Origin of the sequence: Psychrobacter sp. NPDC078409, from assembly GCF_050268505.1 — a bacterium.
GTDB lineage: Bacteria > Pseudomonadota > Gammaproteobacteria > Pseudomonadales > Moraxellaceae > Psychrobacter.
The window spans coordinates 1-57,671 of sequence record NZ_JBNNGW010000002.1; the positions used below are offsets into that span (position 1 = coordinate 1).

Annotated in this window: 47 protein-coding genes (1 of these 47 running past the window's edge); 18 read left to right on the forward strand and 29 right to left on the reverse strand. The window is 43.8% G+C overall.

Annotation, left to right across the window (positions count from 1 at the left end; all coding sequences use genetic code 11):
- The 10 genes from ACQKC9_RS03145 to ACQKC9_RS03190 all read right to left on the reverse strand — a co-directional run.
- A partial coding sequence (locus tag ACQKC9_RS03145) for a TRAP transporter large permease subunit (protein ID WP_427620467.1) occupies window positions 1-662 on the reverse strand: 662 nt, incomplete at its 3' end.
- Complete coding sequence (locus ACQKC9_RS03150) at window positions 659-1,186, reverse strand: TRAP transporter small permease (protein WP_427620468.1); 528 nt, start codon at window positions 1,184-1,186, stop codon at window positions 659-661. The genes ACQKC9_RS03145 and ACQKC9_RS03150, both read right to left, overlap by 4 nt.
- Before the next feature lie 170 nt (window positions 1,187-1,356).
- Window positions 1,357-2,004, reverse strand: a complete 648-nt coding sequence (locus tag ACQKC9_RS03155; RefSeq protein ID WP_427620469.1) for a 3-oxoacid CoA-transferase subunit B — start codon at window positions 2,002-2,004, stop codon at window positions 1,357-1,359.
- Window positions 2,004-2,675 carry a 3-oxoacid CoA-transferase subunit A gene (locus ACQKC9_RS03160; protein WP_427620470.1) on the reverse strand — a complete coding sequence of 224 codons (672 nt, stop codon included), beginning with the start codon at window positions 2,673-2,675 and terminating at the stop codon, window positions 2,004-2,006. Before ACQKC9_RS03160 ends, ACQKC9_RS03155 begins: the two co-directional genes overlap by 1 nt.
- A 58-nt stretch (window positions 2,676-2,733) precedes the next feature.
- The gene (gene pobA / locus ACQKC9_RS03165) at window positions 2,734-3,924 is read right to left on the reverse strand and encodes a 4-hydroxybenzoate 3-monooxygenase (RefSeq protein ID WP_427620471.1); all 1,191 of its coding nucleotides are present in this window, start codon (window positions 3,922-3,924) and stop codon (window positions 2,734-2,736) included.
- Between the two features lie 96 nt (window positions 3,925-4,020).
- Window positions 4,021-4,644, reverse strand: a complete 624-nt coding sequence (gene pcaG, locus ACQKC9_RS03170; protein WP_372886165.1) for a protocatechuate 3,4-dioxygenase subunit alpha — start codon at window positions 4,642-4,644, stop codon at window positions 4,021-4,023.
- A gap of 3 nt (window positions 4,645-4,647) precedes the next feature.
- A complete protein-coding gene (gene pcaH, locus ACQKC9_RS03175; protein ID WP_427620472.1) occupies window positions 4,648-5,376 on the reverse strand; it encodes a protocatechuate 3,4-dioxygenase subunit beta in 729 nt (242 codons plus the stop codon).
- 95 nt (window positions 5,377-5,471) lie between these two features.
- Window positions 5,472-6,644, reverse strand: coding sequence for an alpha/beta fold hydrolase (locus ACQKC9_RS03180; RefSeq protein WP_427620473.1), 1,173 nt, complete (start codon window positions 6,642-6,644; stop codon window positions 5,472-5,474).
- Window positions 6,644-7,855, reverse strand: coding sequence for a 3-oxoadipyl-CoA thiolase (pcaF, locus tag ACQKC9_RS03185; RefSeq protein WP_427620474.1), 1,212 nt, complete (start codon window positions 7,853-7,855; stop codon window positions 6,644-6,646). Before pcaF ends, ACQKC9_RS03180 begins: the two co-directional genes overlap by 1 nt.
- Window positions 7,856-8,158: 303 nt before the next feature.
- On the reverse strand, window positions 8,159-8,941 hold the full coding sequence (locus ACQKC9_RS03190) for an IclR family transcriptional regulator domain-containing protein (RefSeq protein ID WP_191115241.1): 783 nt from the start codon (window positions 8,939-8,941) through the stop codon (window positions 8,159-8,161).
- 39 nt (window positions 8,942-8,980) lie between these two features.
- Here ACQKC9_RS03190 and ACQKC9_RS03195 point away from each other — a divergent pair, with 39 nt between their 5' ends.
- The 3 genes from ACQKC9_RS03195 (at window position 8,981) to ACQKC9_RS03205 (ending at window position 12,333) form a co-directional block, all read left to right on the forward strand.
- Window positions 8,981-10,345: a lyase family protein gene (locus tag ACQKC9_RS03195; RefSeq protein ID WP_427620475.1), complete on the forward strand. Its 1,365-nt coding sequence runs from the start codon at window positions 8,981-8,983 to the stop codon at window positions 10,343-10,345.
- 95 nt (window positions 10,346-10,440) lie between these two features.
- Complete coding sequence (gene dctP / locus ACQKC9_RS03200) at window positions 10,441-11,487, forward strand: TRAP transporter substrate-binding protein DctP (RefSeq protein WP_427620918.1); 1,047 nt, start codon at window positions 10,441-10,443, stop codon at window positions 11,485-11,487.
- A 546-nt stretch (window positions 11,488-12,033) separates the two neighbouring features.
- On the forward strand, window positions 12,034-12,333 hold the full coding sequence (locus tag ACQKC9_RS03205) for a hypothetical protein (RefSeq protein WP_427620476.1): 300 nt from the start codon (window positions 12,034-12,036) through the stop codon (window positions 12,331-12,333).
- 47 nt (window positions 12,334-12,380) lie between these two features.
- Here ACQKC9_RS03205 and ACQKC9_RS03210 read toward each other — a convergent pair whose 3' ends face one another.
- The 7 genes from ACQKC9_RS03210 to ACQKC9_RS03240 all read right to left on the reverse strand — a co-directional run bounded on the left by ACQKC9_RS03210 (window position 12,381) and on the right by ACQKC9_RS03240 (window position 19,390).
- Window positions 12,381-13,028 carry a glutathione S-transferase gene (locus tag ACQKC9_RS03210; RefSeq protein ID WP_404693824.1) on the reverse strand — a complete coding sequence of 216 codons (648 nt, stop codon included), beginning with the start codon at window positions 13,026-13,028 and terminating at the stop codon, window positions 12,381-12,383.
- A 92-nt stretch (window positions 13,029-13,120) separates the two neighbouring features.
- Entirely contained in the window at window positions 13,121-14,737 is a 1,617-nt protein-coding gene (locus ACQKC9_RS03215; RefSeq protein WP_427620919.1) for a phosphatase PAP2 family protein, read from the reverse strand.
- 98 nt (window positions 14,738-14,835) lie between these two features.
- Window positions 14,836-15,666, reverse strand: coding sequence for a hypothetical protein (locus tag ACQKC9_RS03220; RefSeq protein ID WP_427620477.1), 831 nt, complete (start codon window positions 15,664-15,666; stop codon window positions 14,836-14,838).
- Window positions 15,653-16,669: a YHYH protein gene (locus tag ACQKC9_RS03225; protein WP_427620478.1), complete on the reverse strand. Its 1,017-nt coding sequence runs from the start codon at window positions 16,667-16,669 to the stop codon at window positions 15,653-15,655. The genes ACQKC9_RS03220 and ACQKC9_RS03225 overlap by 14 nt, the downstream gene beginning before the upstream one ends.
- Window positions 16,670-16,894: 225 nt before the next feature.
- Entirely contained in the window at window positions 16,895-18,109 is a 1,215-nt protein-coding gene (locus ACQKC9_RS03230; protein ID WP_427620479.1) for a YHYH protein, read from the reverse strand.
- A gap of 192 nt (window positions 18,110-18,301) precedes the next feature.
- Window positions 18,302-18,835 (reverse strand): hypothetical protein, encoded by a 534-nt coding sequence (locus ACQKC9_RS03235; RefSeq protein WP_427620480.1) that lies wholly within the window; start codon window positions 18,833-18,835, stop codon window positions 18,302-18,304.
- A gap of 63 nt (window positions 18,836-18,898) precedes the next feature.
- On the reverse strand, window positions 18,899-19,390 hold the full coding sequence (locus tag ACQKC9_RS03240; RefSeq protein ID WP_427620481.1) for a MarR family winged helix-turn-helix transcriptional regulator: 492 nt from the start codon (window positions 19,388-19,390) through the stop codon (window positions 18,899-18,901).
- A gap of 384 nt (window positions 19,391-19,774) precedes the next feature.
- Between ACQKC9_RS03240 and ACQKC9_RS03245 the strand changes: the two genes are divergently transcribed.
- Entirely contained in the window at window positions 19,775-20,791 is a 1,017-nt protein-coding gene (locus ACQKC9_RS03245) for a bile acid:sodium symporter family protein (RefSeq protein WP_427620482.1), read from the forward strand.
- Window positions 20,792-21,070: 279 nt separating this feature from the next.
- On the opposite strand, the gene ACQKC9_RS03250 is transcribed toward ACQKC9_RS03245, so the two are convergent.
- From ACQKC9_RS03250 to ACQKC9_RS03265, 4 genes are read right to left on the reverse strand one after another with little or no spacing between them, the layout of a single operon-like run.
- Window positions 21,071-21,892, reverse strand: coding sequence for an SDR family oxidoreductase (locus ACQKC9_RS03250; protein WP_427620483.1), 822 nt, complete (start codon window positions 21,890-21,892; stop codon window positions 21,071-21,073).
- A 17-nt stretch (window positions 21,893-21,909) separates the two neighbouring features.
- Window positions 21,910-22,872: an SDR family oxidoreductase gene (locus ACQKC9_RS03255; RefSeq protein WP_427620484.1), complete on the reverse strand. Its 963-nt coding sequence runs from the start codon at window positions 22,870-22,872 to the stop codon at window positions 21,910-21,912.
- The gene (locus tag ACQKC9_RS03260; RefSeq protein ID WP_427620485.1) at window positions 22,865-23,752 is read right to left on the reverse strand and encodes a bile acid:sodium symporter family protein; all 888 of its coding nucleotides are present in this window, start codon (window positions 23,750-23,752) and stop codon (window positions 22,865-22,867) included. Before ACQKC9_RS03260 ends, ACQKC9_RS03255 begins: the two co-directional genes overlap by 8 nt.
- A complete protein-coding gene (locus ACQKC9_RS03265) occupies window positions 23,749-25,065 on the reverse strand; it encodes a flavin-containing monooxygenase (protein ID WP_427620486.1) in 1,317 nt (438 codons plus the stop codon). Before ACQKC9_RS03265 ends, ACQKC9_RS03260 begins: the two co-directional genes overlap by 4 nt.
- A 386-nt stretch (window positions 25,066-25,451) precedes the next feature.
- Here ACQKC9_RS03265 and ACQKC9_RS03270 point away from each other — a divergent pair, with 386 nt between their 5' ends.
- Window positions 25,452-27,761, forward strand: coding sequence for a TonB-dependent receptor (locus ACQKC9_RS03270; protein ID WP_427620487.1), 2,310 nt, complete (start codon window positions 25,452-25,454; stop codon window positions 27,759-27,761).
- 96 nt (window positions 27,762-27,857) lie between these two features.
- Window positions 27,858-29,630 carry a multidrug ABC transporter permease/ATP-binding protein gene (locus ACQKC9_RS03275; RefSeq protein WP_427620488.1) on the forward strand — a complete coding sequence of 591 codons (1,773 nt, stop codon included), beginning with the start codon at window positions 27,858-27,860 and terminating at the stop codon, window positions 29,628-29,630.
- 201 nt (window positions 29,631-29,831) lie between these two features.
- Here the strand turns inward: ACQKC9_RS03275 and ACQKC9_RS03280 are convergent, their stop codons facing one another.
- Window positions 29,832-31,337, reverse strand: a complete 1,506-nt coding sequence (locus ACQKC9_RS03280; RefSeq protein ID WP_427620489.1) for a PepSY-associated TM helix domain-containing protein — start codon at window positions 31,335-31,337, stop codon at window positions 29,832-29,834.
- 435 nt (window positions 31,338-31,772) lie between these two features.
- Here ACQKC9_RS03280 and ACQKC9_RS03285 point away from each other — a divergent pair, with 435 nt between their 5' ends.
- Together ACQKC9_RS03285 and ACQKC9_RS03290 are read left to right on the forward strand one after the other, a co-directional pair.
- On the forward strand, window positions 31,773-33,953 hold the full coding sequence (locus ACQKC9_RS03285) for a TonB-dependent siderophore receptor (RefSeq protein WP_427620490.1): 2,181 nt from the start codon (window positions 31,773-31,775) through the stop codon (window positions 33,951-33,953).
- 97 nt (window positions 33,954-34,050) lie between these two features.
- Window positions 34,051-34,797, forward strand: a complete 747-nt coding sequence (locus tag ACQKC9_RS03290; protein WP_427620491.1) for a siderophore-interacting protein — start codon at window positions 34,051-34,053, stop codon at window positions 34,795-34,797.
- Between the two features lie 66 nt (window positions 34,798-34,863).
- On the opposite strand, the gene ACQKC9_RS03295 is transcribed toward ACQKC9_RS03290, so the two are convergent.
- The 4 genes from ACQKC9_RS03295 to hppD form a co-directional block, all read right to left on the reverse strand.
- Window positions 34,864-36,267 carry a Na+/H+ antiporter NhaC family protein gene (locus ACQKC9_RS03295; protein ID WP_427620492.1) on the reverse strand — a complete coding sequence of 468 codons (1,404 nt, stop codon included), beginning with the start codon at window positions 36,265-36,267 and terminating at the stop codon, window positions 34,864-34,866.
- A gap of 103 nt (window positions 36,268-36,370) precedes the next feature.
- Complete coding sequence (locus ACQKC9_RS03300; RefSeq protein WP_427620493.1) at window positions 36,371-36,712, reverse strand: 4a-hydroxytetrahydrobiopterin dehydratase; 342 nt, start codon at window positions 36,710-36,712, stop codon at window positions 36,371-36,373.
- Window positions 36,713-36,861: 149 nt separating this feature from the next.
- Window positions 36,862-37,809 (reverse strand): phenylalanine 4-monooxygenase, encoded by a 948-nt coding sequence (phhA, locus tag ACQKC9_RS03305; protein ID WP_427620494.1) that lies wholly within the window; start codon window positions 37,807-37,809, stop codon window positions 36,862-36,864.
- Window positions 37,810-37,940: 131 nt separating this feature from the next.
- Window positions 37,941-39,041, reverse strand: coding sequence for a 4-hydroxyphenylpyruvate dioxygenase (hppD, locus tag ACQKC9_RS03310; protein ID WP_427620495.1), 1,101 nt, complete (start codon window positions 39,039-39,041; stop codon window positions 37,941-37,943).
- A 178-nt stretch (window positions 39,042-39,219) separates the two neighbouring features.
- On the opposite strand from hppD, the gene ACQKC9_RS03315 reads away from it, so the two are divergent.
- The 4 genes from ACQKC9_RS03315 to ACQKC9_RS03330 all read left to right on the forward strand — a co-directional run bounded on the left by ACQKC9_RS03315 (window position 39,220) and on the right by ACQKC9_RS03330 (window position 43,897).
- Window positions 39,220-40,167: a LysR family transcriptional regulator gene (locus tag ACQKC9_RS03315; protein WP_427620496.1), complete on the forward strand. Its 948-nt coding sequence runs from the start codon at window positions 39,220-39,222 to the stop codon at window positions 40,165-40,167.
- Between the two features lie 157 nt (window positions 40,168-40,324).
- The gene (locus tag ACQKC9_RS03320) at window positions 40,325-41,521 is read left to right on the forward strand and encodes an aromatic amino acid transaminase (protein WP_191115225.1); all 1,197 of its coding nucleotides are present in this window, start codon (window positions 40,325-40,327) and stop codon (window positions 41,519-41,521) included.
- Between the two features lie 325 nt (window positions 41,522-41,846).
- Window positions 41,847-43,148, forward strand: a complete 1,302-nt coding sequence (gene fahA, locus ACQKC9_RS03325) for a fumarylacetoacetase (RefSeq protein WP_427620497.1) — start codon at window positions 41,847-41,849, stop codon at window positions 43,146-43,148.
- A 173-nt stretch (window positions 43,149-43,321) separates the two neighbouring features.
- Window positions 43,322-43,897, forward strand: coding sequence for a VOC family protein (locus ACQKC9_RS03330; RefSeq protein ID WP_179797180.1), 576 nt, complete (start codon window positions 43,322-43,324; stop codon window positions 43,895-43,897).
- A gap of 50 nt (window positions 43,898-43,947) precedes the next feature.
- Here ACQKC9_RS03330 and ACQKC9_RS03335 read toward each other — a convergent pair whose 3' ends face one another.
- Window positions 43,948-44,805 carry an IclR family transcriptional regulator gene (locus ACQKC9_RS03335; RefSeq protein WP_427620498.1) on the reverse strand — a complete coding sequence of 286 codons (858 nt, stop codon included), beginning with the start codon at window positions 44,803-44,805 and terminating at the stop codon, window positions 43,948-43,950.
- A gap of 176 nt (window positions 44,806-44,981) precedes the next feature.
- Between ACQKC9_RS03335 and maiA the strand changes: the two genes are divergently transcribed.
- The 5 genes from maiA to ACQKC9_RS03360 all read left to right on the forward strand — a co-directional run bounded on the left by maiA (window position 44,982) and on the right by ACQKC9_RS03360 (window position 50,019).
- Entirely contained in the window at window positions 44,982-45,629 is a 648-nt protein-coding gene (gene maiA, locus ACQKC9_RS03340; RefSeq protein ID WP_427620920.1) for a maleylacetoacetate isomerase, read from the forward strand.
- 160 nt (window positions 45,630-45,789) lie between these two features.
- Window positions 45,790-47,286, forward strand: a complete 1,497-nt coding sequence (locus tag ACQKC9_RS03345) for a DUF4331 domain-containing protein (protein WP_427620499.1) — start codon at window positions 45,790-45,792, stop codon at window positions 47,284-47,286.
- Between the two features lie 27 nt (window positions 47,287-47,313).
- Complete coding sequence (locus tag ACQKC9_RS03350) at window positions 47,314-47,583, forward strand: hypothetical protein (RefSeq protein ID WP_057759868.1); 270 nt, start codon at window positions 47,314-47,316, stop codon at window positions 47,581-47,583.
- Between the two features lie 76 nt (window positions 47,584-47,659).
- Window positions 47,660-48,889 carry a tetratricopeptide repeat protein gene (locus tag ACQKC9_RS03355; protein WP_427620500.1) on the forward strand — a complete coding sequence of 410 codons (1,230 nt, stop codon included), beginning with the start codon at window positions 47,660-47,662 and terminating at the stop codon, window positions 48,887-48,889.
- Window positions 48,886-50,019 (forward strand): HupE/UreJ family protein, encoded by a 1,134-nt coding sequence (locus ACQKC9_RS03360; protein WP_427620501.1) that lies wholly within the window; start codon window positions 48,886-48,888, stop codon window positions 50,017-50,019. The genes ACQKC9_RS03355 and ACQKC9_RS03360 overlap by 4 nt, the downstream gene beginning before the upstream one ends.
- 65 nt (window positions 50,020-50,084) lie before the next feature.
- Here the strand turns inward: ACQKC9_RS03360 and ACQKC9_RS03365 are convergent, their stop codons facing one another.
- Window positions 50,085-51,131, reverse strand: a complete 1,047-nt coding sequence (locus tag ACQKC9_RS03365) for an energy transducer TonB (RefSeq protein WP_427620502.1) — start codon at window positions 51,129-51,131, stop codon at window positions 50,085-50,087.
- Between the two features lie 358 nt (window positions 51,132-51,489).
- Between ACQKC9_RS03365 and ACQKC9_RS03370 the strand changes: the two genes are divergently transcribed.
- Window positions 51,490-52,668, forward strand: coding sequence for a hypothetical protein (locus ACQKC9_RS03370; protein WP_427620503.1), 1,179 nt, complete (start codon window positions 51,490-51,492; stop codon window positions 52,666-52,668).
- A 172-nt stretch (window positions 52,669-52,840) separates the two neighbouring features.
- On the opposite strand, the gene ACQKC9_RS03375 is transcribed toward ACQKC9_RS03370, so the two are convergent.
- On the reverse strand, window positions 52,841-57,671 hold the 3' portion of the coding sequence (locus tag ACQKC9_RS03375; RefSeq protein WP_427620504.1) for a YadA-like family protein. It continues 1,247 nt past the right edge of the window; only the last 4,831 of its 6,078 coding nucleotides appear in the window; its start codon lies beyond the right edge, outside the window — the gene reads right to left on this strand; it ends in the stop codon at window positions 52,841-52,843.

Here is a 57,671-nt window from a genome sequence, read left to right on the forward strand (position 1 = left end):
AGTGACAGTAGCTTGGCTTTCCACGTGGTTTTCTCACCACGTTTTGCTAAGTGTGGTTTCCAGCGTACCATCACCATGACCGTGAGTGAGTACATCACCATACCGAGCATACCGGGTAAGAACCCAGCGATAAACATATCACCTACTGATTGCTGAGTTAAGATGGCATAGACCAGTAGCGCAATACTGGGTGGAATCATAATACCAAGCGTACCACCAGCGGCTAAGATACCGCAGGCAAAGCCTGGCTGATAGCCATACTTCTCCATTTGCGGTAAGGCCACTTTGGTCATGGTAGAGGCAGTGGCGAGTGATGAGCCTGAGATAGAGGCAAAGATACCGGATGAACCAATGCCTGCAATACCAAGACTCCCCCTTACTCCGCCAAATATGGTTCGGGTGGCTTCAAAGAGTTTACCTGCCATGCCGGAGTGAGTCGCAAACACGCCCATAAGAATAAATAAGGGAATGGCACTAAAGTCATACTTTGCTAAGACATCGACTGGGATGTCTTTGAGCATTTGCAGAGCACCACTAGGCGCAGTAACCGCACCGAAACCGACTAAGCCTACCCCTAACATGGCAAGTGCAACAGGTACTCGTAGGACGACAAGCAAGATCATGACCACTAGGCCAATCGCACCGATAATTTCTGGACTCATGCGCCTGTCTCCTCGGCGTCAAAGAATTCGCCTGTCTTAAAGATGTTGATGGATTCGATCAATGAGCGAATGGCGAGTAGGATGCTTAAGAATGCACTAACCATATAGATAGGCATCATAGATATTCGAAGGTCTTGGGTGACTTTGCCATACTCTAAGGCGTCAATGGCGCTCTCGTAGAGTCCCCATGAGAAGACGATGCCAATGATAAAAAAGCCCATCATAAAGATACCCATGAGGTAGCCTTTGATAGACTGGGGCATTTTCTGGGTGAAGACGTCGACGATGATTTGTGAGCGTTCGACAAACGCAGCAAAGGCAGCTAACAATGCAAATAGCATAAAGTAGGAGACAATCTCTACACTGCCTTTGACGGTAAAGCCAAACTCACCACCGGTGAGTTTGAATATGTAGCGTGCGACGACGTCGAGCATGGTGGTTAGGACGATGATGATGAGACTCACCCCACCGATAAACTGGCATAATCTAGAGATTAAGACGCTGAGCTTGACTAAAAATGTCATAGAGCACCTGCCTTATTATTCAAGGCTGATGCAATATCATTAGTATCATCATTTATAATGGGCAAAATGCCCTTGATGATTGCTAGAGATAATATTTTTTTCATCATGAAATCCCTTCTTGATGGTTAAGCGCTGTACTGATAATAGCGTGTTACGGGTTGTTCTTTAGGTTATGGCTGTTGCAATGTAGCGCCTGTTTTTGATTGCAATTCATCAAAGGTCAATCCATCAACCATGTCACGCACCACCAACCCTTGCTCAGTGATATCAATCACCGCTAGATCTGTATAAATCCGATTGACGCATTTTTCGCCAGTAATAGGCAAGTTTAGGTTTTCAACGATTTTGGGTTCGCCATTTTTGCTAACGTGATCCATAATGACGTAAACTTTTTTGGCACCAACTGCTAAATCCATCGCTCCGCCAACGGCTGGAATGTCTTTTGGACGACCCAAAAACCAGTTGGCAATATCGCCATTTTTAGCCACTTCAAATGCACCAAGAACACATAGATCGATATGTCCACCACGGATCATGGCAAAGGAATCACCATGGTGAAAGTAACTACCGCCTTTGAGTAGCGTGATATATTGTTTGCCAGCATTGATTAGGTCACCATCTCTATCGGCTTCTTCAGGGGCTGGCCCCATACCTAAAACACCATTTTCACTATGCAAAAAAATGTCTTTATCTTTTGGTAGGAAATCAGCGACTTTGGTAGGCTGTCCAATACCCAAATTGACATACATGCCCTCTTCGATGTCTTGAGCGACGCGCTTTGCAATCTCATCAACTGAACGCGGAGTATAATTACTCATTATTTGTCTCCTTCAATACAAACAACTTCATGCACAAAGATACCTGGCGTAATGATGTGTTCAGGATCCAACGCGCCCAATTCAACGACTTCACTCACTTGAGCGATAGTATGTTTCGATGCTGCCGCCATAATTGGACCAAAGTTACGAGCAGCTTTACGATAAGTTAGGTTGCCCCAACGATCACCTTTAAAAGCTTTGATAAGGGCAAAATCTGCTTTAATTGGATATTCCAATACGTAGTTTACGCCATCGATAGTCCGTGTTTCCTTGCCTTCAGCCAGCAACGTACCATAAGCGGTCGGTGTATAAATCGCGCCAAGACCACTACCGCCAGCTTGCATACGAGCAGCCAACGTACCTTGTGGTACCACTTCAAGCTCAATCTTGCCTGAACGATAAAGATCATCAAAGATATACGAGTCATGTTGACGCGGAAACGAACAAATGATTTTGCGCACACAGCCTGATTTTAGCAATAGTGCCAATCCTGTCTCGCCATTACCTGCATTATTACTTACGATTGTTAAATCTTTAGCATTACGATCAATCAGTGCGTCGATCAGCTCTGCTGGCTGACCTGCCAAGCCAAACCCACCTATCAAGATGGTTGCCCCATCATTGATATGGTTCATGGCGTCGATGGCAGATTCTGTCACTTTATTTAACATGGAATCATCCTATATAAAAAGTTGAGTAGCTAGGTGTAAGTAATTGAAACTCAACTATTTACTCTAGTGCTTCAAACGGTAAGCCAACGTAATTCTCAGCAATGGTTGCTTTTCCAGCATCTGAATGAATAAAGTAATCAAACTCAGCTTGCTGTACACGAAAATCGAAACGACCCGCACTCTGAAAACGATGTAATAGCATGGTCATCCACCATGAGAAGCGTACGGCTTTCCAAGCGCGTGCCAAGCAGATTTCTTGATAGCGAGGGATCAAGTCTGTACGTTCTTCCTCATATATTTTCACAAACAAACGAAACGCTGTTTCTACATCGCTAGCGGCTAGGTTCAACCCCTTAGCGCCAGTCGGCGGAACAATATGTGCCGCATCTCCTAACAAGAATACTTTGCCATATTGCATCGTTTCACAAACATAAGAGCGTAGCGGTGCAATACTCATCTCTATAGCAGGCCCAGTCACTAGTCGTTCAGCCATTTCTGGTGGAATACGGCGTTTTAACTCCGCCCAAAATTTTTCTTCATCCCAGTTTTCGATCTTGTCTGTATCAGGCACTTGGATGTAGTAGCGGCTTCTGGTTGGAGAACGCATCGAGCACAATGCAAAGCCACGCTCATGAGCACAGTAGACCAGCTCTTCATTGACTGGTGGCGTGTCACTCATCAACCCTAACCAACCAAACGGATAGACTTTCTCATATTCTTCTAACTTATTAGACGGAATAGACTTACGCGAGACACCATGGAAACCATCACATCCAGCTATGTAGTCACAGTCTAGATGGAACGACTCACCGTTATGCTGATAAGTGACGTAAGGTTGGTCTGATTCAATATCATGTAGCTCAACGTTCTCTGCCTGATAGACAGTGACACCGCCTACTGTTTCGCGCGCTTCCATCAAATCTCGAGTGACTTCTGTTTGACCATATACCACGACATGTTTGCCGCCACTATATTTTTCTAGGTCTATATGATAGTGCTCACCTTGAAAACTAAAGTCAGTACCAGTATGAACCAGTCCTTCTTTGTCCATTCGCTCACCAGCGCCCGACTCACGAATCAGATTTACAGTGCCCTGCTCCAAAACGCCTGCACGGATACGTCCTAGGACATACTCTCCTGTTTGACGCTCTAAAATAATATTGTCGATACCTGCTTTGGTCAGTAGTTGACCGAGCAATAAGCCTGATGGGCCAGCACCAATGATGGCCACCTGAGTTTTATAATTCATGAAATCCCTCTCATTACTTGATAAATTCCTATTTGCACTACATTTCTATCAACCGTTTCTCTACGAAAGCCATTAGCTATCCGTAAAAGTATTCATTTAAAAATCAAAAAAGACAGTCTCTCCATCACCTTGTAAGTAGATGTCAAATCGGTAGCGAGGTTTGCCATCGCCTTGTTCTTTTTTGGCTATCAATGTTTTTCGACGTTCTGCTGAAGGCACACTGTTCAATATTGGACACTGCTCATTGGCTTCTTGCTCATCATCGAAATAGGCTCTGGTTTGCAGATGTAAATTAATACCACGTGCAAAAATGGCGATATTGACGTGTGGCGCCATGGGCTTACCATAAAAATCTACTTGTCCAGGTTTGACGGTATGGAAGTGAAAATCCCCATCTAAAGCACAAGCACTACGTCCAAATCCGCTAAACGGTTCTTTGTTATCAAAATTACTAATATAATTACCGTGGCTGTCTGCTTGCCATATCTCGATCAATGCATCATGTACCGCTTCGCCATTACCGTCGTATACATGACCGACCAATTCTATGTGCTCACCTTCAGCGCCCTCTTTGGCCAAATCTTGCCAAATTTCGTCAGATCGTGACTCAAAACCAGCGATTTCTAATGCCAAGCCGATATGTACAAAAGGACCTGACGTTTGGGAGGCCGTCTCACGCAGCAGACCACTGTCGTCTTGTAATTTGTATTGGCTGTACATGATTTACTCCTCAAAATAGGTTTGTAATGCACCGCGTACCACGATGTCAAAACGATAGGCCAAGTAATCCATCGGCTTGCTTCGAGTCATATCTAAGCGTGCAATCATCGTTTCAACAGCCTCTGGATCTTTTAGCACTTGTACAATTGGGCACAGTGGAATAAGCGGGTCTCCTTCAAAATACATTTGGGTAATTAGACGTGTAGAGATTGAAGGACCCATGACAGATACATGAATGTGCGCAGGTCGCCAAGTGTTGACCCCATTCGGCCACGGATAAGGTCCTGGACGCACTGTACGGAAACGATAGCGACCTTCGGCATCAGTGATACATCGCCCAACACCGCCAAAGTTAGGATCTAGTGGCGCCAGATAGCCATCTTTTTTATGACGGTATTTACCACCAGCGTTTGCTTGCCACATCTCAACCAACGTATTAGGCACAGGCTTACCGAACTGATCGATTACCTGACCATGCATGAGGATACGTTCGCCAATAGGCAGACCTGCTTGCTCACCTTCTGCTCGAAAATTCATCAATAAGTCATTGTCGTACTGACCGATTTCTAAACCATCAAATACAGGACCACTACGCTCCGAATCGCTCGCTCTTTGGAGACTGACCAACGCTTGACGCGGTGAACGTGCCACCGAGGTTTTGTAACCCGGCGTGTAGGGTTCTGGCTGCCAAGTTCGATCACGTGATAGAAAAGAGGGATACTTGTAGCTCATTACATTGCTCTCCATTTTTATAAAGCAAACTTTATCAATATCGGGTGCTAACTAGCTGCTGTGCTGATTAACTACTGTGCTGACTCATTGCTGCCTTAACTTATGGGATTACCCCATCCATTATCTTTGGCTAAAGAAAACGCATGATTGGCCGCTGGTACGCCAGCATAAATCGATACATGCATCAGCACCTGACGTAACTGATCTTCATTAATACCTAGACGATGCGCGGTACGTAAATGCAAGCCCAGCTCACCATCGCGTCCAAGGGCAGCCAATATGGCAGTGGTAATCATGCTTCGTTGTTGTACGGTTAAGCTAGGATCTCCCCACAGCTCTCCCCAAGCATTACGTGTGATGAATTGCTGAAAAGGTCCATCTAATGTTGTGGCATTTTTGGAGGCTTTGGCAACATGGTCTTCACCAAGGATTCGCTTACGTTGTATAAGACCTTGCTCATAACCAATACCCGTCTGCCCTATAGAGTCACGCATGGGGTTGTTTTGTATGTATTCGACTAGCTGTTTGGGCATTTCAACCGCTGGCACATGCGCCAACCCGTCAAATACAGTTAATTCAGCATCAGTAAAAGCTTCTTGCAGTGCGGCGAGCGTCGCAGGCGGCGTAGAGACATCTTCTGCACCTGCCAGCAAGGCAACCTTGCCCGTATAACTTGCTAAGCGTTCACGATTATCAACGTGTGCAATGGCCTCACAAAGCTTGGCATAGCTCTCATCGTCGTTGCGTGATAACTGTACTTGCCAGCCAAGCAGTGCATCAGGGTTTTGTTTAATATATGCAGGTGCAAACCAGCGCGGGACAATCCCTTCAGCCATTTGAGCTAAGCCAAAACTGCGGACGTTGGCAGCGCGTTCAGCCCATGCCTCAACTGTCCCAATCACAGCACCTGTATTGGTAAGCCAAACCTGCTCTAAAGATTCTGGCGAAATTTGGCACAGGCTTTGCCCGATCATGCCGCCAATAGAAGTACCAATGAAACTAAAGCTTTCAATATCTAAAGCGTTTGCTAAGCTGAGTACATCATAAGCCAGCTGCTCTATCGTCAAATCTGCACAGGTAGCTCCACTGCTGCCATGGCCCGGCAAGTCCCAACGTATGCAACGATAATGACCATGTAGCTCATCACATACTTTGTCCCATACGTTACGGCTCATGCCTAACGGATGCGCCATAAACAATGCTGGCAAGTAGGTTTCACCACTATCTTGGTAAGCAATAAGGTGCGTGTCTGTTGTCAAAAATGCCATTATTGTTCTCCTGCTCTTGAAACCACTAAAGCAATACCTTGTCCAACACCAATACACATCGTACAAAGTGCACGGTCTTTTTTGGTACGTTGTAACTCATGAATGGCTGAAATCAAAATCCGTGCACCAGAAGCGCCAAGTGGATGACCTAAAGCAATAGAGCCACCTTTAGGGTTGAGTCTTGGATCGCGATCTTCTAATCCTAGTTCCCTAGAACATGCCAGTGCTTGGGCAGAAAAGGCTTCATTAAGCTCGATGATATCGATATCGTCTAAACTAAGATTAAGACGCTTTAATAGTTTTTGAGTAGCTGGTACCGGACCAATACCCATAATAGTTGGTGGCACGCCAGCGGTTGCCATTCCTTCGATCTTTGCCATGGGTGTTAGACCATATTTTTTTACGGCCGCTTCACTAGCGATTAACATCGCAGCAGCACCGTCATTGATGCCAGAAGCATTACCAGCAGTAATCGTCCCTCCTTCATAGATAGGACGCAGCTTTTCTAGAGCAGTCATATCAGTATTCGGACGTGGATGCTCGTCTGTATCGACGATTAACGCTTCTTTCTTGCGTCTCTCAATCGTGATAGGAGTGATTTCAGCCGCTAAACGTCCATCATTTTGTGCTTGAGCGGCCTTTTGTTGTGACCATACTGCAAAAGAGTCTTGGTCTTCACGAGAGATATTATATTTTTCCGCTAGGTTTTCTGCGGTGCGTGGCATCGCTTCTGTACCATACATGGCATCCAGTTTCTTATTAATAAAACGCCAACCCATGGTTGTGTCTTGCAGCGTTTGACGACGATCATAAGCACCCTCAGGCTTACCGATTACAAATGGTGCGCGGGTCATTGATTCGACACCGCCAGCGAGTGCTAGTTCCATCTCACCACTAACTATTGCGCGAAAGGCCGTTCCTACTGCATCGAGGCCTGAGCCACATAGTCGATTGATAGTTGTTGCCGGTACCTTTTCTGATAACCCTGATAACAAACCACTCATACGCGCAACGTTACGATTGTCTTCACCGCTTTGATTGGCACATCCCATAAAACTGTCTTCTATCGCACTATGATCAAAGTCAGGTGCATCATCGAGCACTGCCTTTATTACTTGTGCTAATAGATCATCAGGACGAATATCAGCCAATGCGCCGCCATACCGACCTACTGCTGATCTTTTTGGATGACAAATATAGACTGCTGTCATATCTTGCTCCTAGATTATTTAATGATATACTGTATTTGTTCTTAATTAGAATTATTGTTCGTATAGTGAATTAAATTATACCTTTTTTATTCCGATGTCAATGGTTTGTCTTGTTGCAATATTTAAGCTTCAATATCTGAGCCTGCTGTGCAAAATATAGCGCCACTGGCATGAATATTAGGATAGGAAAATAAAAGCCATAAAATAAAAAAGGTTGCCAACACTCTATGTAAAAGTGTCGGCAACCTTATTATGACTACGATAGTTTTTTAGGTTTATAAAATACGATAGAACCGTATAGTGTTAAATATAATAAGTTTGGATTTTTTCAGCGCAATCACGCAATATGGGCAAAAACTCTTCGATGAGCACTTCTTTTGATACGCGCATTGCATTTGTGCTGATATTAATTGCACCGATTAATTCATTATTTGACTTATAAACGGGTAACGCTAATGATCTCAGACCTGTGTCTAGCTCTTGATCGACAACCACATATTGATCGTCATGAGCATCGCTTAGCATTTTTTTGAATTGTTTACGATCCGTGATACTAAAAGGGGTATGTGCAGCCAGCTCAATTTTATTAACGTACTCTTCGCGCTCATCTTTGGGTAGATTGGCCAAAATAGCACGGCCCATAGAGGTATAAGCGACGGGCAATCTGGTACCAATAGATAATGTAATCGATAGTAGACGATGCTTGGCAGCAGATCTGGCGATATACACTACTTCATCGTCATCCAGTACGGCAAATGAACAAGACTCGCCCGTTTGCTCGGTCACTCGCTCAAGGTAGAACTGCACAATATCGTGATGATGCGCACTACTTAAATAACTAGATCCAATACTCAATGTTTTGGGAGATAGCTTAAATTGACGCTTGTCCTTGTGAACATACCCTAAAGCGTGCAGCGTCAACAGATAACGCCGTGCCTTTGCTCTGTCCATATCAGTACATTCAGCCACTTCGCTCAACGTCATAGTAGAATGATTGTCATCAAAAGCACGCAGAACGCTTAGACCGCCTGCAAGCGAAGCCACAAAATCTGGACTATCAAAGGGTATTTTCTTGTCTTGTTTCATAGATATATTATTTATACTTACCAAAGTTAGGAATTCTAAATGAAAATCAATCGATTAATCAATCAGCCTTTTGTACATTCTGACGTTGCCAATTCGTTTTCTGATCGAGCTTTCGTTCAAGCCATGTTAGATTTTGAGTTAACCGTGCTAGAAGTGCGAGGAAAAAATCAGCTTATCCCAAAAAACATCTTTCAACAATCCCGGCAAGCGTTAGCCTTAGAATTGTTTGATATTGACGCCATTGGAAAACAAACGTATTTGGGCGGTAACGCTGCTATTCCTTTTGTGGCACAAGCAAAGTCTTTACTCCCAGCCGATATAAAACCGTTCTTTCATCAAACACTGACCAGTCAGGATGTGATTGATACCGCGATGATGATGATGCTCAAACCGTCATTTAAACGTATTTATCAAGATTTGATTGAGGTATTGAAAGCTTGTGAGGTACTGATTCAAAAACATCGTACAACGCCGATGGCAGGCCGAACGCTAATGCAACAGGCGCTACCTATCACCTTTGGCACCAAAGTATCCCAATGGGCATCTTCATTGATAACTATCATACCTAAGTTAGCACAATTAGAGCAGTCAGGATTTTACTTACAATGGGGTGGTCCTGTTGGTGTAAGTAATGAAGAAAACGAGCATCATAATCTGCCTCAGCAGGTAGCGAAGTCACTGGGCCTATCAGCTCCTCTACTCCCTTGGCACACCAACAGACAACCTATTCATGCCATTGCTTCTACATTAGATGCCTGTGCTGGGGCAATAGAAAATATCGTCGAGGACATTGCTCTGATGTCTCAATCTGAGCTGGATGAAGTTGCTGAACCGTCTATCGAGGGAATGGGCGGCTCCTCATCGATGCCGCACAAGCGTAACCCTGTCCTATGCGCTTTGATCAAAACAGCCACGTTGCGAATGCATGGACATATGAGTGTGATTAGTAATAGCACAGCCCAGCCTTTTGAGCGCGCATTAGGACAGTGGCATGCTAGCTGGGTCCCTTTGACTGAGGGTACAGCTTTGATGGCAGGTGCTGTATCGTATTTGAAGACACTATTGCAAGGACTGCAAGTCTACCCTGAGCGTATGGCGGCCAACCTTGATTTACATAGCGATGCCTATTTAATCAAAGGCCTAGAAAAACATTTTGAGGCAGACAAAAACAAAATCTACCCATTGATTAATCAAGCGAGCCAACAAGCCCACAGTCAGCATCAAGGATTTGCAACTACCTTTTTGGCTTTGCTATCAGAGCAATCTATAATTTTAAGCAGTCATGATGAGCTTAAAACAGTTTTATCGCCTTTGACCTACTGCGGTGCAGCGCAAAGACAATGTCAAATCGTATTACAAGCAATTGAAGATATCACTTCAGAAATTGGGTTCTACAAGCAATAAAGCAGATTGACAGGAAAGTAAAAACAAGGTATTTTTAATTCACTATACGAACAAGAGTTCTTATTTAGAACAAAACATCAAAAAAGGATTTTATGATGCGAAAGATACTGCCCCTCAGTTTGACGTTAGCCGCTATGATTGGATTGACTGGCTGCTCGCAGTCGAACGAAGCCGCAACGGCGAGTACTGAAGAAGTCACCACCTTACGTTTTTCACATTTTTGGCCAGCAACGGCGGCCACTCATTCGGAAATCTTTGAGCCTTGGGCCAAAAAAGTCGAAGAGGAATCTGAAGGCCGTATCAAAGTTGAAATATATCCTTCAGCAACTCTTAGCAAACCGGACGCTACTTATGATGCGACTGCCAAAGGTACCGTCGATATAGGCTCTCAGCTACAAGGCTATACCAATGGCCGCTTTCCCTTGACCCAAGTGGCAGAACTGCCAGGCCTTTCTAACTCAGCGACTCAGATGAACTGTATGCTACAGACTCTATATGATGATGGGGTGATATCGAGTGAATACGAAGACACTCACCTGCTATTTATGATGGGTACGGGCCCTGGTGGGATGCATACTATTGATAAAGCCATCCGTACACCAGATGACCTAAAAGGGCTGCGTATGCGTCGCCCATCAGCGATTGCTGGAGATATTATTGAATCTGCAGGCGGTACACCAGTAGGTCTACCTGCCACTGATATCTATACGTCTCTTCAACGTGGTGTTTTGGATGGATTAAGTCTACCGTGGGATGCGACAGGTTCTTTTAGACTGATTGAGCTGACCAATACTCATACCAATATTCCTTTTTATAGCTCTGCCATCATGGTCACCATGAATAAAGATAAGTACGAGAGCTTGCCTGACGATCTCAAAAAGGTCATTGATGATAATTCTGGCAAAGCCATGGCTGCGATGGCAGGTAAAGTCTTTGATGCAGAGGACGCAAAATTCATGGCAGAAGCCAAAGCCAAAGGCGACACTATGATAGACATTCCTGATCCATTAAATGACCCACAATGGAAAGGCCCATTAGAAGCGGGTACTAAAAAGTACCTAAACGATGTCGCAGCATTGGGTTTAGACCCTCAAGCTGTCTATAAAAAAGCCAAAGAAGCTAGTGCGGCTTGTAGGGTTTAAACGACATTACTCATTTACTAATCATTTAGGAGAGTAAATCGTGAAAGCCGCTATGAAATGGGGAGTGCTGTTTGCTTTAGCCAATGATCTTGATGAATATTGAGTTGATAACAGTTTGGTTCATTGAAAAATTATTAAACTTTTTTAATCATTAACGTGTCTAATATACCTACTAAAAAAGGGGCGACTTATCTTAAGTCGCCCCTTTTTATGTCTCATCACTTTTAGTCGTTTAGACCCTTTCGAATCCACGCAAAAACTACTATTCCTCTCATTTTATAGCTACATAGCTACGACTTCAGATAAAGTTGAGTAAGTATCATCTCTAAAGTGTTGCTGGCCTGCCGACCTTTCGCAAAAAGCTCCTAAGATTGTATTAATGGTTCAGTATCTGCTAGAAAAAGTCACCTTTCTTTAACTTTCATAAAAGTACGTAACGCTATAACTCGCTATTATCTACTTATTCAATAAAGCGACTTTCAACTCAGATACCTTTAACCATTAAATAAACACGCTTACTTATAATCAGCCTAAAAGGACCTTACTATGAAAAACTTCAACATGAAAAAAATCGCTATCAGCTCACTATTGGCCGTATCTACTTGCTTTGCTATGATCGGTCCAGCAAATGCTGCCCAACAAGTTGTCGTAGTCAAAGACAAGCATCAAACAAAACAGGCTGTCGTCGTCAAAGCAAAGCCCAAAGCGAAACAAGTGGTCGTAGTTAAAGCGAAACCTAAAGCCAAAAAAGTAATCGTTGTGAAAGACAAACATCCAGCACAAAAAGTGGCCGTTGTGAAAGACAAACATCCAGCACAAAAAGTGGTCGTTGTGAAATCAAGATAGACCAAGCAAGATTGATACCCTATACAACTTATATAGAACCCGCTATATTAAGCAGGGAACACCACTACCTCATCGCCTTCCTGCCATGACTGAAACTTAGTCATGGCTTGTACAAATAACGGGTGTTCCAACCAATGTTGTAGCCAAAGCTGTAGCTTGGGATAAGGCAAACTATAAAAGACCTCACGATCTACATGGGCAAACTGGCGAACAAACGGCATGATACCAATATCTGCAACCGTCACGTTATTACCTAGTAGATAGGTATTCTTAGTCAATAACGCTTCTAAATCCTGCAGAAAAATTTCACCTTTTTGTCGATACTCTTTCTGAGACATCTCAGGATGACGATCAGCATATTTGTAGCGATCGAGCCACTGCTTAAACTCATTGTCGTTTTGTGCTATCAGTGCATTAGCCTGAGATACAACGTTTCTATCCAGCAGTCCCTGAGGATCGTTTTGCTCAAGCGACCACATCATGATCTCTGCACTCTCTTCAATCACCGACCCATCTGCAAGCTGTAATACTGGCACCGTAGCTTTTGGACTAATCGCTAGCATTTGCTCTGGCTTGTTCTTTAGTGTGATTTCTCGCAGCTCTACTGGTAACTCGGCAAATAGTAGACCGAGACGAGCACGCATAGCATAGGGACAGCGACGAAAAGAGTACAAGTAAGGCAATGAAGCGTTCATAGATATTTCCATAGTTGAATAGACATTAAACAGTAGGTAAAGAGCAAACAAAGAGAAACCAGTAGACGTAAACCTATCGATATTAATATCCATTAATGAGTTGTTGAATGTTCAGTAGACTTATAATTAGCCATCGTTTCTACCAACGACTGGGGTAGATAAGCATCTTTGAGATGCGCATGCGGATAATGCTGCTCAAGCCACGATTGATAGTTATGGACAGTTAGCGTACCACAATATACTAAATATAAAACCTGCACGCCGATGCTACGTGATAATCCCATCACGCAATGGAAATTGATAATCGTAGTGAGACTATCCTCTATATGACTATCATTATTAGCAGTTATCGCTCGCGTTTCAGCTGATCGCGTCAAAGCGTCAATTCGCTTAAATAGATCAATATAATCTTTGAGCAATACATCACTTAATGGCTGCAAATCTAGTAGAGGTAGATATAAATAATGGACAGGCGTACTCGTCATATTTTCAGCAGCTGTTTCGAGATGATCAACGTGGCTAGATATCTCAGCGACTAAATCAATGACGATAATCTGATAGTGAACCGAGGGCGGCAGTTTTTCTAATGAGCGCGACCGCTCTAGTAAATCACAGCCAAACACCCAATACGTTAAGTGATTATTTATATCCGTCTGCATCAATCGAGGTGAAGCAACAACTTTGACCTTGTCATTAATAGCATATGGCGTGAGTGAATACTTTTGACTTTTGGAGAAAACTTTAAAATACCAATGCCCTGAAAGTGACATGCCATTGTAAATAATAATGATTGGCGCAAACTTAATCCAAGTATGTAAGGTCAGTCGGCCGTTACTGGATTTTTGGAACCAGCGTGTATCCAGTATTGGCTTGTCCTGTTGATAGGCACAAGCCAACATCGTAAAACTGATCAGCCAATATGCAGCAATGATGATAGCTAAATTTCCTACAACTTTAGACGCTATCATACTCATATTAGCAAAGTAAAACCCTGCTATCGCTATCAATAAAAACCCTATTACACCCAGTGTCAGATGCTTGATTACCAATGCATTACGAATTCGATTTGAGAGTATAAACACCGTAACGGCTAACACTACCCCGCCTAACATATCTAACAAATGATGTTGATACGTCAACACTGTCGACAGGGCAATCAATGTACATATGCCAGTAAGCAATAACCGATAAGCCCCTGAAACCCATGATTTTCTAGACCCTGCAATATCCCATAATGACACGCCAAGCAATATGGCATAACTAACATGCAATGATGGCAATTGATTAAATGGCTTGTCTACTAATTGCAAAAACTGATAGCCGAACTGCGTCCAATCATTAGGTGTCAATCGATGAAACGAAAAACGAGCAGGATAAAAATAGAAGATCAAACAGGCAAAGATAGTCGCTAAGATTAGGCGATAACTCAATAAAGATAATTGCGTGGATGTCCGTACTAAAAAAAAGCTGACAACAAATAAAATCAACGACCAGCTATAAGGAACAATCATAGCTGGAATAAAAGGAATGGAGCTATCGAACGGCGTGGCGAGATTATGAATTGTCGATGGGTAGAGTTTATATAATGAAACACTATAAAAAGTCGTTAAGTTATAGAGCAGATAAAATATCGCTAACGCAAGAGCCAGATGTCTAAAACGTGTTGATTTTGATGGCGCACGATTCGTAGACAAAAGATGCGTAGACACAGTGTTCAATGAAATAGCCTTGAAATATGCTGACCTGTTTATATTGTTTGGGAAAAGCTCTGAGCTTGATGTCTAGATTGACACCACGCGCCATGCTCCTACTGTTTTTTCTTAAAAAACCACCTTGCACCTATCAGCAATGCTATTACAGCACCAATACCCAATACATAGATAGAACCAAACAAGCTCTTGTCTGCTGCAGCCAATGTCGGCGTGCTTGCTAATTTTATTTTATCAGTATTTAAAACACTATCTAGTGCTAGATCATCAGCAGATTCATGTGAATGATTATCTACGTCATGGCCGTCTTCGTCATGATGATATACCACCTCTTGACCACTTCCATCATGAGTATGCGGTTGAGTATCATCAGCTGTCATAGGCAGTACATCGCTGTTATTTTGTTGCCACTGACCATCAACCAACTGTAAACTTAAATGATGCTCATTGCTATCACTAAGTGTATATTGCGTCTTTGGAAATTGGTCAGACAGCAATACGACCGTCATTCGGTTGCCATGCAAGTCTTTAAAGAACGTATTGGTCAAATCAATAGATTCGACCGTATCGCCAATACCCTGCGCCTCGGCAGAGAACTGTGTGCCGTGGCCCAGCTGTACACTGGGGTTCACTACTTTAATGGGCTGGTCATTGATAGATAAAGTCAATGACTTAACAAAGTGCTCATTGGCTAACTGCTGAAACTCCTCCGCCGTTTTATACGCGTCGGTCGAGTACGTTTCGTTAATTTGCGCCTCTACTCCAGTCAAAGCACCATCTAGACGCACCAAATATTTGCCATCAGCCGCTTTCGACAGTATAAAAGTCGAGGTATTGGGGTTGTGGGCAGTCGCATTGACGCTCACGATACTCAGCCCAAATGCAGCTAAGCACGCAACCGTCGTTGATGACAAACTAGTCTTCAGCATACACACCACGCAGTCCGTTGATGAAGTTGTTATTGCCTGCTTTGTCCACATGATAGTGATACCCTCTCACATCATCATAATGTCCACGTGCTTCATCCAGATCGGTATATTCATTACCCTCTGCATCAGTATTAGCGTATATGCCATAACCATCAAGTGCATAACCTATCATTGGTGCATGACCGTCGTCTTGTTCAATCTTAGTCGTTAGTCCAGTGGCAGCATGATAATGGTAGCCGGCGTGAGGATTAATATGACCGCCTGCATCATCGAACGGCGCAAGCGTATAAGCGCCTAAGATATTACTGACAGGTGCTGGCGCATCAAAACGTACACCATTAAAGGCAATACCGCGTACCGATGGACCTCTCGATTGAGGGCCTGGGCCACCGAACTCAGTGATACTTGCTGAGGCTTTTGGCGTCACTGGTATATAGAAAGTATCGGTCAAATCTGCGGCGTACTCTGGCAGGCACTCCACACAATAGTTACGGTACTCTGCACCGACGTTGGGGTTGGCCGCAGCGACACAGTCCTCAAGCGTTGATGTTTTTATAATTTTCCCAGTGGTTTTGTTATACATATTCCAGTTGCTGTCGCCATAGAACTCTGCTAAGTTTTTAACGAACTCGCCATCAACATCATGGACTTCGCCGCCTTCTAGCCAAATCCCACCTTTTGAGGCATCATCTGCAATATTGCTCGGACACCACGGCCCCATACCAACGTCACTTGGCTTATTTTCGGTAACGATTTTATAGCATTCACCAGTGCTGCCATCTGACAATGAGCATGACACCTTACTAATAGGCTCAACCAAGCCATCACTCAAAAAATAAGACGGTTGTACCGATGGCATCACATTGTCTGCATTTTTGCTAGATACACTGGTAGACGTACTTTCACTAGTGTTCGACACGTCACTACTACAAGCGAAAAGCCCGCCTGATGCGAGTGTCAGCGCTAAGCAGCTTAAGCCAAATTTAGCAGTAGAAAGTTGCATAAATAGTATCCCCTTTATATAAATAGTTGATTAATTCCGTATAGAAATAATATAAATTGATTGTTAATAATTAGTAAGTTTTAATGAGTCTGATAAAGAATAGAGACGACTAGAATTTTACCCAACCTACAAGCACCACAAATCATTATTGTCGCTTGTAGGTTTTATAAAACGAGACCTACATAAAAAAGCTTAACCGGTCTGAAAGGGTTAACGAGATCAATCTTAGTTGGGTAAGGCCGCTTTCAAAGCCGCTTCGGTCACACCAAGATCTTTGGCAGCCGCAGCAGTATCGAGCTCTCTTCCACCATTTTTCATAATCGCGCTTAACAACTCAGTTTCTGAAACACCAAGTGTTGTAGCTGCTGTATCAAAACCTGGGGGCAAACCTTGGCCTGGACCACCTGCTCCCGGACCTCCTCCACCTTGAGCGCCAATGCCTTGTTTGGCAGTGGTCGTGAAGTTATCCTTAGCGACTACACCGCTCAAGCAACTTGGCAAGTTTGGAAATTCTGTCGATGCGTGGTAGTGGTAACCACCTTTAGGGTTTTCAAGGGTTGCGCCAGTATGTCCGTTGCAGGCATCCAGATCAGTCGGTATCTTGCCATCACTGTCCACGCTACCGTAGATAGGATAACCGTCAAATGCATAGGCGAACAGGGCATCAGCCTTTTGCTCTAAGGCACAACTAGCATCAACATGTTCATGCTCAAACACTGAATTGATGTCTGTTGATGTGGCATGCCAGTGGTACCAGCCACCCGGATCAATATGGCCACCGCAAGTGTCGAGCGCAGGCATGTGTCCGGTTTGTAGCACTGAAGGCGCGTCCGCAAAAATAGGCACGCCATCAAGAGCCAACCCAACTTTGGCTACAGTGCCTAGACTGGTTGCTTGGTCAGCTTTGACTGGTGATAATGGCAATAAAATGGTCATCTCGACCGATTCGTCAGCTGAGGCAGACAGGCAGGCATTATTTGCCGTTGGCTGGGTCGTACGTACGTCAACGATATTCACCTTGCCGTCAGCGTCATAGAATTGATAACCCTGCGTCTCTAACATCGTTAAAAACTTTTCATCGATACGGTAGAGCCCCGATTCTTCGCCATCCCAGTTCCAGACACCACCTTTGTCATCTAGCGTCTCTGGGCAAAACGGACCAATTTTTAAGTTATCAGGTTGGTGCTTGACTACTATCTTTGCACACTTGGCAGCAGCACCATTTTCTAATGTACAATCGACAGTTTCAGGGGCTTTTACAAGGGCATCTTGGCTGATGCGTGTCATATCAACACCACCATTAGCAGTGCTAGCAGTTTTTAGCGTTTGACTAGTATCGTTAGCAGCCTCTACCGAATATTGCTCAGCAAGTTGACTACAAGCGGTTAGTGTTAATGCCATACTGACCAGTATGCCATTGTAAAGTATCTTTGTTTTCATAAACCCTCTATTGCGAGTAGTAATTATCATAAATTATCAAAAAAAATTTAATCTTGTCACTGGTATTCGACCATGGCACTGATGACATTGCCGCTAATGACACTGGTACTTGTGACATTGACAGCGACTATTTTTCAGTCGATTCGCAGGTAAAATTGGTCATGTTTTTTATAACGAATACCACGTTTCCGATTAAAAATTGCCAAGCTCTAACACGGTTTCAGCAGTGACTGTATTGCCTTTATAGGTTTGAACCGTGACGTAATATTCATGGCCACTACCACCAGAGCAAGGCGGCATATAGGCTCCTTCTTTGTCCCAGCCAGCACCTCGATGTTCTGCAATTATCTCAAACCCTTTTGGCATCTCATAACTGTGTCCAGCCACAATCGGCAACTCAACCGCAGTTGCGCCTTTTGGTAGGGTGTAATTCATAATGCCATGTCCGCCATTGTTCATTTTTTTAGAGTCGCGGTCACTGTATACCAACACGACACTGTCTGACCCTGCTGGAATACCAGACACGCTAAGCTTTGGCGTACCGGGTTTAACTCCATCAAATTTTTGACACTGTTGTCCTTCAGGAATGGTCTTACCATCCCACTTACTGTCCACAAAATTAACATCAAGCGCGAAGGCGTAAGAAGACGTGGTTAATAACGTCAGTAAAGATAGGCGTTTGATAATACTTTTTGATCGAACAAGTGATTGAATAGAGGTCGACATCGTAAATTTCCTGATAGCTGGTTAGACTGAATGGGTGAAAAATCTCTTATAAAAACACTAATATTAAGACTGTTTTAAAATTAATTGTGTAGAAGCTAATTCTTCTGTATTCGAGCTATTCTCGCCTGGTGTAAAACCACCAAACGCATTGCGTAGCTCATGAGTAATTCTTGCAAGTTGCATTGCATTTTCAGACCCTATCGCCTCATATATCTCTTGATCTACTTCGCGCCATACCTCATAAATCTGCGTTAATAAACCTTTCCCATGCTTGGAGAGCTTGAGGACGTTACTGCGCAGCTCTTGCTCATCGACGCGTCTTTCTATTAGACCTGCTGCCAGTAAGCGTGCCGTCATCGTGCTCATGCTTGCAGCAGACAATCCAAACTCGTCAGCCAACTGTACTTGCGACGCTTGCCCCATTCTTCCGAGCGCATCTAATACTCGTGCTTGACGCGGCATGACCTCTAAAGGGGTCAGCTTAGTACGCAGGCGCTCTTCGATGAGATGACCACAATGCAAAAAAAAGTGAAATGGATAAGGTTGATTAGGCATATTAGATATCATTTAGTTAGCATGTTAATTGTTAGTATACTAACTATATGATGCTGTTGTGAAATAATTCCACTGCAAAAAATAACGTTAATTTGCATAGCACCTTATACATCTGCTTCATAAATGAAGTGTTATGTAGATTACATACACTAAATTATAAGCAATTATAACGGCATCTAAAATTGTGGAATTTAAAGAAAGGTAACAATATGGTCAGCTATCTGTAATTTTCACCAAACAACCCCCTCTGTATCAAAAATGGGAAATATTTAAAGTTGTCATAATAGCAACTTATTGTTGGCTAAAAACTGCCCGAACCCATTGGAAATACAGTGGTTTTGAACTTATACTTGACTATTTTCCGGACTTAGAAGGATTTGAGAAATGCAGTTTTTGAGGATGATAAGTCAGCAGTTGAGTCGATTTACGGCATTGGTTATTATTTTAGCGGCCGCAGTGACATTTATAGAGCCTGCGACTTTTTCTTGGGTGACAGGTGATACCCAAGTCATCGTTCTAGGTGTCATTATGCTCGCAATGGGTATGACACTAGGTAAAGAAGACTATAAGGTGTTGGCCCAGCGCCCGCTTGATATTTTTATCGGTTCAATTATCCAATATACCATTATGCCGATTTTAGCGATTAGCGTGGCTAGATTGTTTGACTTATCGCCTGGGTTGACACTGGGTCTAGTATTGGTTGGGACTTGTCCTGGTGGTGTGTCTTCAAACATTATGAGCTACCTTGCTAAAGGTGATGTGGCGTTTTCGGTAGGTATGACCACCGTATCAACCATCATTGCACCGTTAGTAACACCACTTTGGCTCAATTATTTGGTTGGTCAATCTGTAGAGATGGATGGCTGGGGTATGTTCCGCTTTATGCTATTAGTGACATTGTTGCCAGTCGCTATCGGCTCTATGTTAAACATTCTATTTCAAAACAAACACTGGTTTAATGATGTACGTGCGGTGATGCCAGGCGTGGCTGTATTAGCTTTTGCCGCTATTGTCGGTGGCGTTGCCGCTGTATTTGGTAATCAGTTCTTGCAGTCAGGGCTAGTCGTTATCTTGGCCATTGCGGTACACAATATCGTCGGCTATATATTGGGCTACTACTCAGGGGCCTTATTTGGTATGAGCAAACCCAAAAAACGCACCATATCTATCGAGGTTGGCGTACAAAATGCAGGTCTGGCCACGGGCTTAAGCACGAAGTTTTTCCCTGGCAATGCAGAATCCGCCATCGCTGCCGCCGTCGCTTGTATTTGGCACTCTATTTCTGGCTCTATATTGGCCAATATCTTCGCTTGGTGGGATAAGCGTCAGGAAGCGAAAAATCCTATTGTCATCGAGACTGAAGAGACCATGGAGCTTGGTAAACCAATTAGAAATCATTAGTACCGAGAAAGGTAATGCTCAGTAAGGTAATACTGAACTAGGTGATATTGAACTAGTTAATAAAGTTAAAAAGCTATGAGTTAAAACACTATGTTAGATTATTATTTCTAGCATAGTGTTTTCTAATAAAGTACCTTTTAATACAGAGTCTTTTAATACAGAGTCTTTTAATATAGTGGCTTCTAATATAGCGCTCTTCAGCATAGTATTTTCAGCATAACACTATCGATAATTTGCATGAACTACTAGCCTCTCTTCTAGGTTCTCACTTAACGTAGTCTACCGCAACTCGCATTCAAAACGTTTACGCACCTGACGCAAGTATAAAGCTGGCGCAATACGCCACAGCAAACTACCAAAGCGCGAGAGAGGGTCCGGCAATATCCAACGTTTGCGCCGCTGCAAACCTTGATCGATCTGTTCGGCCATCCACTCAGCACTACGCATATTACCGATCATTGAGCGTGGATGCTTTGAGATACTACCATCACGGCCGAGCGCGTGGTTCTCGATAGGTGTATCAAGAAAGCTGGGATAGACCATAAGGATATGTATACCTTCAGATTCTAGTTCCAAGCGCAATACTTCAAAGAACTGGGTCAGCGCACCTTTTGCCGCACAATACGCTGCCCGTCCAGGAACTGGCATCCAGCCAGCCATTGAGCCGATACAGATAATTTGACCTTTAGATTCTCGTAGCATCGGTAACGCAGCCATAGTCAGCTCTACTGCTCCTTGCCAATCTACCGCCATGACTTTGCGGAACACCGCAGGATCAGTCTGATGTGCTGGTGATCGATGGGTAATCCCAGCATTGTTCACCAATAGATCAAGACAGCCAAAGCGCTCGCTAATCTTCTCAATAAGCGCAGCAATATCATTAACTTTAGTGATATCAGTGACGACTGTCATGACTCTATCAGAGTCCTCTAACTCACGAGCGCGGGCGATCAGCGCTTGCTCATCTATATCAGCGAGTACTAAGTGATGTCCAACAGCATACCAGTGCTGTGCCATTGCCCAACCAAGTCCTGATGCAGCGCCAGTGATTAAAGTAACATTTATTGATGACATTGATGGCATTGATGGCATTGATGGCATTAATGATTTTCTCCCTATCAAGGTTTACGCAATCCATTGCGTTCGATGAAGTACTCGAAGGTTTCGGCAGACGTTTTTTCTAAACAATAACCAAACTCTTCTTTGAGTCGCCTATTACTCAGTACTGGGCGATAACGCAAAAAATTAACCTGTTCTGGTCCCGTTGGCTTACCACCCCATTTTGCCACTTGTAAGCCAGCCTTAACCAAACCCACTGGCAGGGTCAATAGCGGTTTATTAAGTCGGTTTGCGATATCCTTCATCGTTAGTGCGCCATCGCCTGCCATGTTGTAGATGCCAGATTTATCCTCACGAATACCTATTTCCATAGCGCTGATCACGTCTTGATCCCAAATAAACACAAAAGGCGACTCACTGCCTTTGAGCGCAAGCACACGCGGCGCCATAAACAGACTGGTAATTTGATTGCGCGTATCAGCGCCTAGTACGGTGCCAGGTCGAAAGATCAGCTGCTGTAATTGTGGCTGCTGCTCGCGAAAATCTGCAAGCATTTCCTCGACCTGCCTTTTGTGATCTGAGTAGGCAAACTCAGGGTTACCGCGTAGTGCATCTTGCTCATCAATCCATTCAGGATTGTCAGCGTGATATCCGTAAGCAGCACCCGAGCTGGTGAGCGTTATATGTGCGACACCTGCTTTGATGCAGCAATCAAGTACGTTACGCGTGCCATTGACATCGATATCATAGTCACGAGCACGATCTTTTGACGCTTGCAAGATAGAAGCGAGATGCACGACATGAGTGATGCCCTCTTCTTTTAGTAGCGTTGCCAAACGCTCATCACGCACGTCTAATACGTGAATTGGAAAGTCTAGGTCATCACGCTTGCGAATATCTGTGCCGACGACATGATAATAATCAGCCAGACGATTGCCCAGTTGATGGCCGATGTAACCTGCTGCACCAGTGATTAATATACGTTTATTCACTATGCTTTTATTTATTACGCTTTTATTCATAGGGTATCCGTGCCCAAATTTGTGAAAGTGTCAGTCCTGACACCAAATGCCATACGCCCCAGAACGCCGTGATCAGCATCATGCCACCTGCCTCTGGGAAAAAAGTAAATAAAATAACCAGTCCTAGCCCTGAGTTTTGTATTCCTACTTCTAAAGTCACCGCGCGCCGATCCGCGACTGGCAACTTGAGCACCAGCCCCATGCCATAACCTAACGAAAGCGCCAATAAATTATGGCCGACGACCAACCAAAAGAAGCTATGAAAACGCTCTAAAAATAGCGCAAAATTGCTAGAAAAAGCGATTGCCACAAAAGCCATCAGCACGAGTAGGGAGAAAATACGTAATGGCTTTTGGATACGTACGACCAGATCAGGTAAGCGTCGCCCTGTTACCATCCCTAGCACTAAAGGTAACGCTAACACTAATAGAACCAGTAACAGAATACTGCTAGGATCCATCGTTATCTTTGTCAGATACTCACGCGTGTGTGGGTTAAGCCAACCGTAAAAGGCAAAATTGACTGGTGTTAATATAGCTGCAGCGAGGCTTGATACCGCAGTCATACTGACTGACACCGCGACATTACCGCGTGCCAGCCAAGTCATAATGTTAGAAAAACTGCCACCTGGGCAAGATGCTACCAAAATCATCCCTAGCGCCAACTCAGGATCGATATTCAACGCCCACGTAAACAGACACGTGGCTAGGGGCAATAGAAAGAATTGGGCAAACAGACCTGCTATCGGCGCAATGGGAGACAAAACGACACGCTTAAAATCTTCGAGACGTAAACTCAATGACACGCCAAACATCATCAGCGCCAAGATGAGATTGAGCAGAATCAAGCTCCGTGGCTCAAACGCCACTGCCGCTATCATACCTCTGATGCCAATACAGGCTGTTCTGTTTCGAGCTCAGCGATATGCTTGGACAGCGTCTCTAAGTATTCATCTTTATTCACGTAATATGCCATACGCGCAAGCTTAATATAATCATAGCCGCCATCGAGTGTTTTGCCTGCTCGCTGACGTTTCACTTTATTAAACTGTTTAACGGCTGCTGTATTTTGCTGACGCTGCTGAATATATAGTGCAACAAGCCTAGCTTGTTGATTTCGACCTTCCCAGCCCAACCCTGCTGCCTCCACCATACCCATCATAAATAAATTATCATGCTCAGGATGAAAGACATTCATATAAAGCTGCGGAGCATCATGATTGGTAGGCCAATTAAGCTGAGCGCGCTCAATAAATGGATAATCAAGCAAGTATCCAGTCGCCATAAGAATCAAATCATAATCATGACTTTCTCCATCACTAAAGGTCACCGTATGACCATCGATGCGGCGAATATCACGGCGCGCCTTAATATCGCCATGACCCAAATGATGTAATACCAATGAATTGACCACAGGATGTGATTCATACATCCGATAGTTTGGGTTTGGCAATCCATAATCAGAAGGTTTTCCGATGACCATACGTATCATCGCTGCATCCATGCGCTGCTTAACTGGACGCGGTAACTTTATTTTTCCGCCTAGTGTGTCAATCGGCTGACCCTTGATAAATTTGGGCAGAAAGTAATAGCCGCGGCGCAGACTGATATCTACTGATTTGGCATGATGCACCGCGTCAACGGCGATATCAGCGCCCGAGTTACCACAGCCAACGATCAATACACGTTTGTCATTAAACACTGACGGGCTACGATATTCAGAAGAATGCATCAACGTGCCTGCAAACGTACCCGGCAAGCTTGGGATATTGGGAGTATGCAAAGTGCCATTTGCCATGAGCACACCATTAAACAGTCGCGATTGTTTTTGACCATTACACTCGCTGACAAGACGCCAGCCATCCCCTTCAGGCACCATGCTGACCACGCGCGTGGAGAATTCGTAAGATGATTTTAGATTGAACGTATCTGAAAAGTCGCGGAAGTACTGACGGAGCTGGGTATGATGAGGATACGCCGCGACTGAGTCACTCATAGGAAACTCTTTGAACTCCGTCATACGCTTGGACGAAATCAAATGGGCACTTTCATACATGGTGCTGTGCGGATTGTCGATATCCCATAGGCCCCCTACATCTGTATGTAGCTCAAAGCCGACAAAAGGAATATTGAGTTTTTGCAAATTTCGGGCTGCAGCGAGACCCATTGGACCTGCTCCAATTACTGCGTACATAAGCGCCACCTTAAAAATCCATTTCAATTATATAAATCAGTCAATTCCATTTGACTGCATCTCTGGTGGGCGATACCAGCGTACTCCATGCCCGTGATAAAACAATAGCATACATTGATACATGAACTGGCTCAAATGAATAAATTGTCCATACAGACTATTTATAATAGGTAAACCCATCCTCTGCTTTATACTTCTTGTTTACTCATCCTAAAGAGCCCAAATGTAGCAGCACTGCCCTATTTATAGATGATGCTATTAGCACCTTATCAAGCGACAGCCATACTTTACTCAAACCTAGTATATTTAAAATTGACTCAGTAATTCATTGTAATAGAAATGATTATCATTATAATAACGATTTAAATTACATGCTGGAAATATTCATGCAACTGTCTCGCTTATCTGCTGCTTTGTTTCGTCTTAACTCTCTGAATGTGTCTGGCACTTCTCTACGATTAGCGTCCATACCTTCACGCCTAGTATCGACGAAATCGCTACCTCTAAAATCACTATGTTCAGTCATCATACTAACCACAAGTCACTCGGCATGGGCGCTAGTAGATGATGCAGATACTCAAACCACCCCTAATGTAGTACTGGACACTATCGTCGTGACCAGTAGTGCTGATGCGTCAGCAGATGGGCTACCTAGCGCATATGAAGGTGGACAAGTGGCGACAGGCAGCCGCGTCGGACTCTTGGGCAACCAAGACATCATGGACACGCCGTTCTCTACCACCTCATACACCAATGAATATATCACCAATCAACAAGCACATAGTGTGGGCGATCTACTCAAAAAAGATCCTACTGTTCGTGTGGCAAGAGGTTTTGGTAACTTTCAAGAAGCGTATTTTATGCGTGGATTTGTGACCACCTCAGACGATACGATGTTCAATGGTCTATACGGCATACTACCTAGACAATATATCGCAACTGAATTGTTTGAGCGTGTCGAAGTACAGCGCGGTGCCTCAGCGATGCTAAATGGCGCGGCACCGAGTGGTGGTAACTCAGGCGGTACTATCAACCTGTTACCCAAACGAGCGGACAATGAGCCGCTACGTCAGCTAACGCTTGGTTATGGTCAAGGCGACCAAGGTAAGGTCGCAGTAGATGTCAGTGATCGCTTCGGTAGCGATGATGCTATTGGTGTTCGTTTTAATGCAGCTTATCAAGATGGTGACAGCGCTATCGACGATGAGTCATCGACTTTGGGTCTGGCTGCACTTGGTTTAGACTATAGAGGGGATCAGTATCGTCTATCAGCCGATTTGGGCTGGCAAGACAATAAACTATCAGAGACTCGTCCTAGTGTGACGCTTGCTGGTGTCTCTCATGTACCAAAAGCACCAGACGGCTCAAAAAATTGGGCACAGCCTTGGAGTTATTCAAACGAAGAGGATGTCTTTGGTACGATTCGCGGAGAATATGATTTTAATGACAGCATTACCGGTTATGGCGCCTACGGTATCAGACATGGTGATGAAGACAACTCGTTAGCCAACCTCACAGTATCTGACACAGATGGCACTGGCTCAACCTACCGCTTTGATAACGTTCGAGAAGATAAAGTCCAGAGTGCTGAGCTTGGTCTGCGTGGTCAATGGCAAACAGGTAAGATTGATCACAACTGGGTACTAGCCGCCGATCTTTATGATCAAGAGGAAAAAGGCGCTTACGCTTTTGACTTTGGTAACCAACTCGCGACCAATTTGTACCGCCCGACAGATTATGACAATGCGTGGTCAGATACCGCTTTCTTTGGCGGACGTTTTGATGATCCTAAGCGAACGAGTGAAACTCAATTACAGAGTTTTGCGTTTGCAGACACGTTCTCACTGTTCAACGATAAGCTAAAAACTACGGTAGGCGTACGTCATCAAAATATCAAAACAACCAGCTATGACTACAATACCCAAGCCAAAACAGCTAGCTATGATGAAAGCGCATGGACACCAAGCGTCGGTATCGTTTATCAGCCAACGATGGACTGGTCTGTATATGGCAACTATATTGAAAGTCTTGCCAAAGGAGCCGCTGCACCATTGGTTGATAATTCTGGCAATGCCATAACCAATGCAGGACAAAACCTAGACCCCTATGTAAGCAAACAAACTGAGCTGGGTGTGAAATACGACAATGGTGTGATCGGTAGCAGTTTTGCCATATTCCATACTGATGAGCCACGAGCTTATATCGATGACAATAACACCTTTACCGCAACTGGCGAGAACCGTCATCAAGGTGCTGAGCTGACTGTCTTTGGTAGTCCAAGCGAAAACATGCGCCTCAATGCTGGTGTTACCTATTTAAGTGCTAAGCAAAAAGATACGGGCGATAGTGCATTAGATGGCAACAGCGTTATTGGCCTGCCCACATTACAGAGTAACGTCAACCTAGAGTATGATTTGGCCGCCGTTGAAGGATTAACTTTAACGGGCGATATCATCCATACAGGTGCGCGTTATGCCGATGCCGCCAATACCTTAAAAGTTGATGGCTATACTACCCTAGATTTAGGTGCTCGCTATCGTACTATGCTAGCAGGACAAGACGTTACTCTAAAAGGTATGGTGACCAATGTCACAGGTGAAGACTACTGGCAGTCTGTAGGTGGATTACCAGGCTATGGCTATCTAAATGCAGGTGAACCAACGGCCTTAAAAGTATCGGCAACGTTCGATTTTTAAGCTTTATTAGTAGGCTTTATTAGCTTCCATAAAAGGGATTAGGCGCGACCTACTCCCTTTTCTGCTATCAAAAATTTATTTTATTACTGAGTTACTATGTCTTCTCGTACCACAGCGTCTTCTCGTACGACCGCTTCTTTATATCATATGATTTGGGCGAATTATCGTCTGCCTTTTCTCAAAGTCATTCTGCTAAATCTGGTCAATGCTGCTGTCAGTGTGGGTATTATTGCCTATATCAATCATACTTTTATTAGTCAGCCAGTATTTGACACTTTATCTTGGCTCAGTTTGGGGCGGTTTTCACTGCTGGTACTATTACTGCTGGTGACGACATTTTTGTCGCAATATGCATTGACGCGATTGGGACATCGATTTGTCTATGAGCTTAGAACCAAATTGGTCAAACAAATCATCGATACTACCGTTCCTCAGATAGACCATTTGGGTAGCGCACGCTTACTTGCCAGCTTATCCTCAGACATTCAATCGATTACCGTTGCTTTTGTCCGTATGCCAGAGCTGGTACAAGGTATTATTTTGTCTGTTGGCGTTGGGCTATATCTAGGTTGGTTGTCGTTGCCATTGTTATTCATTGTGATGTTTTGGATTGTAATGACGATTTGGATAAGTACTATATTGGTCAAGCATGTCTATACGCATTTGACCGAATTGAGAGAGATTAATGACGCGTTATATCAGGATTATCAATCGATAATAGAAGGTCGTAAAGAGCTAGCACTTAACCAACACCGAGCAGAAAAACTGTATACAGATGACTTCTTGGCTCATGCTAAATCGTATGAAAAGACCGTAACCAAATCTGATACTTTTCATTTATCAGCAGTGAACTGGTCCAATATTATGATGTTCGCATCGATTGGCATCGTGTTTGCAGTGGCAAATTATCTTGATATACCGATGGGAGTTGCCACTACTTTTTCTTTGACGATTTTGTTTATGCAGTCGCCACTCCTACATGCGGTTGGCGCTTACCCAACATTGCAGACCGCTCAAGTTGCGCTAGAAAAGATAAAGTCTTTAGAATTGGCCGAGCATCAGCCAAGCTTTGCGACAGATACTGTCGCCCAGAACTGGCAGTCCATAACTCTAAACAATATCAATTATCGCTATGTAGGCAATAGTAGTCATAGTAGTAATGCACCAGACACAGGGGTTAATGATAATGCCCAAAATAGCGATAACAGTGATAACAATCAAAACCCTACCAATAACATCTTAAAGTCCGTCAATTTAACCTTGCAACGAGGTGACGTGGTTTTCTTAATCGGTGCGAATGGTAGCGGCAAATCTACCCTTGCCAAAATCATTACTGGTATCTTTACCCCCACTACAGGGACGGTACAAGTCGATGGACAGAGCGTTAATTCAGAGAACAATGCCGATTTTAGACAGCTGTTTTCTGCGATTTTTAGCGACCAGCATCTATTTAAGCAACTGATTGGATATGAAGGCAATGAACCTGATGCGGCCCTAGTGTCTGACTGGCTGCATAAGCTCAATCTACAAGAAAAAGTTAGCGTATCTGACCATAAACTCTCTACAGATAAGCTGTCGCAAGGTCAGAGAAAACGCTTGGCTATGCTAATCGCCGTCGCCGAACAAAAGGACATATTACTGCTCGATGAGTGGGCAGCCGACCAAGACCCTGCTTTTCGTCGCGTATTTTATCAGACGCTCATCCCTGAGCTAAAAGCCATGGGTAAGACACTGTTTATTATTAGTCATGATGACAGTTATTTTGAGCATGCTGATCGATTATTACTGATGAAAGAAGGCCGTCTCATTGAGCTAAATGCCGAAGAGCGACAGCGTGCCAGCAAAGATGCCATTGCTATGCTTAAGTAAGCAATGCTTTAACTACTAGCATGGACCGAGCTATTTCAAGCCCATAAAACGTTTGATCAACTTTAAGCTAAGTAGCAGTTAATCTGAGCAGTTTTCGAAATAATCCGTTCTTAAAATCAGCAATTTTTAAGCAAAAAAAGGAGCGCCTTACTATAAGACGCTCCTTTACTATATTGAGAACAACGATATCTTACCGTTCGCTTATTTTAACCATTTCTGCAAAAACCCAACTCGAGAAATCACCAAGAAGTCTAATAGCGCGATAGCTATAATCGCGATAATAGCAGTCGGGAATATGATAGCCACCACTAACAAGGGAATAGCAAGTGGCCACCAGACGGAAACATCTGAGCCGCGAGCTGGTGGGTTTAATCCCACGCTATCGTTTGCATGACGAGGGCGACGCTGCCACCACATGATATAGCCACTGACACAAATAGCGATTACTGCTAGGCAAAATAGTACATTAGCCAGTACGCTCCACCATCCGAGCGTGCCCATATGCAGCGCGATACCAGCCGCCATAAACTTACCAAACGCATTATAGTCATCAAAATGAATATCAGCTAAGACATTACCCGAATAACGGTCGATATGTACCGTACGATCTGCTGTCGGACTTTTCATATCATAGCTCATTGAATCTTGGCTAATGGTCCAAACGCCTGTACTACCTTGTGGCAAGTTCAATTGATAACGCCCTTCAAAGCCGATTTCACGAGCGTAGCGATCCACCGTATCAATCATAATGGGTATGTTGGCGGCGATACCATCTTTACCCATAGTCGTGCCTGACACAGGCATTGGTGTCAACTCAAGTACCCAAGGAACTTCTTTGTTGTCGTCAGAGTTTAGAGCACTGCCATGCGTGGGCGCTTTAGTATGTGATTCAGACGCTGCCGCACCATGTACATGCGGCGCTGATGTAGACTCTTGCATCGTAGCGTGTTGACTGTGATCAATCGATACGGGAACAGGTGCAACGCCCCACTTACCCGCAGGAAACTGGCTCCATGCTTGCACCACTCTCTCACCCCACACACCTGCCCATGCCATACCTGATATACAGAAAAACAGTAGCAGCACAGATATCCAACTACCCAATGTCGCATGAATCGTACGGATAAAAGAGCGTTTTTTCTTATTGGCTGCCCTTTCACTAGGTATCAACATAGCTTTGACTGATTTACGTTTTTGCCACCACAGATACCAACCAGACAAAATCATCAAAATAGTCAATGATGCCGCCGTTTCTAACAAATAATCACCAACTTTACCAATCAGCAAGTCACTGTGGATATCATTAAACGTACTATAAAGACCGCTACTGTTAGGCACACTTTGGACGATATCAGCCGTATATGGGTTGACTGCCACCATATTGCTTTGGTCGTCTGATTTTATCTGAAATAAAGCCACTGTATCGGTATCACGAGGGGCGATATATTTAATCAGTGTGCTATCAGGCAAGGTGCTCAGCGCGTTTTTTGCTTGAGTAGAAACAGGTGATTGAACTGTAGACTCTGGCACGATAACCGTTAAGCGGTCGTTATCACGTCCTGCTGTGTTAGACATAAACAGCATACCGAGCGCCGTTATCGCCAAAACAACTAAAAAGGGAGCAACAAAAATACCTGCATAGAAATGCCAACGCCACACTGTGAAATAGCGTTGGTTGTTGGTGGATTGGTTGGAGGGTGTGTCCATAAATGTGACCTTAAACAATCTTTGGTTGCTCAATAAACAACGTAAACCTATCGATAATAATGGTATACCTGCTTGCAAGACTAATCTTAAAAGGTCTCGCAAAGAACTAGGATAACGCCGATACAGCGATGCAAAAACTCTACTGTAAATAATTGTATTCAGAATGCTGCTGCATAATACGAGAAAAGTCTGGTAAAAACCATCGTTTAAAATACATCGTTCAAAACAGTAAGTCTGCATGACTCTATTCGTAATACTGCTTCATTTGCAACACTGCGTCTCTACCTTTTTAAGTTCTGAAAATACTTCTCAAAACTGTCTCGTTGTAATTTTTTAATGATAATAATTATCATTAGTGTTATTATTAGCGTCGTTGCAAATTTGCTTTAACTGTCACAAATAATATTCAATCATTTTAGTGCAAGAGGAAATCTGATGCGGTCTCATCTAACCAATAACGTCATTCGCAAAAAATATCTCACCACAGCAGTACAAGTTGGCCTGATCATGGGTATGAGCCACGCCGCTTACGCTGTAGAGACGACAAACAATACTGAAAATGATGAGGCTGCTACACCCTCAGCCACCTTAGATGCTATTACCGTTTACTCAGATGGCTATCGTAGTACTGGCACCAAAACTGCATTGGATCCAAACGATGCGCCAATGAGTTATACCAGAATCGATCAAGACCTGTTGCAAAAGCGTCAGGCAGATAGCGTCAATGCTGCCCTACGTTATGAACCAGGCGTAAGCTCTGAGAGCCGCGGTACGGTATCTGTCTTTGATGAGTACAATATCCGCGGGTTTAAAACCTACTCAAACTTTTATGACGGACTAAGACTTCCCTACGATGGCGCTTGGAACCTAATGCCACAAGTCGATGTCTATGCGACTGAAGCGGTAGAAGTCGTGAAAGGTCCTGCATCTTCCCTCTATGGCTATGCAGCACCCGGCGGTATGGTGAACCAAATAGCCAAAGCCCCTAAGAGCACTCAAGAGAACGAAGTACAGCTACGACTTGGCAATCAAAACCTAAAAGAAGTGGCCGTCGATAGCACGGGCCCTATTACAGACACCTTGAACTACCGCTTAGTCGCGCTAAAACGTCAAAAAGATGGACAAATGCAAACCACAGAAGAAGAGCGATTGCTGATTAATCCGTCGCTTGAATGGCAGGCAACTGATGATGTCTCAGTACTTGCCAATCTGTTTTATCAAGATGATCCAGAGATGGTACCATCTACCCCATTGCCTGCTGTCGGCACCATCTACAAGGCAAGCTACGGCAAGCTCGACAGTGATGCCTATGCAGGCGATAAATGGAATAAGTTTAGTAAAGAAGTATTTATGCCAAGTGTCACCGTAAACTGGGATATCAATGACCAGTTAACTTTTAAACATATCATGCGCTATACTGATGCCGAGGCGCAGCAACGCAATATGTATAACAGTGGAGGGTTTGTAGAGGGCAGTGACACGATTCTCAATCGCGTGGCTTATACCACGGATGAGAGCATGAATAACTGGACCACGGACAACCAACTGGCCTATAAATTCAATACAGCTAACACCTCACACAATCTACTGTTCGGTGTTGAGTATCAAGAGACAGATAGCAATGCGACTTACTATGATGCTGGGGCAGATGGCACGCCAAATCTTGATTTATCTAGTCCAGATTATTCACAAATCAATGCTGACACTCTGCCATTAGATGCTTATCGTCAAGAGGAAGATATCGAACAAAGCCAGCTTGGTTTTTATGTACAAGATGAGATGAAGTGGAAAGACTTAACACTAGTGGCAGGCTTACGTCACGATAATTTTGACAGTATCACTGAGCAAACCAAAGCCACTGAAGGCGTCATCTATAGCGACAAAACAATTGACAATGATGCCTCAGAAACCAGTGGTCGTTTTGCTGCCATTTATGACTTTGGTAATGGTTTCTCCCCTTATGCCAGCTACTCGCAGTCGTTCCAGCCAGTGGTCGGTAGTAACTTTATTACCAATGAACCATTTAAGCCAACCACTGCCGATCAGTTAGAAGCTGGGGTGAAGTACTTGTCAAAAGATCGTGCGACTCAAGGAACGTTTGCCGTATTTGATATCACCCAAAAAAACGTCGTAGTAGCGGATGAAATCAACTACAGAAGCCAAACGCAAACTGGTGAAATTGAATCAAAAGGCTTTGAGATATCAGGCAGTCGTATGCTCAATGACTGGGTAGATCTCGCGGCAAGCTATAGCTATACCGATGCTGAGATCACAGAAGATGAGTTCAACCCTGATGTAGTCGGCAATACCCCTGCTCAAACTGCCAAACATAAAGCCACGCTATGGGCAGACTACTATGCTACGGACAAACTCACTCTCAATGCTGGCATTCGTTACGAAGACGGTATGGAGATTGACAAGCAAAACTCTGATGACTTACCCAGTGTGACCCTGGTAGATGTCGGCGGCAGCTATCAGATAAACCCTATGCTGGCTGTGGGTGCTAGTATCAACAATCTGTTTGATAAGACCTATGTCGGTGCTTGTTACGACATCAATAACTGCTGGATGGGACCTGAACGTCAAATGTCAGTCAGCCTAAAAGCCAATTTTTAATAAATACTACAGACAGCGGGTTGGTTCTATTAGTAAGCTAACCCCTAACTCCCTAACCCGCTAACCCGCTAACCCGCTGTTAGAAGGAAAGCACAATATGGCAAAACCTACTCCAAGAGTACTAGAAGTTATTGGCACTAGATACATTACGCCAAATATGTGCCGTGTCACGCTTGGCGGTGCTGGCATGGTTGATTTTCCTATCGATCAAGAAAGTGCTTATATCAAACTGATATTCCCTCAAGATGCAGGTAGCCGCCCACTGATGCGCACTTATACGGTGAGCGTGCAACGTGATGACGCAATAGATGTTGATTTTGCTTTACATGAGACGGAGGGACCTGCATCGGCATGGGCACGAAATGCTCAAGCCGGTGATCAAATTCTAATAGGTGGTCCAGGGCCAAAGAAACTCATTAACAATGAAGCAGATTGGTTTTTATTAGTCGGTGATATGACCGCGCTACCAGCGATTACGGTCAACTTAGCCCAGTTGCCTACTGAAGCTCGTGGTTACGCAGTACTTGAGGTGACGACTGAAGCAGACCGTCAGACGCTCAAAAAACCAGAGAACGTCGAGATACATTGGGTGATTAATGCGCATCCAAATGCAGATGATAGTCCTTTACTGGACTGTGTTAAATCATTGAACTGGCTTGATGGCCAACCTGCTGTATGGGCTGCGTGTGAGTTCCATAGTATGCGTGCATTGCGCCAGTACTTCAAAGTTGAGCGCGCGATACCAAAGACACATTTATATGTTTCTAGCTACTGGAAAGTCGATAGCACAGAGGATCAGCATAAAATCGTCAAAAGTCAGGATGCGCAAACGGAAGATCAGTAAATACGCATTTCGAAAAAAAAGGAGGGGCTAAGATTAGCCCCTCCTTTTTTTATCAATCATTATCTATCATGCTTCGACCACCTTCTCCTCTTTCGCTCTACTAATCGTCAGCCCCGTAAACCCGAATAGCAGCGTCAATAGCAATGATAAATAACAGAAGAATGCATAAGGTAGATAATCTAATACTGGCACCCCTAACGCCTGACTGATAAACACCCCGCACACACTCCAAGGTACCAGCGGATTAATCACCGTTCCTGCATCCTCAATCGTCCGCGACAAATTCTTAGGATGTAAGTGTAAACGCTCAAACGTCGACCGGAATGCCGTACCTGATAATAGAATACTCAAATACTGCTCACCGATCAGCACGTTAATGCTTAGTGCCGACATCGCTGCGGCAAAGATAGCTCGGCCTGATGTCGTCAACGTGTCTTTAATACCAGATAGCAGTGCTGGTAGAATCCCTAATGCCGTTAGTAACCCACCTAAGCTTAGGGCTAGTATCACAATCGCTTGAGTAAAGAACATACTCTGTACACCGCCACGCGACAGCATACCACCCACTTCCCCCAGCTCTAATGACTCAGCAGGAGCATAGCCTGCAAACAGATAACCACCCAATTGACCAAAGCTTGGTGAGCTGTGTACATAAGTAATGATCAGTGCCACAGCAATAGTACAGATAATCGTATAGATCGCATTGACCCGAAACAGTGCTAACCCAACCAATACCACAAAGGGTAATACCGAATACCCATGTACCAGACCACTGTCTATCAGTTGTCCTTGCAATATGATTACTTGACTCAGATCAGCACTGGTCGTCTGTCCTGAGAACATCCAAAACAATATCACCGTCAGTATCCAAGCAGGTACTGTCGTATACATCATATTGCGAATGTGCTCAAACAGATCAATACCAACGACAGAGGAGGCAATAGTACAGGTATCAGATAATGGCGACATCTTATCACCAAAGAACGCCCCTGATACTACCGCTCCCGCCGCTATCGCCACATTGGCATCAAAGGCATTACTCATACCAATAAAGGCCACACCAAGTGTTGCAGCGGTGGTTAAACTACTGCCTAGAGCAATACCAATAATAGAGGTCAAGATAAAGGCAGAAATATAATAGTACTCAGGTGAGATCAGCTGAAAGCCTACATACATCAGTGTAGGAATCGCCCCTGACATCATCAGAGCCGCCACCATAAGACCGATAAAGAAGAACAGGTAGATGGCACCGATACCGCGCATGACACCTGAGGCCATTTGTGCTTGCATGTCATCAAAGCTAAGTCCTTTGTACATACCGATAGCCAGTAGTACACAGATGGCCAAGATAAGAGACAGGTGCGGTACCCAGCCAAAGCCGATCATGGTGATGCCCATGATACCGATGACGATGGCGGATATGATAAAGGCGAGCTTGGCACTGATTAATGTAAGCGGTTTTGGTGGCATGACACATCCTTAAAATGCCAGTAAATACTGGCACTAAATTGGGTTTGATTTTAATTTTAATGGTAGAAGTATGGTTAAAGTGATTTGCTAGTGAAGCAACTTATTACTTACCCAGTAAGTCATCGGTCTTAGCTGCCATGACAAAATCATTGCGATGCAAACCCTTGATACTATGCGACCACCAAGTGACCGTAGCCTTACCCCACTCTACCAATATCCCCGGATGATGCCCTTCTGCTTCAGCGATGTCTGCCAGTTGATTGGCAAATGCCATTGCTGAGACGAAATTTTTAAATTTATACTGACGCTGCAATTGCTGAATGCCATCTATTTCGATCAATGACCAATCAGGAATTTGCGGTAATAGTTCTCGTGCTTCGGCTTCATCAACTTTCGGTGCGCCAATGCGGCAAGCTTCGCAGCTGTTTTGTGATAGTGCTGTCATGATAAAATCCTTTTATAGTGGCTGTTTCTAATGGTTGTTTTGATAGCTATTTTCTAATACTCGTACATCGATGTTGATATAGCTGTATTGCTATCTCAATACTTCGTACTGAAGTGATAGTTTTCATGTTTAATTTTAAATTGACGTTTTTAACGAGTTTTTTCTGGATAGGTCGGCTCAAATAGTCCAAGCGACATAGCTTTTTTGACCGCACCCATAATGTCACTATTGACGATATCAAATAAGGTATCTAATTCATCAATGACATAGTAGATCGGCTGTATCTGATCGATACGATAAGGTGTACGCAACACATCGAGCAAATCAAACGCTCGGTGCTCAGGTTGAGACTGAGGTTGAGATTGCGGCTTGTTTTGAGCGATTGAAAGCTCTTGCGGCATCCGATCAAGTGCATAAACCGTTTCAGAAGGTGAGCTCAATATACCGCCGCCATAGATTCTACGATTTTCCACGCGACTGCCGACCAATCCAAACTCAATGGTAAACCAATACAGTCGTGCTAAAAACCAGCGCTCCTCTTTCGTTGCGCTAAGACCAAGCTTACCATACGTTTCATTGAAAGCTGCAAACGCAGGATGGGTCAACAGCGGACAATGCCCAACGATTTCATGGAAAATATCAGGCTCTTCAATATAGTCCATATCATCGAATCGACGAATAAACGTCGCTACAGGAAAGGACTTATTGGCCAGTAATTTGAAAAATTTACCAAAGCTGATTAATGCAGGCACAGCGGCGGTCTGCCAACCTGTGGTCGCTTGCAATACCTCATCGATATCATGTAACTGCGGGATATGCGTCGTCGGTAAACTTAACTTAGTCAAACCCTCTAGATATGCAGTACACGCACGATTGGGCGTTTGTTCCGCTTGACGTGCCAGCAGCGCTTGCCACATCGCATGCTCATCATCACTATAGTGAATATGACCATAACTATCTGGCTGGTGTGAGATATAGGGCTGTTTTTTATTTGTCGCGTTAGAATGACTGGACGCATCGTTGCTTTGCTTATTAGTCGCAACGCTATTGGTACCGATGGCAGTATTAAGAGAATCTATCTGTGATAGGCGTTCCATGCCTGTATTCCTTTTATCGCAATGAGAGCATTACCTTTGCAATATGCTTTTAGGTAGTACTCCTATTAAGGACAACACAAACTCCTTTTGTCTTGTCCATTGGTTAAATGTGGTCTAAGCGTTAGGTAGCTTTATAGCGTTTCAGTCTCTGGCTGACCGACTGTGCCGCGACGTACTTGGTCGCGCTCTATCGATTCAAACAACGCTTTAAAGTTACCTTCACCAAAGCCATCTGCATAATCGCCTTTACGCTGAATAAACTCAAAGAAAACTGGGCTACCCAGAATAGTTTCAGAGAAAATCTGTAGTAGCAGACGCGGTGCACCGCCTTCTGTCGTACCGTCCAACAAGATACCGCGCGTTTGCAAGTCGGCGACATTTTCACCATGGTTTGGTAAGCGCTCGCTCAGCATTTCATAGTAAGCATCGTTTGGTGCGGTCATAAGTGGAATACCAGCCGCTTTTAGCTTATCGATACTGGCAAACAAATCATCACTGGCTAGAGCAATATGCTGAATACCTTCACCATTGAAATGCATTAGGTACTCTTCGATTTGACCACCGCCCTGTTTGGCTTCTTCATTCAGTGGAATACGGATTTTGCCATCAGGTGCGGTCATGGCTTTACTAGTTAATCCTGTGTACTCACCTTTGATATCAAAGTAACGAATCTCGCGGAAATTAAAGATACGCTCATAGAATTTTGCCCAGTACGCCATGCGTCCACGATAGACGTTGTGCGTTAGATGATCGATAACTTTGAAGCCATAGCCGACAGGGTTTCTGTCGATATCTGCAAAGAACTCAAAGTCGACGTCATAGATAGATTCCCCATCTTTATAACGGTCAATTAAATAGATTAGTGAGCCGCCGATGCCTTTGATAGCTGGCAATCTAAGCTCCATCACCCCAGTTGGCACGTCTACTGGCTGCGCGCCCATTTCAACCGCACGCTCATACGCTTTTTTGGCATCTTTTACCCGAAAGCCCATGCTACAAGCACCTGCGCCATGCTCTTCAACGAAATAACTGGCTTGGCTTTTTGGTTCGCGGTTTAGGATAAGGTTGATATCGCCTTGGCGATATAGCGCAACGTCTTTCGAGCGATGATTGGCGACATGGGCAAAACCAAGCTGCTTAAACAATGCGTCGACTGCATCAGGTTGCGGAGAAGCAAACTCGACAAAATCAAATCCATTTAGTCCCATTGGGTTGTCAAATAAATCTGCCATTGTAATTATCCTTAATTTCAATTGGTAATAGAAAATCGATGAGTAGTAAAAGTCGATTAATAGTAAAAGTCTATAAAACGATTAATAATCAATCTTTATTGTTGACGTTGTATTTATATTAGATTAGCTTTATTTATAAGACTAATTGTTTTTTATGATTTATTTATCAGGTTTACTTATGAATATCAGCATTCGCCAATTGACCGCATTTATCAAAGTCGCTGACAACGGCAGCTTTACTCGTGCCAGCGAACAGATGTATTTGACTCAATCTGCTGTTAGTGGATTGATTAAGGAATTAGAGACTGGCCTCGGTATCGTGCTGTTTGATCGCACCACTCGCCAGTTGTCTCTGTCAGCAGTAGGACGGCATCTACTACCACAAGCGCGGCGTATCTTGAATGAGATGCAGCTGTTTGAAAATGAAGCGAGTAGCTTGACCAGCTTGGCCCAAGGTCAGGTACGCTTGGCGGTGTCACAGTTTGCGGCGTCTTCCCTACCCGCTGTCATCGCTCAATTTGCCAAAGAATATCCAAATATTGGCGTCTCACTATTGGACTGCTCAGCCGAAAATTTACTTAAGCATATCCAAGATATCGAAGTCGATTTAGGCGTTGGCACCGAGCTTGGTTTTATAGAAACTGAAGATGACATTGGGGCTGACCTGTTGTATCAGCTACCTTTTTGCGTGGTTATGCCAGACAATCATGCGTTGGCACAAAGAGATGAAATTACTTGGCAAGATTTATTAGAAACGCCGCTGATTACTTTACAAGGTCCGTTCCTAGATCAAGTAACCGCAGAACTCGACGACTCTATCTCCGCTCATGTGCAACAAGCCCGCTACAAGGTGAACTTTATGTCCACCGCGCTTGAGATGACGCGGCAAGGCTTCGGCACTACCTTATGCCTACCCTACATGCCTGAAGTTATTGATTGGGTCAGCGCCAATGGTCTGCTGATGCGACCACTCACACAACCAGTCAAAATGCGGCAATTCTTTATCTATCAGCGAGCCTCACGGGCGCTCTCTCCGGCGACCATTGCTTTTAAGCAGTTCTTGCAAACCTATTTTGCGACTCATTATAACGACCTACATCACTCTGACTCATCGTCTAGCGAATGACGTATAGCATGTCAAATGCGCTTGATAGATGGATAAACAATCTATTTGGCTATTTATTTTATTAATTGCCGTATATAACCCACTCTCGTGTTGAGTTCAGCCGCGATTTGCTCTATGATTTTCGGCTGCTCGATTTATATTTTTATAAGGAAATGGCATGTTTGAACGTATCGATTATTACGCTGGTGATCCAATCTTAGGTCTTATGGAAAAATACTCAGCAGATAGCAATCCTAACAAGGTCAATTTAGGTATTGGTATTTATTATGATGAGAATGGCGTATTGCCTGTACTCGACTGTGTAAAAACAGCCGAAGAGCGTATTGCTGATCCTATCGCACCGCGTCCATACTTACCAATGGCAGGTCTACCAGGCCACCGTAAAGGCTGTCAGGAATTACTGTTTGGTAAAGACGCTCAGATTTTAAAAGATGGCTTGGTCGCTACTATCGCTACAATCGGTGGTTCTGGCGCGTTGAAAGTTGGTGCTGAGTTTATCCATGACTGGTTCCCACAAGCTAAATGCTATGTGAGCGATCCGACATGGGGCAACCATATCGCTATCTTTGAAGGCTCTGATGTAGAAGTCGGTAAATACCCGTACTACGATAAAGCCAACAGCAGCATCAAATTTGATGAAATGATTGCGTTTTTTGAAACATTGAACAAAAATGACGTCATTTTGCTACACCCATGCTGCCACAACCCAACTGGTATGGATTTGACCCAAGCGCAATGGGATACCGTACTCAACGTCGTGAAGGCGCGTGAGCTGATTCCATTCATGGACATCGCTTATCAAGGGTTTGGCGAAGACATGGACAGCGACGCTTACGCTATTCGTAAAGCGGTTGAGATGGGCTTGCCATTGTTTGTCAGCAACTCATTCTCTAAAAACTTATCGCTATATGGCGAGCGTGTCGGTGGCCTATCAGTCGTCTGCCCAACCGTAGACGAAACCGAGCGCGTATTCGGTCAGCTAAACGCAACTGTACGCCGTATTTACTCAAGCCCACCGTCACATGGTGGACGTGTGGTCGATATCGTCATGAACGATGAAGCCCTACATGAGCAATGGGTTGGCGAAGTTTATGCCATGCGCGACCGTATCAAAGCCATGCGCCTAAAGCTAAAATCGGTATTAGAAGCTAAAATCCCTAACCGTAACTTTGACTACATCACTCGTCAAAACGGTATGTTTAGCTTTACTGGTCTCACGCCTGAGCAAGTCGAGCGCCTACAGACCGAGTTTGGTATCTATATGGTTTCTAACTCACGTATGTGTGTGGCTGGCCTAAATACTAGTAACATCGACTATGTGGCCAATGCCATGGCAGACGTCCTAAAAGATTAATTAGTCCAAGTTACTTAACATGTTACTCAATATGTAACTTGATAAAAAATAAACGCGGATAAGAAAGGCTGAGCGATTGCTCGGCCTTTTTTTGTGCCTAGCATTTAATCAAAATTATTTCGTCAAAATTATTTTATTAAAATCATCTAGTCAGAACCGTTTAGCTAAAACCCTTTAGTCAAAACAACGACAACCACTTTTCAAAGCAGCCTTTTCACAAAAGACGTTGCATAAAAAACTTGCAATCCATATATCAATAAATTACATTATACGTAAGTAATTAATTATAACGTAATTCGTAATTTATATTAGCAAGGAGCAAATTATGTCAACGACTGACAGCACCCTCATCTCTTTTATCGATATCGCTGCTGACTCTGACTTTTCTATTCACAATCTCCCTTATGGCATATTTAGCGAAACTAAAGACGCTGCTAGTGATAACAAGCGCCGTGCAGGCGTTGCCATCGGTGAGCATGTGCTCGATTTGTCTGTATTAGAGGCAGAAGGACTATTAAGTTTGGATGGTGGTCCTTATTTTAGCCAATCCACGCTAAATGCTTTTATTGATTCAGGTCGAGAAAATTGGACGCAGGCACGCACAACCATTCAGACACTGCTGTCTAATGACCATGATACGTTACGTGACAATGCAGACTTGCAAAAAAAGGCGCTGTTTAAGCAGGCAGACGTCACCATGCATTTGCCAGTGCAAGTACCGGGATTTACCGATTTCTATTCATCGAAAGAGCACGCGACCAACGTCGGCACCATGTTCCGCGATCCAAACAACGCCCTCCTGCCTAACTGGACCGAAATGCCAGTTGGTTATAACGGACGCGCCAGTACCGTCATCGCCAGTGGAACTGATATCGTACGTCCATCTGGTCAGCTAAAGCCTAGCCCTGATGAGCGTCCTATCTTCTCAGCCTGTAAGCGCTTGGATTTTGAGCTAGAAACTGCCTTTGTCGTTGGTAAAGGCAATCATATCGGTCAGCCAATCGCCGTAGATGATGCCGCTGATCATATTTTTGGCATGGTGTTGCTCAATGACTGGTCAGCACGAGATATCCAAAAGTGGGAATACGTGCCTTTAGGTCCATTTAATGCCAAGACCTTTGCCTCTGAGGTGTCTCCTTGGATTGTCACTATGGATGCATTGGCACCGTTTAAAACAGCTTGTCCAACACAAGAACCCAAGCCGCTTGCATATCTAAACGAAAAATCGAGCGACAACAGCTTTGACATCAATCTATCGGTTGAGTTACTACCTGAAAATGCGCAAACAGCGACCGTCATTTGCGAGACCAACTTTAAATACATGTACTGGTCAATGGCACAGCAGCTCACCCACCACACCATCACTGGCTGCAAAGTTGAAGTCGGTGACATGATGGGTTCAGGTACGATCTCAGGGCCAACGCCTGACTCTTATGGCTCAATGCTAGAGATTGCTTGGAACGCTACCAAACCAGTCGTGCTAAAAGGTGGCGAGACGCGCAGCTTTATTGAAGATGGTGACACAGTCATCATGAAAGGCTATAGCGAAAAAGACGGCATTCGTGTTGGCTTTGGTGAAGTACGCGGCAAAGTATTACCAGCGCTGAGCTTTGATTTTGACAAGTAGTATTTGAAAAGTAATGACTGATAAATAGTATTTAAAAATAACATAGACAGAGAAATAGCAAAATAGGCGTGAAAATTCTCATGCAGGCTGATAGGAAGACAAACGCATTCACCTACTCATCGTTATGTGAATACAGCCAAATGAGTGACGCGCCTTATCAAAAGGAGTTTGATATGAGCTTTCAAATTGAGAAAATTCATCATGTGGCTTACCGCTGCAAAGATGCCAAAGAAACCGTTGAATGGTATAAAAAAAATCTAAACATGGATTTTATTTTAGCATTCGCAGAAGACCATGTGCCTTCGACAAAAGCCTTTGACCCCTATATGCACGTCTTTTTGGACGCTGGTAATGGCAATGTCTTAGCATTTTTCGAAGTACCCAATCAACCTGAGATGGGCTTTGATCCAAATACCCCAAGCTGGGTGCAGCACTTAGCGCTAAAGGTTAAGGACCGTGACGAGCTAATCGTTGCCAAAGAGCATTTAGAAAATGCCGGCATTGATGTCATTGGCGTGACCAATCACGGTATATTCCACTCGATTTATTTCTTTGATCCCAATGGTCATCGTCTAGAGCTGACCTATGATGATCCAACCTCAGAAGACAAAGTATCGATGATTACAGATGCCATCAAGCAAGACATGCTAGATGAGTGGTCTCGTACCAAACGCGCCCCAGCACATACACAGTTTTTGCATAGTGATGAGTTGGCTGAAGCACGCGAAGTTGCTCCTGTCGGCGAGTGACACAGAACATTAGAATATTTTTAGAAATAAGCTCTCTAAAGATATTTTAATTATGCAATTTGATAACGCTGTGCTATCGCTAGTATTTGCTTAACCACGTTATGTTGCTCGCTCATCGGTAACTGCTCTGTTGTTCCAATGATAGTGATAGCATATTCTAGCGGTAAATCTTCACTATCAGTTTTGTCACTACTCATGGATAGTTTAGCAGCACTATTGGCAAGCTGTGGCAATATAACAGGTATCGTAATGGCATTAATACCCATAAGCATATCGCCCGTCACTGTCGCATAGCCTTGAGTACGTATTTTAGCTTGTAGCTGGGTAAAGTGCTGCCATTTCTCGGTCATATCTACGGCGGTATTACTCGTATGCCACTCAGCTGTGACCAATGGCTGGATAACGGTGTCAGGTTGATAACTGGCAAATAACTGCCCTGTAGCCGATGTCGTCAGCGGCATACGTGAGCCAATGCGAGTAATGATACTAATCGGACTGTCTGGCTCAACGGACTGAATGATAATAGGGCCTTCGCTAAACCATTTGGCGATTTGCACACCGCAATTTAAGGTGTCTTTGATTTCGTTAGCCACTTGCGTGAGACGTGCCAAAAGATTGTTTTGGTTGAGTCCAGTATGTCCTAGTGATGCCAATGCATTGACTCTATCGCCAAGCCCATAGCGCCCATCATCAAGCTTACGCGCATAGTTTTTGCGGATGAGACTGACCAAGTAACGATGGGATTTTGCTGGGTGCATTTGCATGGATTCAGCGATATCCTTTAGCATCATAGGCTCATTGCGGTCGATCAGCACATCGAGTATCGACAGCCCAATCTCAAGCGACTGGACCCCACTTTGGTTTTTACTGCTGATAGAACTGTCTACAAGGGTTTTGTCTGCTGGCATGATTTGCTCGATTCTGGTGTGCTTGGTTATTTTTAATGATGGTTTGTTTGCTAATGGTTTTTTCAATAAGGGTTTGTTCAATAATGACTTACTCGATCAAATACCAGTGAGATACAGATCTTACTTCATAATATTTATCTTTATAAAAACACATCTACATAAGGACATGAATCATGATGACACTTTATGGCTACTTTCGTAGTAGCACGTCTTACCGTACTCGTATCGCTATAAATCTAAAAGGCTTAGATTACGATGATATCACGATCAATCTGGCACAGAATGAACAGTTAGAATCTGCCTTTAAAGCAATTAATCCACAAGGATTAGTGCCTGTCCTACAAGCTGACGATTTATTATTATATCAAAGTCCAGCTATCTTGGAGTGGTTAGAAGAGGTCTACCCTGAGCACGCACTATTACCTAACGATGCTGCTGGGCGTATGCAAGTACGCGCACTGAGCGCCATGATTGGTTGCGACATCCATCCAATTAATAATCGCCGCATTTTACAGTACCTACGCAATGAGCTGTCAGTAAATGAGGAAGATGTGATTGCATGGTGCAATCGCTGGATCAGTGAAGGTTTTTCCGCTTTAGAAACACGTTTGGCGGCGGATAACAATCGCGGACAGTTCTGCTATGGTGATAGTCCTACTCTCGCAGATTGTTATTTGATTCCACAAGTCTCTTCTGCTCGCCGCTTTAAAGTAGACTTGAGTGCTTATCCCAATATCGTCGCTATTGATACTCATTGCCGTACACTAGAAGCATTTGCAGATGCCGATCCTATGATGCAGCCTGATGCACCGAAAAGTTTATAATTATCAACATATTAAAACGGATAAAAGCGTAGACACAATACAGCAAACAAGTGTATAGTTAAAACCGACTTAATAAAGACATTACTTAGTTAATTGATATTTACAAACAATGTCGAGTCTTGGCCGTCCCATCATTTAAAGTTTCTTTACAAGGATCCGTATGAAATATACCACAAAGGCTCTAATAGCAGCGATAACACTGTGCATGAGTGCAAGTGCTGTTGCGTCAAGTCACCGTGAAGCCCCTTCTATTACCAAAACCCCAAAAGTCGATGCTTCTGACTTTTATATGTTCAATAGTTACGAAAATAACCGGGCAGATTACGTTACGATTATTGCTAACTACTTACCGCTGCAAGACGCTTATGGTGGACCCAATTATTTTGCTTTAGATCCAGATGCGCTCTATGAGATTCATGTTGATAATAACGGTGATGCTGTTGAAGATATTACTTTCCAATTTGATTTCACTCAAGAGCTAAACAGCATTGAAATTGACTCAGATGGTGATCCATCAACGCCAAACGTTGCCATTCCTTTGTCTAACGCTGGTGATGCGTCTAACTCTGCTAATGTACAAACGAGTGAGAGCTATAACGTAACAATGGTCAAAGGCGACCGCCGCAGTGGTTCACGTACTTCACTAGGTAATTTTGATAAACCATTTGACTATATTGGTACCAAATCTTTTGCAGATTACCCTACTTACGCGCGCAGCTTCATTAAACCTTTGAACTTAGGTAGCTGTGGTCAGGGTAGAGTTTTTGTCGGTCAACGTGCTGAAGGTTTTGCTATTGATCTAGGTAAAGTGTTTGACTTAGTTAACCTAAATCCGCTAGGTGCCCGTGATGCTGGGACTAACGTGTTGGCAGGGAAAAATGTTACCTCGATTGCAATGGAAGTACCGAAAGCTTGCCTCGTCAATAGTACAAGTAAAGATCCTGTCATCGGTGCTTGGACAACGGCCAGCGTGCGTCAAGCGACCTTGGTCAATGGCAATCCTGCTTCAGGCATTAGTACAACTGCCAAAAAAGGCGGTGCATGGACACAGGTTTCTAGACTTGGTATGCCACTAGTCAATGAAGTGGTTATTGGTCTCAAAGACAAGGACAAATTTAATGCCTCAGAGCCGAAAGACGACGTCGCAAAATTCGCACCTTATGTCTTTTATCCTACGCTCCCAGCATTGATTGAAACTTTGTATCCAAGCGCACCTGCACCGACAAACTTCCCGCGTCAAGATTTAGTAACCGCATTTTTGACAGGGGTTCCTACTGTCAACAAACCTGCCAACCCAAATATGGTGCCGTCAGATATGCTGCGCCTAAATACCAACATAGCAGCAGTCGCAGCTGCCAATCAAAACGACTTGGGTGTGATTAGCATCATTGACGCTCAGAACGATGGTCGCCCAAGCACTGCTAACGATATAGCAGGTTTTCCGAATGGTAGACGACCAGGTGATGATGTCACTGATATTGCTTTGAGAGTATCAATGGGCGCTTTATGTCATGCTGGCCTACCAGCTGATGCAACTTGTGTTCCTGAAGATGCAAAAGCTGGCAAAGCGCTTCTTACTGATGGTGCGCTTAAACCAGCTACCGAGTTTGACTCAGTATTTCCTTATCTAACCACCCCTACACCAGGTAGCCGATAAGCTGAATATAACCCAAGGAGAAATACTATGCGCTATATAATATTAGCCGTATTGATCACTGGATCAGCTGCGCTTTCTGGTTGTTTCAATGATAATGATAGCTCATCCGATTTAGCTAAGAGTGATGTTGCAGTAGACCAAGCCAAAGCTGAACTAGCTGTTGACAGAACTTCTGATGTAATTGATGCCAGTAATAATTTAGATACCGATGAGCCTCAAGATATCGATCGAATTATACTGCCTGAGGCCAATTTGGCAGAGCCCGTTGTGGTGACAGACGCCAACGCCTCGCTTTAATGTGATGTGAGATAAATCCAGCACCTAATCAGCTTTCTGATTGGGTGTTTATTTATGTTCTGAGCCGAGAAATTTTATGCATTGGATTCAATTTTATATCAAATCACTCTTGCTATTACTCATTAGCATACAACTTATTCATGCTACCCCTTTTGTACCAAATGATGATCAACAAGTCCTTGCGATACTACCCGAAGATTCTTCACCGCCGCGCTATACAAGCTCAGCTGACTTTTCCTCTGATATGAATGAAAACTCTTTGGCGCAGACCAGCGAATTATTAGAGCGTGCCTATCTACAAGGAGATCCACGTGCATTAGGACAGGCGCGCGCGCAGTTAGATTTAACCAAAGATCAAAGTACAGAAACTTTGATGTTGCAAGCAAGGGCGCTTCAATCAGATCATAAGTTTGACGAAGCAAAAGAGGTACTGAGACAGATATTAAGTCGAGAGGCGGATCATCCAGATGCTTTATTGACTCTCTCATCCCTACTGGTCGTTCAAGGTCAGTTTTCGGAAGCCATGAGTTATTGCAAAAAACTTAATGATCCTGCATTACGTGTTTATGCATTGGCCTGTGAAGCGCAAGTAAAAAGTATGACGGGGAAGCTTGAAGCAGCAAAACAGACCCTTAAGGGACTTGCTGCTCTAGCACCTGGCCTAGATGCATCAACTGCACGCTGGATCTACCTGATCCAAGCAGATGCAGCATTACGCAGTGAAGACACTGCTCTATCCACTCAAGTTTTTGATGTGATGGATAATCAGACGGTGCCTGCACTTATGGCCCGAACAGACTGGCTACTAAGTATTGGTGAGTATCAGCGAGTACGCACACTTCTCCAGACACACACTGATAAAGATGCTCTACTCCTACGCCTTATCACTGCTCAAATCAAATTAGGCGATCCTCAAGCACAGAAAAACTTGGCCTTGATGAAAGAGCGTATTGATGTATGGCAAATACGTCAAGAAAATGCTCATATGCGAGAACAGGCAACTTATGCTCTGTTATCTAAGCAAGTAGACTTGGCGCTTCAATTGGCTAAAGACAACTGGCAGCAGCAACGCGAAACAGCTGATATTGTTTTATATGCAACAGCAGCTATCGAAGCTGGCAGCCAAGAAGATATCAAGCTGATACGTCAATTTATGACAGAAACAAAGTTTGAATATTCAGCGCTTGAACAGGCATTACGCTTGGGTAAAATCAATGGTTGTCTGCATTGCAGCGCTGATCATACACAAAACTTAACCACCCAAACATCAGGTGCGCAAATGATGAATAAGGACACCCCTTTATGAGCGCATCAAAAAAAAGCCTTTGGCATCAAACCTATCGTTACGTAATGCTGCTCTCTCTGCTACTGACAGCCACTTTCGTACAGGCGCACGAATCTAGTACAGCATACCTAAACCTGTCTACCAATGAAGAGCGTGCCGTAAGCGCTGAATATGAGATCTCACTTCGCGATCTAGCATTACTGATAGAGATAGATCCAAATAAAGACAGCCAAGTTAATTGGGCCGAAGTAAAATCACAAACAGCTCTAATAGAGCAACTAATAACATCCAAGATAAGGTTAGAAGGTGATGCACAACAGTGTCAAATAACCGAGTTCTCACCATTGGCTATTAACACGCGCGGCGGCTTCAACTATTTGTATACAAGTTTTGAGCTAAAATGCGAGCAACCCGTCGATAGTCTTGATTACCAAATATTGACAGGTATCGATGCCAATCATCGATTAATTCTAACGCAGGCTAGTGACGATACGCCATTGCAAGTACTGACTGTAGGGCAGCATTCTATAGGCTCAGAGGCGAACAATGGATGGATGTCTACAGTAGCTAATTTTCTTAAAAGTGGTATACATCATCTATTGATTGGTTGGGATCACTTGCTGTTTTTGTTTGTGTTACTCATTCCTGCTGTATACATGCGTAAAGAGAAAACATTATTAGCCGTTCCTAAACCAAAAGCTGCCTTACTCGAAGTGTTTTGGATTGCGACGTCATTCACACTTGCTCATTCTATTACGTTGACGCTAGCAGCCCTACAAATTATCAGTATACCTGCCCGCTTTATTGAGTCTGTTATTGCGCTATCTATCGCCTTTGCCGCGCTTAACAACTTAGTGCCGATGCTGAGAGTGAGAGCAATCTATCTGGCATTTGTTTTTGGGCTGATTCATGGTTTCGGTTTTGCCAATGTATTAGTAGACTTACCGCTTGCCACAAGTGAACGCGTTTTGGCGTTACTGAGTTTCAATATCGGTATTGAGTTAGGGCAGCTAGTGTTTATCATTGCGGTATTCCCTATCGCATTACTGCTACGTCATACCCAATTTTATAAATGGATAATCTTTTATATAGGTTCGCTGATCAGCATTTTGATAGCACTGTGGTGGTTTTTTGAACGAGCCATTCAATAAAGTGACGACTAGCGATACAATGCAAAATATTAAAAAATATAAATGAGTATTTTTAAATCATTCACTCAAGGCCTCTCATAGACCAGTGACATAGGAACGATGGCATCGACGACGTTGCCATCGTTTTTTAATGGGTTCAATTGCCCTGCCCTAACTTGAGTGGTCGCTATCGCATCAATAATTGGGCTACCTGATGACTCCAGTAATTGCACCTCAGTAATTGCACCTTCTTTATTGACGTGCAACTCGAGCATAACGATAAAGACATCTCCTAGGCTCGTATTGACACTGCGCCATACAAGTGATGGAACACTTGTCGTAGGTTCCCCTTCTTCCTGCCAACTGCCATAATCCGCTTTAAACACTGTTTCTACAGTATTGTCCATTTCATTATCTAGCTCAGCTTGGTCACTATTTTGCTTTTCTGCTTGATCAGCAGCTAACGTAAGCATCTTTTCAATTGCCTCACTAGCCGCTTGTGCTTGCCAGCGATCCTTTTCAACCTGTTCTTTACTAGCCTGTTTTGTGGCTTGGCGCTTCTGTATGGCCTGTTCACGATTGAATTGAGCTGTCACTGCTCGAATCATAGCAGATAGATCGTCTTCGTTTTCATTGTTATTATCAGATGAATGAGCAACTTTTCTTGATTCTACTATTGTCAGACTTTGGACTGATGACGCAGCGTTGATAGTAGGTTTAGTATCTGTATATGTTTTAGGTAGTGTTTTATTTTCTGCTGGGACGGATGCTTTCTCTTTTGGATTTACTGGATTTACTGGATTTACTGGATTTACTGGATTTACTGGATTTGATACTACTGAAGGTTCCATTACTGGTGCAAGTTCGATTTCCTCTATCGGCTTCACTAACGTCTTATCAGGTATTAAGGCTTTGGAAGGTAAAGGTTGTGACCGAGAATCTTTGCTAAGCGTTTTTTCAGATGGCGATGGCAGTGTGATCAGCTCTAGCTGAATAGCTTTTGGTGTAATTTTTGTCTCAAGCGGTTTTGGGCTATCCACAGATATCATCGCCCACACAGTGATACCGTGCAATATGATGACAGCAACGGTCACCCAAGTAGTAATAAGACGAGTAAAGAGGTTTGGTATCATTATACCTCTTAGAATACTCATTAAAAACAACCCTGTATATGAGTTTATCTAATTAATATTTATGCACTGTACATATAATCTATACAGTCGCTGACACCTTAACGTAATTACTTAAAACGTAATTACTCAAATTGTAGTGCTAGAGGGTCTACTAACTGCCAAGATTATTGTCAACATTTTAATAAACACACCATTTATTCAATTTTTACAATATAATTTTTAATATATTCATATTAACAGTTGTATGGTGGGCGGCTGTTGGTTATTCTTTATATAAGCATTTGTCATCGCTCAAATTTGTACTTTATCAGCTGTAGAAAAAAGTACTGTCTTATTCATCACAATAAGGTTGAACAATATGAATGATATATCCTCAGCAGAGATAACCACCCTACCATCCGATGCAGCAAACAAGATTTATGCATCAGCAATCATGTTTAGAGATGAAACAGAAAGCGCTAGAAAAATTGCACCCGTGGTAGTCAATAAACTTTCAGAATTTGCATTGTTTAGAATGGGGCTGCCTAAATCATTAGGAGGATGGGCAGGAAACCCAATAGAAACGCTAAAAACTTATGAGACGTTGGCCAGTGCTGAGGCCTCCGTTGCTTGGATCGTTTGGAACAACCATTTGGCCTGTACATTCGGTCGATTTTTGGACGAGTCCAGTATGAAAGAAGTATACAGTGACCCCTCTCATATTTATGCCAATTCCGCACGTCCTGAGGGCGTGGCACAAACAGTAGATAATGGCTACATGGTATCAGGACAATGGACACTCGTCTCTGGATGCCAATTGGCTGACTGGTTTGTGCTCCGTTGTCTTGTTATCTCCGAAGGCTCTCCTACGACCCTTGGTCCAGGTGCAAATTTAAAGCTATTTTTTATTCCCAAGAAAGACGTAAAAATCATTGATACGTGGGATGTGGGCGGCCTAAATGGCACAGGTAGCCATGATATAATTGTTAAAGACGCTTTTGTCAAAGAGGCTTATGTAGTTGACTTTGACAGTTCTGTGGCTGTCGATACTGCCTACAGTCGACTGCCTATTGGTTGTATCAATGCTGCTGGCTGTGCAGCTATGGCGCTAGGCGTATTAAAAGCCGCTATGGATGACTTGGTTGATATGTGCCTTGAGAGAGTAACGCCTGGTAAGAGTCCAGATCTACGCGACCGTGCAACGGTACAGGCTACCATTGCTAAGAGTAAAACAGTACTGGCATCAAAACGCACCCAACTGCATTATAGTGTCGAGGTCCTATGGGAAGAATCTCAGCAGAAGAACACCTTTACTGATATACAGCTTGCCGATGTGTGGGCAGCGTCTTGTGAAGCCGCAAGAGAAGCTCGCGAGATGGTATCTGAAATTTACGCAGTCGCAGGTACGGCTTCCCTATATAAAAAGCACAAGATAGAAAGAGCACATAGAGATATTCATGCGATTTTGCAGCATGGCATTATTCAACCTCACTGGATGAATCAAGCAGGTATGGCCTATGTTGGACTGAAACCGAATGGTGCAATGTTCAGAATATAGAAGCACTTTAATTATAAGAAATAAGCGCTTGTAAGACACAACCTACAAGCGCTTATCTTTACTTATCGGTAGCTTTATTACCTTAATTGTTTATCTTTAAGCCGTAAAAAAGCAAGACATCCAATGTCTTGCTTTTTTATAGTCTACCGATAACTACAATTGAGAGGTTTTGTTAGTCAAAATGGAAGCCTGCACCAACTGCACCGCCTACGTTGCCTTGAGTATCTGCTGTACCATTTACCTTGATGACCCAGCGACCGTCATTAGATAACTTAGAGAAACCAATTGCTACAGCACTCTCTCCGTTATAGGTACCGACACCGCCACCAATCAATGACTTACCTGCGATATAAGCCTGAGGCATTGCCGACATAGCCATTGCAGCTGAGATACCTGCATTTGCATCGTCTTCTACTTCGTCGATTTTGTAGCCAAGATCGCTCATATTGTTATTGAGTCGACTATCAAGCGCGCTAAGCTGACTATAATTGACGGCGTCTGTTGCTTCGACCCCATCGGCGACACCAGTCATACGTTGGTTACCAGCATATAGACCTTGAGACGTCATACTTGGCCCATCTTGCATACTGATGCCCTCACTATTAATAACCGTTGTCCCAACTGTGACACTATCAACGCTGATATTACCGTTTAGATCAAACTTAATACTACTGCCATCTGCTGTGGTGGTGATGTTATTACTACCAGTGAAGCTGAGGACGCTACCATCGCCAATTGGTTTGTTGATATTGGCACCACTGTCTGCGCCAAAATTGAGTCCAGCATCTAGCTTATCCGTATTGGTTTCGATACTCGTAGTATTGGTCGTGATATTGCTGGTATTCGTAGCAATATTTGTCGTATTAGTGGTAATGCTCTCTGTGTTAATTTGCACATTTTCACTAATTTCAATCGTGCCTTGTCTGATAGAAGCAATCGCACCATCAATATTGCTTTCACCCGTTCCACCAATGTCGCTGTTGGTAAAAGTACCATCTTCGGCATTGTATACAGTGTCACCACCGATAATACTACTGATACCAGCTCCTTGGGCATAAAGCTGACCGCCATTTATAGCGTCCTGACTTGTCACCGAAACTTCCCCATTTTGAACGTTGGTAATTTTGGTATTAGCGGCATCAATACCAATTTTTGTGATGCTTGGGCCACCTGCAATGGTCAGTCCATTGTCATTCATAACCGTATCACCAGTGGTTACGCTATTCAAAGTAATATCTGGGTTCAGATCAAAGCTAATATCATTAGCATTGGTAGGGATGGCTGCAGCTTGCAATGATGGACTACTATCGAAAGCAGCCGCATCACTCACTGATTTCCTAGATACCTTGATATTACCGTCTTTACTACTGAGGTCGACGGCATCTCCTTGTTTTACCATCGTAGCGATATCACCTTGAGCGGTGATGCCCCAACCTTGATCCAAGGCAATGGCGACATCTTTTAACTGCCCAACATTGACAGCATCCGTATTTAGCACACCTTCCCCAACGTTGCGAATGGTGTTGCCTCCATTGTCTAGACCACGGCTACTCAATGAGACCTGCGCAACCATTCTATTCACGCCATTTCCAACGAAGGTAAAGCCTGCATCACTCATGATGCTATTGCCTATCTGTATACTGCCATCATCTCCGAGGTCTAACTGATTATTCAGTTTCACTTGGACGCCAGTCGCAGAAGCGACAGTAGTCAGATTGTTATCTCCTGTGACATTGATGGTATCGCCTAATGCAAATTGCTGATCATTAGCACTATTGCCGTCACCAATTTTGATACCTTTAGCAATTTCATCATTAGTCATAGTGAGCTGTGCAAAGTTTACGGCATCGGTTGGGGCAATTCCCTTATCAACTTTGATAATTCTATTATTACCATTATCAAGACCTTCGTTGCTTAACGTAATGGTCTGATTAGGACCATCAGTGATGGTGACGCCTGCATTATTAAGCACCGTGCTTTCCATTCTCACGCTACCGTTTTTACCAAGCATGACATCTTCAGCCAATCTAACATTTAGATTGCCATCTTCATCAGCGATCACACCGATATTGTTTTCAGTTACGTTGGTAGCACCTCCTTGGAGTGTCAACGTTTGACCTAACTTGCGATTGACGACAACATTTGTATCATCTCCTGTAAAGTTCAGTCCTAGGTCCACTGTATTGTTGGTTGCATTTAATTGTCTAACATTGACAGCATCAGTATCTGCATCACCATCATCTACATTGATGATTCTGTTGCCGCCATTATCAAGACCTTCACCACTCACACGAACTGTACTATCAGTAAAGCTAGCACTAGTGAAAGTGACATCCTCTTTTGTAGCGACTTTAATACCACCATCCTCAGCAGTGAGAACAATGTTATCTCCTGTTAGGAAATTCGCCGTATTGTCCGTTTGGTTAAGCGTTTTAACATCAACGCCATCTATTTGAGCAACAATGGTCTGCATGGCACTGTCCGCTTTTACCAGACTGGCTTTGCTATCAGCACTTAAGTCAACGGCATAGTCGGTCATGTTGGTAAACTCGTCTTTGTCACCTGCTGTGACCGTGACGGCAGAAGAGCCTGCTGAAGCAGTAACACCATCTGCATTGACGGTATAGACATCTTGACCGTTACCACCTGTAGACTTCACAACACCCGCAATATTAGTACCTGCGGCGACCTCTGTTTTAGCAGCGGCAGATGAGCTATTTAGCTGACTAACGTTGACAGCGTCTTTATCTAAGACACCCGCTTTAACGTTTGTGATCTTTTTATTGCCAGCATTGATACCACCAGATCTGGTCATGCTTGGACCATTCAGAATGGTTAGACCATCACTGGTCAACGTGGCATTAGATGGGTTAAAAGGGTTTATACCTGTTACGGTCACACCAGCGCCACTGACTGTAGTGACGCCACCCATTGCCAGACCACCTGTGACCATGCCCAAGCGATTAACTTGAGTGCCACCAAAGATATTACCTGTGCTGACGCTGCCGTTATTACCTAGGTCTAAGTTATTGTTGAGTTCGAACGAGACATCATTACTAGTAGTGTCTTTAGAAACAGTGATATTGCTGTTTTTACTGTTGAAGTCAACTGAATCTCCAGGTTCTACAGTGCTTGCAGTGGTAGCATCACCTTGTGCACTAATATCCCAACCTCTATTAGCAGTTTCTGTCACGACGTTTAGCTGTCTGACGTTGACAGCGTCCGTAGGTGCATCACCATCATCTACATTGATGATTCTATTGCCGCCATTATCAAGACCTTCACTACTCACACGGACTGTACTATTAGCAAAGCTGGCACTAGTAAAAGTAACATCCTCTTTTGTAGCGATTCTAATGCCACCATCCTCAGCATTAAGAACAATGTTATCTCCCGTTAGGAAATTAGCCGTATTATCAGTTTTATTGAGCGTTTTAACATCAACGCCATCTATTTGAGCAATAATGGTCTGCATGGCACTGTCTGCTTTAACTAGACTGGCTTTGCTATCAGTACTTAAATCAACAGAATAATCGGTCGTGTTAGTTGTGTCATCTTTTTCACCTGCTGTGACAGTGACGGCATCAGAGCCTGCTGAAGTAGTCACACCATCCGCATTAATAGTATAGACATCTTGACCGTTACCACCCGTAGACTTCACAACATCCTCCACGTTAGTACCTGCGGCGACCTCTGTTTTAGCGGCGGCAGAGGCACTGCTGAGCTGACTGACATTGACAGCGTCATTTGGGTCTTCACCGTTATCAACATTGATAATCTTTTTGTTGGCAGCATTGATACCACCAGATTTTGTTACGCTTGGACCACCAATAATATTGAGACCATTACTAGATAGAAGAGTTTTAGAAAATGGCGTTGATACAGCGACGCCTAAACTACTAACGGTTGTATTAACTACGCTATTACCCGTTCTCACACCTAAACCATCTACAGTTGTACTAAGGTATGAGTTACCTGTTGTTAGACCTGAGCGATCTAGTGTCGTTGTATCACCAAAACCGAACGGAGAGCTTGAACCCATTTCTACACTACCGTTATTACCTAGGTCTAAGTTATTGTTGAGTTCGAACGAGACATCATTACTAGTAGTGTCTTTAGAAACAGTGATATTGCTGTTTTTACTGTTGAAGTCAACTGAATCTCCAGGTCCTACTGTACTTGCGGTAGCACTATCACCTTGTGCGCTGATATCCCAGCCTCTATTAGCAGTTTCTGTAACCACTTTTAGCTGAGATACGTTCACTGCATCCGTATCTGCTGAACCACCTGCAACGTTAATGATACGACGTTCGCTTGCAACAGCGCCTACTGAGACGGTGCCGTTATTGGCATCAGCAGCAACGTTGGTTAAGAAAGATGCGCCGCTTTGTACAGCTGCAATAGAGTTTTGACCTAAAGCCACGCTGTTTAGAGCATTTGCACTAGCACCTTTACCGAGTGCCACACCGCCTTGCGCTTTAGCTTGTGCATCGAGACCAATTGCAATGGTGTCTTGAGCCATGGCTTTTGCTTGATAGCCTATCGCAACCGCACGACTTGCGGTTCCGTTTGTGGCTCTTTGACCTATCGCCACTGAATTAACACCCGCTTTGGCCTCCTGACCACCAGCAAAGCCGTTGAATGAAGATCTTGCGCCTTCACCGATAACGGTTGCATTTGCGTTTGCAAATGCGCTCTCTCCAACAGCGGTTGCATTATTACCTTTTGCATTGGCATTCGAGCCAACGGCAAGAGCATCAGTACCTGTTACTGACGTGGTGTATGGCTGTGCACTGCTAGAACGAATAGGAAAATCAATGCCAGCAACGATAGTATCTAACGCTTTTAATTGAGATACGTTTACTGCGTCACTGTCTTGAGTACCTGCTGCGACATTTACAATTTGGCGAGTGCCATTAGTAGAGCTACCAACAGAAACTGCACCAAGGCCTGTACTATTAGTTGCTGTAATAGCTGCTTTGTCTACGACACTAGCACTTGTT

What these genes read in the sequence shown, in the direction of transcription:
- pcaH (WP_427620472.1), bottom strand. Translation starts at nt 5,376, where the DNA reads ATGAGCTACAAGTATCCCTCTTTTCTATCACGTGATCGAACTTGGCAG.
- ACQKC9_RS03285 (WP_427620490.1), top strand. Translation starts at nt 31,773, where the DNA reads ATGCGGTCTCATCTAACCAATAACGTCATTCGCAAAAAATATCTCACC.
- ACQKC9_RS03220 (WP_427620477.1), bottom strand. Translation starts at nt 15,666, where the DNA reads ATGCTGAAGACTAGTTTGTCATCAACGACGGTTGCGTGCTTAGCTGCA.
- ACQKC9_RS03350 (WP_057759868.1), top strand. Translation starts at nt 47,314, where the DNA reads ATGCGCTATATAATATTAGCCGTATTGATCACTGGATCAGCTGCGCTT.
- dctP (WP_427620918.1), top strand. Translation starts at nt 10,441, where the DNA reads ATGCGAAAGATACTGCCCCTCAGTTTGACGTTAGCCGCTATGATTGGA.
- ACQKC9_RS03235 (WP_427620480.1), bottom strand. Translation starts at nt 18,835, where the DNA reads ATGTCGACCTCTATTCAATCACTTGTTCGATCAAAAAGTATTATCAAA.
- ACQKC9_RS03180 (WP_427620473.1), bottom strand. Translation starts at nt 6,644, where the DNA reads ATGGCATTTTTGACAACAGACACGCACCTTATTGCTTACCAAGATAGT.
- ACQKC9_RS03345 (WP_427620499.1), top strand. Translation starts at nt 45,790, where the DNA reads ATGAAATATACCACAAAGGCTCTAATAGCAGCGATAACACTGTGCATG.
- ACQKC9_RS03255 (WP_427620484.1), bottom strand. Translation starts at nt 22,872, where the DNA reads ATGAATAAAAGCGTAATAAATAAAAGCATAGTGAATAAACGTATATTA.
- pobA (WP_427620471.1), bottom strand. Translation starts at nt 3,924, where the DNA reads ATGAATTATAAAACTCAGGTGGCCATCATTGGTGCTGGCCCATCAGGC.
- ACQKC9_RS03260 (WP_427620485.1), bottom strand. Translation starts at nt 23,752, where the DNA reads ATGATAGCGGCAGTGGCGTTTGAGCCACGGAGCTTGATTCTGCTCAAT.
- phhA (WP_427620494.1), bottom strand. Translation starts at nt 37,809, where the DNA reads ATGGAACGCCTATCACAGATAGATTCTCTTAATACTGCCATCGGTACC.
- ACQKC9_RS03360 (WP_427620501.1), top strand. Translation starts at nt 48,886, where the DNA reads ATGAGCGCATCAAAAAAAAGCCTTTGGCATCAAACCTATCGTTACGTA.
- ACQKC9_RS03265 (WP_427620486.1), bottom strand. Translation starts at nt 25,065, where the DNA reads ATGTACGCAGTAATTGGAGCAGGTCCAATGGGTCTCGCTGCAGCCCGA.
- ACQKC9_RS03295 (WP_427620492.1), bottom strand. Translation starts at nt 36,267, where the DNA reads ATGCCACCAAAACCGCTTACATTAATCAGTGCCAAGCTCGCCTTTATC.
- ACQKC9_RS03250 (WP_427620483.1), bottom strand. Translation starts at nt 21,892, where the DNA reads ATGCCATCAATGCCATCAATGCCATCAATGTCATCAATAAATGTTACT.
- ACQKC9_RS03290 (WP_427620491.1), top strand. Translation starts at nt 34,051, where the DNA reads ATGGCAAAACCTACTCCAAGAGTACTAGAAGTTATTGGCACTAGATAC.
- ACQKC9_RS03155 (WP_427620469.1), bottom strand. Translation starts at nt 2,004, where the DNA reads ATGAGTAATTATACTCCGCGTTCAGTTGATGAGATTGCAAAGCGCGTC.
- ACQKC9_RS03320 (WP_191115225.1), top strand. Translation starts at nt 40,325, where the DNA reads ATGTTTGAACGTATCGATTATTACGCTGGTGATCCAATCTTAGGTCTT.
- ACQKC9_RS03150 (WP_427620468.1), bottom strand. Translation starts at nt 1,186, where the DNA reads ATGACATTTTTAGTCAAGCTCAGCGTCTTAATCTCTAGATTATGCCAG.
- ACQKC9_RS03330 (WP_179797180.1), top strand. Translation starts at nt 43,322, where the DNA reads ATGAGCTTTCAAATTGAGAAAATTCATCATGTGGCTTACCGCTGCAAA.
- ACQKC9_RS03270 (WP_427620487.1), top strand. Translation starts at nt 25,452, where the DNA reads ATGCAACTGTCTCGCTTATCTGCTGCTTTGTTTCGTCTTAACTCTCTG.
- ACQKC9_RS03280 (WP_427620489.1), bottom strand. Translation starts at nt 31,337, where the DNA reads ATGGACACACCCTCCAACCAATCCACCAACAACCAACGCTATTTCACA.
- hppD (WP_427620495.1), bottom strand. Translation starts at nt 39,041, where the DNA reads ATGGCAGATTTATTTGACAACCCAATGGGACTAAATGGATTTGATTTT.
- ACQKC9_RS03370 (WP_427620503.1), top strand. Translation starts at nt 51,490, where the DNA reads ATGAATGATATATCCTCAGCAGAGATAACCACCCTACCATCCGATGCA.
- pcaG (WP_372886165.1), bottom strand. Translation starts at nt 4,644, where the DNA reads ATGTACAGCCAATACAAATTACAAGACGACAGTGGTCTGCTGCGTGAG.
- ACQKC9_RS03225 (WP_427620478.1), bottom strand. Translation starts at nt 16,669, where the DNA reads ATGCAACTTTCTACTGCTAAATTTGGCTTAAGCTGCTTAGCGCTGACA.
- ACQKC9_RS03315 (WP_427620496.1), top strand. Translation starts at nt 39,220, where the DNA reads ATGAATATCAGCATTCGCCAATTGACCGCATTTATCAAAGTCGCTGAC.
- ACQKC9_RS03300 (WP_427620493.1), bottom strand. Translation starts at nt 36,712, where the DNA reads ATGACAGCACTATCACAAAACAGCTGCGAAGCTTGCCGCATTGGCGCA.
- ACQKC9_RS03230 (WP_427620479.1), bottom strand. Translation starts at nt 18,109, where the DNA reads ATGAAAACAAAGATACTTTACAATGGCATACTGGTCAGTATGGCATTA.
- ACQKC9_RS03355 (WP_427620500.1), top strand. Translation starts at nt 47,660, where the DNA reads ATGCATTGGATTCAATTTTATATCAAATCACTCTTGCTATTACTCATT.
- ACQKC9_RS03240 (WP_427620481.1), bottom strand. Translation starts at nt 19,390, where the DNA reads ATGCCTAATCAACCTTATCCATTTCACTTTTTTTTGCATTGTGGTCAT.
- ACQKC9_RS03210 (WP_404693824.1), bottom strand. Translation starts at nt 13,028, where the DNA reads ATGAACGCTTCATTGCCTTACTTGTACTCTTTTCGTCGCTGTCCCTAT.
- ACQKC9_RS03205 (WP_427620476.1), top strand. Translation starts at nt 12,034, where the DNA reads ATGAAAAACTTCAACATGAAAAAAATCGCTATCAGCTCACTATTGGCC.
- pcaF (WP_427620474.1), bottom strand. Translation starts at nt 7,855, where the DNA reads ATGACAGCAGTCTATATTTGTCATCCAAAAAGATCAGCAGTAGGTCGG.
- ACQKC9_RS03160 (WP_427620470.1), bottom strand. Translation starts at nt 2,675, where the DNA reads ATGTTAAATAAAGTGACAGAATCTGCCATCGACGCCATGAACCATATC.
- ACQKC9_RS03335 (WP_427620498.1), bottom strand. Translation starts at nt 44,805, where the DNA reads ATGCCAGCAGACAAAACCCTTGTAGACAGTTCTATCAGCAGTAAAAAC.
- fahA (WP_427620497.1), top strand. Translation starts at nt 41,847, where the DNA reads ATGTCAACGACTGACAGCACCCTCATCTCTTTTATCGATATCGCTGCT.
- ACQKC9_RS03365 (WP_427620502.1), bottom strand. Translation starts at nt 51,131, where the DNA reads ATGATACCAAACCTCTTTACTCGTCTTATTACTACTTGGGTGACCGTT.
- ACQKC9_RS03245 (WP_427620482.1), top strand. Translation starts at nt 19,775, where the DNA reads ATGCAGTTTTTGAGGATGATAAGTCAGCAGTTGAGTCGATTTACGGCA.
- maiA (WP_427620920.1), top strand. Translation starts at nt 44,982, where the DNA reads ATGACACTTTATGGCTACTTTCGTAGTAGCACGTCTTACCGTACTCGT.
- ACQKC9_RS03275 (WP_427620488.1), top strand. Translation starts at nt 27,858, where the DNA reads ATGTCTTCTCGTACCACAGCGTCTTCTCGTACGACCGCTTCTTTATAT.
- ACQKC9_RS03190 (WP_191115241.1), bottom strand. Translation starts at nt 8,941, where the DNA reads ATGAAACAAGACAAGAAAATACCCTTTGATAGTCCAGATTTTGTGGCT.
- ACQKC9_RS03195 (WP_427620475.1), top strand. Translation starts at nt 8,981, where the DNA reads ATGAAAATCAATCGATTAATCAATCAGCCTTTTGTACATTCTGACGTT.